Annotated in this window: 55 protein-coding genes and 1 riboswitch (2 of these 56 only partly in view); of the genes, 21 read left to right on the top strand and 34 right to left on the bottom strand. The window is 71.5% G+C overall.

Features of this window, described 5'->3' with window-relative positions; all coding sequences use genetic code 11:
- Positions 1-165 carry the start of a radical SAM family heme chaperone HemW gene (gene hemW, locus HUO13_RS09740; RefSeq protein WP_211901100.1) on the bottom strand. 1,065 nt of this gene lie to the left of the window's left edge, so the window shows 165 of its 1,230 coding nt (coding positions 1-165); the start codon lies at positions 163-165; the stop codon falls past the left edge of the window.
- Between the two features lie 145 nt (positions 166-310).
- Here hemW and HUO13_RS38250 point away from each other — a divergent pair, with 145 nt between their 5' ends.
- The 11 genes from HUO13_RS38250 to HUO13_RS09690 all read left to right on the top strand — a co-directional run bounded on the left by HUO13_RS38250 (position 311) and on the right by HUO13_RS09690 (position 15,410).
- The gene (locus HUO13_RS38250; protein ID WP_021341786.1) at positions 311-400 is read left to right on the top strand and encodes a putative leader peptide; all 90 of its coding nucleotides are present in this window, start codon (positions 311-313) and stop codon (positions 398-400) included.
- A 123-nt stretch (positions 401-523) separates the two neighbouring features.
- A complete protein-coding gene (locus HUO13_RS09735) occupies positions 524-2,236 on the top strand; it encodes a nitrite/sulfite reductase (protein ID WP_211901099.1) in 1,713 nt (570 codons plus the stop codon).
- A 160-nt stretch (positions 2,237-2,396) separates the two neighbouring features.
- Positions 2,397-3,122 (top strand): phosphoadenylyl-sulfate reductase, encoded by a 726-nt coding sequence (locus HUO13_RS09730; protein WP_211901097.1) that lies wholly within the window; start codon positions 2,397-2,399, stop codon positions 3,120-3,122.
- Positions 3,123-3,159: 37 nt separating this feature from the next.
- Complete coding sequence (gene cysD, locus HUO13_RS09725; protein ID WP_249124584.1) at positions 3,160-4,110, top strand: sulfate adenylyltransferase subunit CysD; 951 nt, start codon at positions 3,160-3,162, stop codon at positions 4,108-4,110.
- A 2-nt stretch (positions 4,111-4,112) separates the two neighbouring features.
- The gene (locus tag HUO13_RS09720; RefSeq protein WP_249124582.1) at positions 4,113-5,459 is read left to right on the top strand and encodes a sulfate adenylyltransferase subunit 1; all 1,347 of its coding nucleotides are present in this window, start codon (positions 4,113-4,115) and stop codon (positions 5,457-5,459) included.
- Positions 5,460-5,606: 147 nt separating this feature from the next.
- Positions 5,607-6,371, top strand: coding sequence for a sirohydrochlorin chelatase (locus HUO13_RS09715; RefSeq protein WP_211901096.1), 765 nt, complete (start codon positions 5,607-5,609; stop codon positions 6,369-6,371).
- Positions 6,372-6,414: 43 nt separating this feature from the next.
- Positions 6,415-6,648 carry a hypothetical protein gene (locus HUO13_RS09710; protein ID WP_211901095.1) on the top strand — a complete coding sequence of 78 codons (234 nt, stop codon included), beginning with the start codon at positions 6,415-6,417 and terminating at the stop codon, positions 6,646-6,648.
- 196 nt (positions 6,649-6,844) lie between these two features.
- Positions 6,845-7,054, top strand: a complete 210-nt coding sequence (locus tag HUO13_RS09705; RefSeq protein ID WP_249124581.1) for a PIN domain-containing protein — start codon at positions 6,845-6,847, stop codon at positions 7,052-7,054.
- Positions 7,055-7,324: 270 nt separating this feature from the next.
- Positions 7,325-7,549 (top strand): hypothetical protein, encoded by a 225-nt coding sequence (locus HUO13_RS09700; protein WP_211901094.1) that lies wholly within the window; start codon positions 7,325-7,327, stop codon positions 7,547-7,549.
- A 217-nt stretch (positions 7,550-7,766) separates the two neighbouring features.
- Positions 7,767-12,995: a type VII secretion system-associated protein gene (locus tag HUO13_RS09695; RefSeq protein ID WP_211901092.1), complete on the top strand. Its 5,229-nt coding sequence runs from the start codon at positions 7,767-7,769 to the stop codon at positions 12,993-12,995.
- A 6-nt stretch (positions 12,996-13,001) separates the two neighbouring features.
- Positions 13,002-15,410, top strand: coding sequence for an ADP-ribosylglycohydrolase family protein (locus HUO13_RS09690; protein WP_211901087.1), 2,409 nt, complete (start codon positions 13,002-13,004; stop codon positions 15,408-15,410).
- 33 nt (positions 15,411-15,443) lie between these two features.
- On the opposite strand, the gene HUO13_RS09685 is transcribed toward HUO13_RS09690, so the two are convergent.
- Positions 15,444-16,007: a TetR/AcrR family transcriptional regulator gene (locus HUO13_RS09685; RefSeq protein ID WP_211901085.1), complete on the bottom strand. Its 564-nt coding sequence runs from the start codon at positions 16,005-16,007 to the stop codon at positions 15,444-15,446.
- On the bottom strand, positions 16,004-16,327 hold the full coding sequence (locus HUO13_RS09680) for a DMT family transporter (protein WP_211901084.1): 324 nt from the start codon (positions 16,325-16,327) through the stop codon (positions 16,004-16,006). Before HUO13_RS09680 ends, HUO13_RS09685 begins: the two co-directional genes overlap by 4 nt.
- A 129-nt stretch (positions 16,328-16,456) precedes the next feature.
- Here HUO13_RS09680 and HUO13_RS09675 point away from each other — a divergent pair, with 129 nt between their 5' ends.
- The gene (locus HUO13_RS09675; protein ID WP_211901082.1) at positions 16,457-17,230 is read left to right on the top strand and encodes an enoyl-CoA hydratase-related protein; all 774 of its coding nucleotides are present in this window, start codon (positions 16,457-16,459) and stop codon (positions 17,228-17,230) included.
- Between the two features lie 54 nt (positions 17,231-17,284).
- Here HUO13_RS09675 and HUO13_RS09670 read toward each other — a convergent pair whose 3' ends face one another.
- The 8 genes from HUO13_RS09670 to HUO13_RS09635 form a co-directional block, all read right to left on the bottom strand.
- Positions 17,285-17,872, bottom strand: a complete 588-nt coding sequence (locus tag HUO13_RS09670; RefSeq protein WP_249124579.1) for a Uma2 family endonuclease — start codon at positions 17,870-17,872, stop codon at positions 17,285-17,287.
- Positions 17,873-17,957: 85 nt separating this feature from the next.
- Positions 17,958-18,326 carry a barstar family protein gene (locus HUO13_RS09665; RefSeq protein WP_249124577.1) on the bottom strand — a complete coding sequence of 123 codons (369 nt, stop codon included), beginning with the start codon at positions 18,324-18,326 and terminating at the stop codon, positions 17,958-17,960.
- A 53-nt stretch (positions 18,327-18,379) separates the two neighbouring features.
- Complete coding sequence (locus tag HUO13_RS09660; protein WP_211901079.1) at positions 18,380-18,790, bottom strand: ribonuclease domain-containing protein; 411 nt, start codon at positions 18,788-18,790, stop codon at positions 18,380-18,382.
- A gap of 21 nt (positions 18,791-18,811) precedes the next feature.
- Positions 18,812-19,042, bottom strand: a complete 231-nt coding sequence (locus tag HUO13_RS09655; RefSeq protein WP_249125073.1) for a hypothetical protein — start codon at positions 19,040-19,042, stop codon at positions 18,812-18,814.
- A gap of 156 nt (positions 19,043-19,198) precedes the next feature.
- Positions 19,199-20,092: a 3-hydroxyisobutyrate dehydrogenase gene (gene mmsB / locus HUO13_RS09650; protein ID WP_349253368.1), complete on the bottom strand. Its 894-nt coding sequence runs from the start codon at positions 20,090-20,092 to the stop codon at positions 19,199-19,201.
- A 90-nt stretch (positions 20,093-20,182) separates the two neighbouring features.
- Positions 20,183-21,223: an enoyl-CoA hydratase/isomerase family protein gene (locus HUO13_RS09645; RefSeq protein WP_211901077.1), complete on the bottom strand. Its 1,041-nt coding sequence runs from the start codon at positions 21,221-21,223 to the stop codon at positions 20,183-20,185.
- A gap of 118 nt (positions 21,224-21,341) precedes the next feature.
- Entirely contained in the window at positions 21,342-22,511 is a 1,170-nt protein-coding gene (locus HUO13_RS09640) for an isobutyryl-CoA dehydrogenase (RefSeq protein WP_211901075.1), read from the bottom strand.
- Between the two features lie 292 nt (positions 22,512-22,803).
- Positions 22,804-24,303 (bottom strand): CoA-acylating methylmalonate-semialdehyde dehydrogenase, encoded by a 1,500-nt coding sequence (locus HUO13_RS09635; protein WP_211901074.1) that lies wholly within the window; start codon positions 24,301-24,303, stop codon positions 22,804-22,806.
- Positions 24,304-24,542: 239 nt separating this feature from the next.
- Between HUO13_RS09635 and HUO13_RS09630 the strand changes: the two genes are divergently transcribed.
- The 4 genes from HUO13_RS09630 to HUO13_RS09615 all read left to right on the top strand — a co-directional run bounded on the left by HUO13_RS09630 (position 24,543) and on the right by HUO13_RS09615 (position 27,247).
- A complete protein-coding gene (locus HUO13_RS09630) occupies positions 24,543-24,986 on the top strand; it encodes a VOC family protein (RefSeq protein ID WP_211901073.1) in 444 nt (147 codons plus the stop codon).
- Between the two features lie 133 nt (positions 24,987-25,119).
- Positions 25,120-25,626: a SigE family RNA polymerase sigma factor gene (locus tag HUO13_RS09625; protein ID WP_211901071.1), complete on the top strand. Its 507-nt coding sequence runs from the start codon at positions 25,120-25,122 to the stop codon at positions 25,624-25,626.
- Positions 25,623-26,147, top strand: a complete 525-nt coding sequence (locus tag HUO13_RS09620; RefSeq protein WP_211901070.1) for a hypothetical protein — start codon at positions 25,623-25,625, stop codon at positions 26,145-26,147. The genes HUO13_RS09625 and HUO13_RS09620 overlap by 4 nt, the downstream gene beginning before the upstream one ends.
- A gap of 95 nt (positions 26,148-26,242) precedes the next feature.
- On the top strand, positions 26,243-27,247 hold the full coding sequence (locus HUO13_RS09615; protein ID WP_249124575.1) for a methyltransferase: 1,005 nt from the start codon (positions 26,243-26,245) through the stop codon (positions 27,245-27,247).
- 7 nt (positions 27,248-27,254) lie between these two features.
- Here HUO13_RS09615 and HUO13_RS09610 read toward each other — a convergent pair whose 3' ends face one another.
- From HUO13_RS09610 to aceA, 3 genes are all read right to left on the bottom strand, one after another.
- Positions 27,255-27,884: an MOSC domain-containing protein gene (locus tag HUO13_RS09610; protein WP_249124574.1), complete on the bottom strand. Its 630-nt coding sequence runs from the start codon at positions 27,882-27,884 to the stop codon at positions 27,255-27,257.
- A gap of 54 nt (positions 27,885-27,938) precedes the next feature.
- A complete protein-coding gene (locus HUO13_RS09605; protein WP_211901068.1) occupies positions 27,939-28,988 on the bottom strand; it encodes an NAD(P)H-dependent flavin oxidoreductase in 1,050 nt (349 codons plus the stop codon).
- A gap of 253 nt (positions 28,989-29,241) precedes the next feature.
- Positions 29,242-30,549: an isocitrate lyase gene (gene aceA, locus HUO13_RS09600; RefSeq protein ID WP_211901067.1), complete on the bottom strand. Its 1,308-nt coding sequence runs from the start codon at positions 30,547-30,549 to the stop codon at positions 29,242-29,244.
- 119 nt (positions 30,550-30,668) lie between these two features.
- Between aceA and HUO13_RS09595 the strand changes: the two genes are divergently transcribed.
- Positions 30,669-32,135 carry an XRE family transcriptional regulator gene (locus HUO13_RS09595; RefSeq protein ID WP_211901066.1) on the top strand — a complete coding sequence of 489 codons (1,467 nt, stop codon included), beginning with the start codon at positions 30,669-30,671 and terminating at the stop codon, positions 32,133-32,135.
- 33 nt (positions 32,136-32,168) lie between these two features.
- Here the strand turns inward: HUO13_RS09595 and HUO13_RS09590 are convergent, their stop codons facing one another.
- Together HUO13_RS09590 and lepA are read right to left on the bottom strand one after the other, a co-directional pair.
- Positions 32,169-32,750 (bottom strand): Uma2 family endonuclease, encoded by a 582-nt coding sequence (locus HUO13_RS09590; protein ID WP_249124571.1) that lies wholly within the window; start codon positions 32,748-32,750, stop codon positions 32,169-32,171.
- A gap of 74 nt (positions 32,751-32,824) precedes the next feature.
- Positions 32,825-34,678: a translation elongation factor 4 gene (lepA, locus tag HUO13_RS09585; protein WP_211901064.1), complete on the bottom strand. Its 1,854-nt coding sequence runs from the start codon at positions 34,676-34,678 to the stop codon at positions 32,825-32,827.
- 137 nt (positions 34,679-34,815) lie between these two features.
- On the opposite strand from lepA, the gene HUO13_RS09580 reads away from it, so the two are divergent.
- Positions 34,816-35,418 carry a class I SAM-dependent methyltransferase gene (locus HUO13_RS09580; protein ID WP_211901062.1) on the top strand — a complete coding sequence of 201 codons (603 nt, stop codon included), beginning with the start codon at positions 34,816-34,818 and terminating at the stop codon, positions 35,416-35,418.
- 119 nt (positions 35,419-35,537) lie between these two features.
- Here the strand turns inward: HUO13_RS09580 and HUO13_RS09575 are convergent, their stop codons facing one another.
- The 4 genes from HUO13_RS09575 to HUO13_RS09560 all read right to left on the bottom strand — a co-directional run bounded on the left by HUO13_RS09575 (position 35,538) and on the right by HUO13_RS09560 (position 38,779).
- Positions 35,538-35,918, bottom strand: a complete 381-nt coding sequence (locus HUO13_RS09575; protein WP_211901061.1) for a VOC family protein — start codon at positions 35,916-35,918, stop codon at positions 35,538-35,540.
- 25 nt (positions 35,919-35,943) lie between these two features.
- Entirely contained in the window at positions 35,944-36,807 is an 864-nt protein-coding gene (locus HUO13_RS09570; protein ID WP_211901060.1) for an EamA family transporter, read from the bottom strand.
- A 293-nt stretch (positions 36,808-37,100) separates the two neighbouring features.
- Entirely contained in the window at positions 37,101-37,304 is a 204-nt protein-coding gene (locus HUO13_RS09565; protein ID WP_009947714.1) for a cold-shock protein, read from the bottom strand.
- Between the two features lie 668 nt (positions 37,305-37,972).
- Positions 37,973-38,779, bottom strand: a complete 807-nt coding sequence (locus HUO13_RS09560; RefSeq protein WP_211901059.1) for a sulfite exporter TauE/SafE family protein — start codon at positions 38,777-38,779, stop codon at positions 37,973-37,975.
- 334 nt (positions 38,780-39,113) lie between these two features.
- On the opposite strand from HUO13_RS09560, the gene rpsT reads away from it, so the two are divergent.
- Positions 39,114-39,374, top strand: a complete 261-nt coding sequence (gene rpsT / locus HUO13_RS09555; RefSeq protein ID WP_211901058.1) for a 30S ribosomal protein S20 — start codon at positions 39,114-39,116, stop codon at positions 39,372-39,374.
- Positions 39,375-39,581: 207 nt separating this feature from the next.
- Here rpsT and holA read toward each other — a convergent pair whose 3' ends face one another.
- Positions 39,582-40,571 (bottom strand): DNA polymerase III subunit delta, encoded by a 990-nt coding sequence (gene holA, locus HUO13_RS09550; RefSeq protein ID WP_211901057.1) that lies wholly within the window; start codon positions 40,569-40,571, stop codon positions 39,582-39,584.
- 96 nt (positions 40,572-40,667) lie between these two features.
- Positions 40,668-40,795, top strand: a riboswitch (SAM riboswitch).
- A 12-nt stretch (positions 40,796-40,807) separates the two neighbouring features.
- Between holA and thrC the strand changes: the two genes are divergently transcribed.
- On the top strand, positions 40,808-42,079 hold the full coding sequence (gene thrC, locus HUO13_RS09545; RefSeq protein WP_211901056.1) for a threonine synthase: 1,272 nt from the start codon (positions 40,808-40,810) through the stop codon (positions 42,077-42,079).
- Positions 42,080-42,293: 214 nt separating this feature from the next.
- On the opposite strand, the gene HUO13_RS09540 is transcribed toward thrC, so the two are convergent.
- The 12 genes from HUO13_RS09540 to HUO13_RS09485 form a co-directional block, all read right to left on the bottom strand.
- Positions 42,294-44,675 (bottom strand): ComEC/Rec2 family competence protein, encoded by a 2,382-nt coding sequence (locus HUO13_RS09540; protein ID WP_249124570.1) that lies wholly within the window; start codon positions 44,673-44,675, stop codon positions 42,294-42,296.
- On the bottom strand, positions 44,672-45,496 hold the full coding sequence (locus HUO13_RS09535) for a ComEA family DNA-binding protein (RefSeq protein ID WP_249124568.1): 825 nt from the start codon (positions 45,494-45,496) through the stop codon (positions 44,672-44,674). Before HUO13_RS09535 ends, HUO13_RS09540 begins: the two co-directional genes overlap by 4 nt.
- Before the next feature lie 911 nt (positions 45,497-46,407).
- Positions 46,408-47,265 (bottom strand): DegV family protein, encoded by an 858-nt coding sequence (locus tag HUO13_RS09530; protein ID WP_211901055.1) that lies wholly within the window; start codon positions 47,263-47,265, stop codon positions 46,408-46,410.
- Between the two features lie 40 nt (positions 47,266-47,305).
- The gene (locus tag HUO13_RS09525) at positions 47,306-47,920 is read right to left on the bottom strand and encodes a histidine phosphatase family protein (RefSeq protein ID WP_211901054.1); all 615 of its coding nucleotides are present in this window, start codon (positions 47,918-47,920) and stop codon (positions 47,306-47,308) included.
- A complete protein-coding gene (rsfS, locus tag HUO13_RS09520) occupies positions 47,917-48,318 on the bottom strand; it encodes a ribosome silencing factor (RefSeq protein ID WP_211901053.1) in 402 nt (133 codons plus the stop codon). Before rsfS ends, HUO13_RS09525 begins: the two co-directional genes overlap by 4 nt.
- 173 nt (positions 48,319-48,491) lie before the next feature.
- Entirely contained in the window at positions 48,492-49,160 is a 669-nt protein-coding gene (locus tag HUO13_RS09515; protein ID WP_211901052.1) for a YdcF family protein, read from the bottom strand.
- Between the two features lie 19 nt (positions 49,161-49,179).
- Complete coding sequence (locus HUO13_RS09510) at positions 49,180-49,455, bottom strand: hypothetical protein (RefSeq protein ID WP_211901051.1); 276 nt, start codon at positions 49,453-49,455, stop codon at positions 49,180-49,182.
- Positions 49,456-50,111: 656 nt separating this feature from the next.
- Positions 50,112-50,753, bottom strand: coding sequence for a nicotinate-nucleotide adenylyltransferase (nadD, locus tag HUO13_RS09505; protein WP_211901050.1), 642 nt, complete (start codon positions 50,751-50,753; stop codon positions 50,112-50,114).
- A gap of 64 nt (positions 50,754-50,817) precedes the next feature.
- Positions 50,818-51,042: a ferredoxin gene (locus HUO13_RS09500; RefSeq protein WP_211901049.1), complete on the bottom strand. Its 225-nt coding sequence runs from the start codon at positions 51,040-51,042 to the stop codon at positions 50,818-50,820.
- A gap of 71 nt (positions 51,043-51,113) precedes the next feature.
- Positions 51,114-52,310 carry a cytochrome P450 gene (locus HUO13_RS09495; protein ID WP_211901048.1) on the bottom strand — a complete coding sequence of 399 codons (1,197 nt, stop codon included), beginning with the start codon at positions 52,308-52,310 and terminating at the stop codon, positions 51,114-51,116.
- Between the two features lie 90 nt (positions 52,311-52,400).
- Positions 52,401-52,967, bottom strand: coding sequence for a TetR family transcriptional regulator (locus HUO13_RS09490; RefSeq protein ID WP_211901047.1), 567 nt, complete (start codon positions 52,965-52,967; stop codon positions 52,401-52,403).
- A gap of 10 nt (positions 52,968-52,977) precedes the next feature.
- On the bottom strand, positions 52,978-54,303 hold the full coding sequence (locus tag HUO13_RS09485; RefSeq protein ID WP_211901046.1) for a glutamate-5-semialdehyde dehydrogenase: 1,326 nt from the start codon (positions 54,301-54,303) through the stop codon (positions 52,978-52,980).
- A gap of 115 nt (positions 54,304-54,418) precedes the next feature.
- Here HUO13_RS09485 and HUO13_RS09480 point away from each other — a divergent pair, with 115 nt between their 5' ends.
- Complete coding sequence (locus HUO13_RS09480) at positions 54,419-56,542, top strand: RecQ family ATP-dependent DNA helicase (protein WP_211901045.1); 2,124 nt, start codon at positions 54,419-54,421, stop codon at positions 56,540-56,542.
- Between the two features lie 149 nt (positions 56,543-56,691).
- Here HUO13_RS09480 and HUO13_RS09475 read toward each other — a convergent pair whose 3' ends face one another.
- On the bottom strand, positions 56,692-56,784 hold the 3' portion of the coding sequence (locus tag HUO13_RS09475) for a DUF397 domain-containing protein (protein ID WP_211901044.1). It continues 102 nt past the right edge of the window; 93 of the gene's 195 nt are visible here — the last part of the coding sequence; the start codon falls outside the window, past its right edge; it ends in the stop codon at positions 56,692-56,694.

Raw genomic sequence — 56,784 nt, 5'->3', positions numbered from 1 at the left:
CTCGTCGGCGGTGTAGGTGTTGAAGTCGCAGTAGCCGCACCTGGTGGCGCAGAACGGCACGTGGACGTACACGCCGAACGGCCGCGAACCGAGGCCCGCCAGGGCGCTCGGTGGCAGGGCGCCGTCGCTGGGAGCCGGTTCGCCAGGGGGTGGTCGGGAAGGCACGGCTCCAGTGTTCCAGAGCCCGGCTAAACCGGTTTCCGGAGCGTTGCGCCACTGTTCCGGCACAAAAAATGTGACCGAACTCAAGGCCGTCCCACCATGCGGATGCGCTTTGTCCAGCCGCTGAGCACGTGTCACGCTTACCTGCATGGTGACCGTGACGGAGGTGCTGCTGACCTCCCGCCGCTACGTGGACCTGCGGCGGGTCTCCAGCGCCCTGTGCCGTTGCACGGACTGATCCCGCCGCCGCGATTCGCACTGTCCAGTCGGCGCCGGGTCGCCGACCGCGAGGACGTCCGTCACCGCCGACGGGGTTCGAAGCGGGCGTCACCGCGCCAATCCACTCCCCGGAGGTCCGACGATGGTCCCCCCGACGGAAGCTCCCGCCACCGCCCCCGCTCGCCGCACGCCCGCCCGCAAGGGCAAGAAGCGCGGTGAAGGGCAGTGGGCGCTGGGCTACCGCGAGCCGCTCAACCCCAACGAGCGCTCGAAGAAGGACGACAACCCGCTCAACGTGCGGCAGCGGATCGAGACGATCTACGCCCACGGCGGGTTCGACTCGATCGACCCGGCCGACCTGCGCGGACGGTTCCGCTGGTGGGGTCTGTACACCCAGCGCGCCCCGGGCATCCCGGGTGCGCGCACCGGGACCATCGAGCCCGAGGACCTCGACGACCGCTACTTCATGATGCGGATCCGCATCGACGGCGGCGCGATGACCACCGAGCAGCTGCGCGTGGTCGGTGAGATCGCCCAGACCTACGCGCGCGACACCGCCGACATCACCGACCGGCAGAACGTGCAGCTGCACTGGGTGCGGGTCGAGGACGTGCCGACGATCTGGGAGAAGCTGGAGTCGGTCGGCCTCTACACCACCGAGGCCTGCGGGGACTGCCCGCGCGTGCTGCTGGGCTCGCCGGTCGCCGGGATCGCCGCGGACGAGATCATCGACGCCACGCCGGCGATCAAGGAGATCTCCGAGCGCTACATCGGCGACAGGTCGCTGTCGAACCTGCCGCGCAAGTTCAAGACCGCGATCAGCGGCTCCCCGCGCTGGGACACCGTGCCCGAGATCAACGACGTGTCGCTGGTCGGCGTGGTGCACCCCGAGCACGGTCCGGGCTTCGACGTGTGGGTCGGCGGCGGGCTGTCGACCAACCCGAAGCTGGCGGTCCGGCTGGGCGCCTGGGTGCCGCTGGAGGAGGCCGCCGAGGTCTGGCTCGGCGTGGTGCAGATCTTCCGCGACTACGGCTACCGCAGGCTGCGCAACCGCGCGCGGCTGAAGTTCCTGGTCAACGACTGGGGCGCGGAGAAGTTCCGGCAGGTGCTGGAGGACGAGTACCTGGGCCGCAAGCTGATCGACGGCCCGGCGCCGGAGACCCCGGCCGCCCGCGACCACATCGGCGTGCACAAGCAGAACGACGGCAACTTCTACGTCGGCGTCAAGTCGCAGGCCGGTCGGGTCACCGGCTCGACGCTGGTGGAGGTGGCCAAGGCCGCCGAGCGCGTCGGCTCGTCCCGGGTGCGCACCACCGTCGAGCAGAACCTGCTGGTGCTCGACGTGGCCGAGTCCGATGTGGACGGCCTGGTCGGCGACCTCGGCAAGCTCGGGCTGCAGGCCGACCCGTCGCCGTGGCGGCGCAGCGTGATGGCCTGCACCGGCATCGAGTTCTGCAAGCTGGCCATCGTCGAGACCAAGCAGCGCGCGATCGACCTGATCAACGAGCTGGAGGAGCGGCTGGCCGACATCCAGGGCGATGTCGACAACCCGGTCACGGTCAACCTCAACGGGTGCCCGAACGCCTGCGCCCGCACCCAGGTCGCCGACATCGGGCTCAAGGGGCAGATGGTGCCCGACGGCGAGGGCAACCAGGTCGAGGGCTTCCAGGTGCACCTGGGCGGCGGGCTCGGGCTCGACGCCGGCTTCGGCCGCAAGATCCGCGGCCACAAGGTGACCTCCGCCGAGCTCGGCGACTACGTCGAGCGGTTGGTGCGCCGCTACCTCGCCCAGCGCGACGAGGGCGAGCGGTTCGCGCAGTGGGTCGCCAGGGCCGAGGAAGACGACCTGAAGTGAGCGCGCCCGAAGGCAGGGCGGTGCCGTTCTACTGCCCGTACTGCGGTGACGAGGACCTCACTCCGGAGCCGGAACCGGCCGGGGCGTGGAAATGTCAGTCGTGCCTGCGGGTCTTCAAGGTGAGCCTCGTAGGACTGTCCCTCGGAGGAACCGAAGAGTCATGACTGCCGAAACCACCACGAACGTCGGCGTCCGGCGCGGCGACGACGAGCTGCGCGCCCTGGCCGAGGAGGCCGCGCCGCGGCTGGCCGATGCCACCGCCGAGGAGGCGCTTCGCTGGGCCGCGGACACCTTCGGCGAGAACCTCATCGTCGCGTCGAACATGCAGGACGCCGCCCTGGTCGACCTGGCAGCCAAGGCCAGCCCGGGCGTGGACGTGCTGTTCCTGGAGACCGGCTACCACTTCGCCGAGACGATCGGCACCCGCGACGCCGTGGCGCAGGTCTACGACGTCTCGATCGTCAACGCCGTTCCCGAGCAGTCGGTGGCCGAGCAGGACGCGAGCGAGGGGCCGAACCTGTTCGAACGCGACCCGAACCGGTGCTGCTTCCTGCGGAAGGTGGTGCCGCTGCGCAACACGCTGGCCCGCTACGAGGCGTGGGTGACCGGCGTGCGGCGCGTTGAGGCGCCGACCAGGGCGAACACGCCGATCGTGACCTGGGACGAGCGCAACGGCCTGGTCAAGATCAACCCGCTGGCGGCGTGGAGCGACGAGGAGATGGACGCCTACATCGCCGAGCACGGGGTGCTGGTCAACCCGCTGGTCCCGGCAGGTTATCCGTCGATCGGGTGCCAGCCGTGCACGGCGAAGCCCGCCCCGGGCGCGGACCCGCGCAGCGGGCGCTGGGCCGGAAACTCGAAGACCGAATGCGGCCTGCACGGCTGATTCGTGAGTCGGGGACTCACGAGGGAGGAATCAGGGCATGACCACCGACCATGAGATCGAGCTGCCGGACACCCCGGCGCCGAGCGAGGCACCACCCCAGGTCGACAACCTGGACGCGCTGGAGTCCGAGGCGATCCACATCTTCCGCGAGGTGGCCGGGGAGTTCGACCGGCCGGTGATCCTGTTCTCCGGCGGCAAGGACTCCACGGTCCTGGTGCACCTGGCGCTCAAGGCGTTCTGGCCCGCGCCGGTGCCGTTCCCGTTGCTGCACGTCGACACCGGCCACAACTTCGGCGAGGTCATCGACTTCCGCGACGAGCTGGTCGCCCACCACGACCTGCGGCTGGTGGTCGCCTCGGTGCAGGACTACATCGACGACGGGCGGCTGCAGGAGCGGCCGGACGGCACCCGCAACCCGCTGCAGACCCAGCCGCTGCTGGACGGCATCAGCGAGAACCGCTTCGACGCGGTGTTCGGCGGCGGCCGCCGGGACGAGGAGCGCGCCCGCGCCAAGGAGCGCATCTTCAGCCTGCGCAACGCCTTCGGCCAGTGGGACCCGCGCCGCCAGCGCCCCGAGCTGTGGAACCTCTACAACGGCAAGCACCGGCCGGGCGAGCACGTCCGGGTGTTCCCGCTGTCGAACTGGACCGAGCTGGACATCTGGCGCTACATCCAGCGGGAGAAGATCGAGCTGCCCGACATCTACTTCGCCCACCGCCGCGAGGTCTACCAGCGCGACGGCATGTGGCTGACCTCGGGCCCGTGGGGCGGGCCGCGCGAGGGCGAGGCCGTCGAGGAGAAGACGGTCCGCTACCGCACCGTGGGCGACGGTTCGTGCACCGGCGCCGTGGAGTCCGAGGCATACACGGTGGACGACGTGATCGCCGAGGTCGCCGCCAGCCGGCTCACCGAGCGCGGCGCGACCAGGGCCGACGACCGGATGTCGGAGGCCGCGATGGAGGACCGCAAGCGGGAGGGCTACTTCTAGAGATGACCGAGACCACTACCCGCACGGCGCCGGACTCCGGCACCGAGGTGACGTTGCCGGTGCACACCGACCAGCTGCGGCTGGCCACCGCGGGCTCCGTCGACGACGGCAAGAGCACGCTGGTCGGGCGGCTGCTGCACGACACCAAGTCGGTGCTGGCCGACCAGCTCGACGCGGTGCACCGCGCCAGCGCCGACCGCGGCCTGCAGACGCCGGACCTGTCGCTGCTGGTCGACGGCCTGCGCGCGGAGCGCGAGCAGGGCATCACCATCGACGTCGCCTACCGGTACTTCGCCACGCCGAAGCGCTCGTTCGTGCTGGCCGACACCCCGGGGCACGTGCAGTACACCCGCAACACCGTGACCGGTGCCTCCACCGCGCAGCTCGCGGTGCTGCTGGTCGACGCCCGCAAGGGCGTGCTGGAGCAGACCCGGCGGCACGCGGCCGTGCTGGCGCTGCTGGGGGTGCCGCGGCTGGTGCTGGCCGTGAACAAGATCGACATGGTGGACTACGACGAGGCGACCTACCGGCGCATCGCCGAGGAGTTCACCGCGCACGCCACCGCGCTCGGCTACGCCGACGGCACCGTGGTGACCATCCCGGTTTCGGCGCTGCACGGCGACAACGTCGTGGAGAAGTCGGAGCAGACGCCCTGGTACGAGGGACCGGCGCTGCTGGAGCACCTGGAGAGCGTGCCGGTGGCCCCGGACCCGCACGACGTGCCGTTCCGGATGCCGGTGCAGTACGTCATCCGCCCGCGAACCGCGGAGTACCCGGACTACCGGGGCTACGCCGGGCAGGTGGCCGCCGGTGTGGTCGCCGAGGGCGACGAGGTCGTGGTGCTGCCCGCGGGCGTGCGCACCCGGGTGTCCAAGGTGGACACCCCGGACGGCGCGGCGCCGCGGGCCGCGGCGGGCCGCTCGGTGACCGTGCTGCTGGAGGACGACGTCGACATCTCGCGCGGTGACCTGATCGCCGCCGCGGGCTCGGCGCCCACCGTCACCGACGAGGTCGACGCCACGGTGTGCTGGCTGGCGGAGAAGCCGCTGCGGCCGGGCGCGCGCGTGCTCGTCAAGCACGGCACCCGCACGGTGCAGGCGATGGTGACCGAGCTGACCGCCCGCTTCGACGAGCAGCAGCTCTCGAGCGTGGAGACCCCGGAGTCGTTGGAGCTCAACGAGATCGGCCGGGTGTCGCTGCGCACCTCGGAGCCGCTGCCGATCGACGAGTACGCCGCGAGCAGGCGGACGGGTTCGTTCCTGGTGATCGACCCCTCCGACGGCACCACGCTGGCCGCCGGGCTCGTCGGCCTGCCGCTGGCGCCGCTGCGGGGCGGGTCCGCGTCCTGACGCGGCTCCTCCCCCGAGGCGCCGGACATCGCCTCGAGCGGCGCGAACCGCCATGCGCCGAAGGCGGATCGATCCGCCGGTACGACAGCAGGAGGGGCTCGGCGGCTCCGGCCGCCGAGCCCCGCACCACGCCCGAGAGCCAGGAAGATGAACGCACCCCTAGTCGCCGTCGCGCACGGCAGTCGTGACCCGCGTTCGGCGGCGACGATCCACGCCCTGATGGACGTCGTCCGCGCGATGCGCCCGGATCTCGACGTGCGCACCGCGTTCCTCGACCTGTCCGCGCCGCGCCTTGGCGACGTGCTCGGCGCGGTGCACGGCGACGGGCACCGGGAAGCCGTAGTGGTGCCGCTGCTGCTCGGCCGCGCGTTCCACGCCCGCGTGGACGTGCCCGCGGCCGTCGCCGACGTGCAGCAGCGGTTTCCCCGGTTCCGGGTGCACACCTCCGACGTCCTCGGGCCCGACAGCAGGCTCGACGAGGCCGCGTGGGGACGGCTGGCGCAGACCGGCGTCGGCACGGACGACCCGGAGCTCGGGGTGGTCCTGGCCGGCGCGGGCTCCTCGCACGACCCGGCCAACCGGCTCGTCGCCGACGTCGCCACCCGCTGGCAGGCCCGCACGTCGTGGGCCGGTGTAGTCGCCGCGTTCGCGGCGGCGGCCGACCCGGACGTGCCCGCGGCCGTCGCGGACCTGCGCGCCCGCGGTGCGCGGCGCTTCGCGGTCGCGTCGTGGTTCCTGGCCCCCGGTCTGCTGCCGGACCGGATCGTCCGCCTCGCCCGCGAGCACACCGGCGAGCCGGTGCTGGCCGAGCCGATGGCCGACCACCCCGGCGTGGCGGAGCTGGTCCTCCATCGCTACGCCGACGCCCTCGCCGCCACATCGCATCCCGCGGAGTACCCCCGGGCGCAGTGAGCGGTAGGTGTTCGGCCACAGGCGGCACGACTAGAATCGGCTCATGAGCGTCACGCACGAGGATCTTCACCAGCTGGTGGAGCGACTGCCGAGCGACAAGCTGGACGATGCCGCTTCAGCGCTGGCGAACCTCGTCACGCAGCATGTCGGGTTGGCCGATGAACCAGTTCGCGACCTGAGCGCGTACGCAGGGTCTTTCTCCGCCGAACCGGACCTCGCTCAACGCACCGAGGAGTTCCTCCGGGACCGTTTCCGCGACGATGGCGACACCGTGTGATCATTGTCGACACCGGTCCCCTCGTAGCGCTTGGCAACAACCGCGACAACTTCCACTCGGCATCGGTGCACCTCTTGTCGCGTTACCCGGGGCGCCTCCTCGTTCCTTCGCCGGTGCTCGCCGAGACGTGCTGGATGCTCGAAAGCCGGGTGGGAACGGACGCGGAGTTGAAGTTCCTCGACCTGGTGCGCACGGGATGTTCGAACTCGTGGAGCTAACTATCGAAGATGTCGACCGGATCCACGAACTGGTAGCCAAATACGCCGATCTTCCGCTTGGTGCCACCGACGCGTCCGTGGTCAGCATCGCCGAACGCCTGGGCGTCGCCGCACTCGCCACGCTCGACCGGCGTCACTTCTCGGTTGTCCGTCCCCGCCACATTCCTGCATTCACGCTGCTGCCCTGACGCCACACCGCCATCCCGCCATTCGGACACCTCCTGCGACGCGTGGTGCGCTTGGACCACCCGCGCAGCGCCGGTGGGATCAAGAGCTGCCTGCCGTCGGCGGCGTCGGCTGGTCCGATCTTGCGAGATCTGGCCAATTCCAACCAGCGGCACAACCTTGCGGGCATGATGCGTCACGTGCGACCCGGCTGGGCGCACGACCACCGGCAGCGACGCGGAACATCCCCGACAGTCCCGCTCGCTGCCGGACCCGAACTCGCAGGTGGCCACATGAACGCCCAACCGCACCTGATCGCCAGGGTCCGACCGGAGCTCGCTCGGACCGAGCGAGAGCTGTCCTGCCACCTGTTCCCGCTGCCCGCCGACGGGACGCTGCCCGCGTCGCTGCGCGCGTACTGCGGTTTCGACATCGTCCCCGGGCAGGCCGAGCAACTCGACGGACCGGCTGGGATGCCGTGCATGCCGTGCCTGCTGCAGGCCGCGCTGGCGAGCTGAACCGCAATCACGCGCTGACGCAGAGTGTTTTGGGAGAACACTAAACTTCACACCAAGTGGTCATGAGAGAGTTCTTCCCTAGCGCGTAGCGACGGAACCGGGCGCAAACCCACCGCGTCCGACCGTCAACCGCACTGTCGAGTGAACTTCACCTAGGGTTGATCACTGGGCTGCGGAGATCAAGGGCTGGACGAGAAGTCGGGGGCAACAGCGGGAGATGAACACGCAGCAGCCGAACCGGCCGGTCATCACGCCGGCCATGCGGGAGCAGGCCACCAAGCAGCCCAACACCTGGCTGTACGTGGTCGACCCGATCTTCACCGACCCGAACGCCGAGGTGCCGCCGTGGGGTTTCATCGGCGGCTACCGGGTCGACGAGCGCGGTGAGCTGACCGAGGACTTCTCCCCCAACCCGAACTACCGGCCGTCGCCCGTCGCGCTCCGGCTGCCCGCCCCGACCAACGACGTCGAACGCGCGCTGCAGCTCAGCACCACCGGTTACGCCCCCGGCCAGGCGTTGCTGGCCGCGCTGCTGGACGCCGAGCTGATCCTGTTCGCCCAGCCGCAGGGCAGCGGGCTGTTCACCATGGAGCACGAGTCGGGCCGCAGGCAGCTCCAGCTTTTCACCTCCGAGACGTATCTCCCGGCCAACTGGACGACGTGGCAGCGCATGACCGGCCGCAAGCTGGCCGGGCTCAAGGTCACCGGGATGGATCTGCAGATCAACCCGACGAGCCAGGTCAAGGCCCGCATCCCCGCCGAGGACCTGGTCAAGGCCGCCGCCGCGGTCCCGCCCAAGGCCCCGGTGGTCGCCCCGGCGGGCCCGGCGCCCAACGGCGTCCCGCCCACGGCCAACGGCGCCGCCCTCCCGGCCGCGACGGGTGTGCCGAAGACGGCCGAGCCGGACCCGGCCGAGACCGACTTCGGCCGCCGCTTCATGGGCTCGATGCTGGCCGGCGCCATCGGTGACGCGCTGGGCGCGGCGGTGGAGTTCTACCCCGTCGACCAGATCCGCAGCCGCTACGGCGCGCAGGGCGTCAGCGACTACGACCGCGGCAGCGAGCGGGCGGGCGAGTTCACCGACGACACCCAGATGGCGCTGTTCACGCTCGAGGGGCTGATCCGCGGGCACATCGCCACCCGCTCCGGCGACGCCGACAGCCCGCTTTCGGCGGTCCAGCTCGCCTACCAGCGCTGGCTGCACACCCAGGGCTACGCCTGGCCGCGCGCGGCGGGCCCGTTCGTCGACGAGCACCCCGAGCCGAACGGCTGGCTGGTCCAGCAGCGGGAGCTGTTCGCGGTGCGCTCGCCGAACAGCAGCTGCATAACCGCGTTGCGCGAGTTCGCCTCCGTCGGTGCCCCCGGCACCTTCGAGCGGGCGATCAACGACTCGCAGGACTGCGGTGGCGTCGTGCGTGCGGCTCCGGTCGCCCTGTGGTCGCAGGACCCCAGGGAGGTCTTCGAGCTCGCCGCCGCGACCGCCGCCCTCACCTACTCCAGGCCCAGCGGCTACCTGCCCGCGGGTGTGCTGGCGGTCATCGTGCACCGGCTGCTGCGCGGCGAGAAGCTGCCCGCGGCCGTGGCCGAGGCCCGCGCGCTGCTCGTGCGGTACCGGGGCTACCGGGAGACCGACCGCGCCCTGCAGGCGGCGGTCGACCTGGCCGCGAGCGGCAAGCCGAGCCCCGAGGAGCTCAAGGACACCCTCGGCGGCGGCTGGGCCGGGCACGAGGCGCTGGCCATCGCGGTGTGCGCGGCACTGAGCACCGACGGCATCGCGGCCGCGGTGATGGTGGCTGTCAACCACTCCGGCGACAGCGACTCGACCGGCGCGATCTGCGGCAACATCGTCGGCGCCCTCTACGGCGCCACCGCGCTGCCGGGCGTGTGGCTGCGCGACCTCCAGCACCGCGCGCTGGTGGAGGTGCTGGCCAAGGACGCGTTGATGGAGTTCGGCCCGACGCCGCCTGCCAGCCCCGGCTGGGCGCAGCGCTACCCGGCCGAGAAAGACATCTCGGAGCTGGTCTTCACCTCGGTCCTGCCCGCCGCGGGAAACGAGGAACCCGAGGAGGAGCCCGAGCACGCTCCGGAGCCGGAGGAGGAGCCCGACGACCCGGACCGGCCCGTCATCGACGTGCCGACCGAGAAGCGGACGGTGGCCAGGGAGAGCGCGCAGGACCGCCTCGACCCCGACGCGGCCCCGGAAGCACGGGCGGAGGCCGACCAGGAAGACGAGGGCGCGACGCAGGTCGTCTCCGGCGACGCCGTGGCCGCCGCAGGCGCGCCTGCGGCCGAGCCCGAAGCGCCCGTCCACGCCGAGCAGGTTTCGTCCGTCGGCGCCGAGCAGGCTTCGGCCGAGACCCAGCAGCCGGCTGAGCCCGACGTATCGGCCGAGCCCGCAGAAGACGCCGAGCCGGCCGAGACCTCGACACCGCAGGCCACGCCCGAGACCACACCGCCGCCAGAGGCGCGCGCCGAGAAAGCCGAGGCCGAGCAGCAGGCAGACGCCGGTGGCGCGGCTGCGGAAACCGCCACGCCCCAGGCCGAGCCCGCGGCGGACGTCACCCAGCGCACCACCGTCACCGTCAGCCGGCCCGGACAGGCTCCCCTGGTCGCGGCCCCCGCTCCCGACCGCGAAGCCAGGATCAGCGGCTTCCTGCTCGGTGGCGCGGTCGGTGACGCCCTCGGCTACCCGATCGAGGACGAACCGCTGGAGTCGATCCGGCGCAAGTACGGCCCGGCGGGCCTGACCGACTTCGTCGACGCCCACCGGCCCGGCGGGTCGATCAGCGACGACACCCAGATGACCCTGTTCACCCTGGACGGGCTCATCCGGGCCGGCATCCGCCGCAGGCTCTACGGCGAGACCGAACCCGGCACCCAGGTCCAGCACTCCTACCAGCGCTGGCTGCACACCCAGGGCTTCGACTGGCGGGAGGCGGGCGGCCCGCTGGCAGGCAGCGCGCCGGACGGCTGGCTGATCCGGCAGAAGGGCCTGTTCGTCCGCCGTGCTCCCGGTGCCACCTCCATACAGGCCCTGCACGGCTACGCCACCGGCCGCGAGCAGGGTTCCTTCGACAACCTGCTCAACGACTCCAAAAGCTGCGGCGGGGTGATGCGGGCGGCGCCCGCGGGCCTGTGGTCGCAGGACACGGCCGAGGTCTTCCGGGTCGGCGCGCTGACCGCCGTGCTCACCCACGGCCACCCGAACGGCTTCCTGCCCGCGGGCGCGCTGGCCGTCATCGTCCAGCAGCTCGTGCTCGGCGGCTCGCTGCCGGTCGCCGTCGACCGCGCGCTCACCGAACTGTCCACTTGGGACGGCTCCGAGGAGACGACCCGCGTGCTGCGGCTGTCGATCGAGCTGGCCACCGAGGGAACCCCGACGCCGGAGCGCATCCACGAGCGCCTGGGCGAGGGCGACGTGGGCGAGCAGGCGCTGGCCATCGCGGTGTGCGCGGCGCTGTCGCACCCGGGTTCGTTCGCCGACGCGGTGCTGCTGGCGGCCAACCACTCCGGCGACAGCGACTCGACCGCCGCGATCTGCGGCAACATCATGGGCGCCGCGCAAGGGGCGGCGGCCGTGCCCGAGCGGTGGCTCGGCAGGCTGGAGCTGCGCGAGGTCATCGAGCAACTCGCGCAGGACGCGTCGCGGGAGTTCAGCGCGAACCCGCCGACCGACGACGAATGGCTCCAGCGCTACCCCATCGGCCCTGCCGGTGAGGTCGCCCCGCAGGCCCCGGAACAGGCTGCCGAAGCACCGGACGCGGGAGCCGACGAGCAGGACGCAGTGGTGGCCGAGCAGTCGGTGGCCGAGGAATCGGCGGCCGAGCAGCCGATGGCCGAGCAGTCGGTGGCCGAGGGATCGGCGGCCGAGCACTCGGAAACCGAGCCCCCGACGATCGGACAACCGGCGCCGGAGCAGACCGCTGACCAGCCCACCGACACCGGCACGGCCCCGGAGCAAGCCGAGGTCGTCTCCTCCGGGGACACCGCGTTCCCCACCGAAGACCAGACCGATGCCGTCGAGGAAGTCGTGGAGCAGCCCGCCGATGCGGCGGCGAAGTCCAACTATGACGCGAACTCCGCCGTGGAGGCCGGGCCGTCCGAGACCGCTCCCGCCGAAGCTCCGTCCGCCGGAGAGACCGCGGAGGAGACCGTCGGCGACGACACCGAGGACGACGGCCTGTCCGACGAGGAGCTGCGTCTGCTCGCCGCCTGGCGCAAGTTCCGCGACGGCGACGAGGACACCCCCTCGGACCTCTCGCAAGGCCTGCACAAGCTGCTGGTCGAGGCGTTCGGCGCCGAGCGCGCCGCTCAGCTCGTTGGCGAGGCTTCGGAGGAGGAGCCGACCGGCGGGGCGCTCGCCGAGGAGACGCCGGTCCAGCTCAGCACGCAGGAGCGCTTCGCCGGCTGCGTCCTGGGCACGGCCGCCGGTGACGCGCTCGGTGCGCCCTGGATGTTCACCGGCCTGGCCGCTCTCCTGCGGGAGAACCCCGACGGCGTCGACGAGTTCGCCGAGCTGTTCGGGCGCCGGGGCACCGCGACCGCGGCGGCGCAGCAGTCGGTTTTCCTGCTGGACGGCATGATCCGCGCGCGCATCCGGGAACGTTCGCGCGGTATCGCCGACTCGGTGCCCGCGATGGTGCTCGCGACGTTGCAGCACTGGCTGTGCGCGCAGGGGGCTCGGTTCCGGCCGAAGCTGCCCCTGGGCGAGCTGGCCGAGGCCGAGGCGCTGCGGGCCCAGCGGTTCCCCGACGAGCCGAGCCTGATCGCGCTGGCCCGGCTGGAGGGGCGCGGTGACGTCCCGACCGCGAGCAGGCCGCTGAACTCGGCGCGCAGCACCGCCGCCACCGTGCGCGGCGCGGTCCTCGGATTCCACGCCGACACCCCGGAGAACGCCGTCTCCCTCGGCGCCGACGTCGCGGTGATCACCCACGGCCACCCCGACGGCTACCTGCCCGCGGGTGCGCTCGCCGGTCTCGTCGCCGCGCTCGACAGCGGCCGGACCCTCGCCGACAGCGTGCAGACGGTGCTGGCGGAGCTGGACCGGCGCGAGGGCGCCGAGGTCACCGCCACCGGCCTGCGGTCCGCGGTCGAGCTGGCGGGCAGTGGCAAGGTCTCGCCGGTCGCGCTGGAGGAGCTGGGCTTCGGCTGGAACGCGCCGGAAGCGCTGGCCATCGCGGTCGCGGCGGCGCTGTCGCACCCGAACTCCTTCACCGACGCGGTGTCGCTGGCGGCCACGCACTCCGGCAACAGCGCCGCGACCGCGGCGATCTGCGGCAGCCTCATGGGCGCGGGCCGCGGCGTGCGGGCGGTGCCGGACGAATGGGCGCGGCAGCTGGAACTGCGCGAGGTCCTGGAACCGCTCATCGACGACTTCGGCAGGATCGAGGAGGAGATCGTCACCGACCGCGCGCTGCCCGACTGGGCTCATCGCTACACCGGATAGGACTACGTGGACCGAACAGGCAGGGACAACGGGTCGCAGGGCCGGCTCACCGAGGCCGAACTCGCGTTGCTTGCCACCTGGCGGGAGGTCAGGGGCGGCGGGCGGCCCGCGTCGCGTCCTCGCCCGCGCCTCGACCCGGTCGAGGAGGCGTTGCTGGGCACCTGGCGCGCCTGGCGCGACTCCCCCGCCTCCCGGCCGCCGTGGGCAGCGCGGTTGCAGCACCGGCTCGCCGACGACGTGTCCGAACCCGCCCCTGCCACCGGACTGGCCGACCGCTCCGGCTTCCTGCCGGAAGCACCGAGCCGGTTCCTCGGCATGCTGCTGGGCGGTGCGGTCGGCGAGTTCGTCGCGCGGGGTCACCGGGGTGCGGGTCAGCGCGGCACCGCGACCATGTTCGCCCTCGAGGGACTCATCCGCGCCCACACCCGGCTGCGCGCCGCTGGCGACGGCGACCCGGTCGACGGGGTCCTCGAGGGCCTGCAGCGCTGGATGCACAGTCGCGGAGTGCCGTGGCAGGACTGCGGATCGCTGCGGCCGAACCCGGACGGCTGGCTGGTCGAGCGCGGCCGCCTGCGTTCCCGGTCCACCGACGAGCCCACGCTGCTGACCGCGCTGGCGGCGATCGCGGCCGGGAAGCCCCGCGGCACCCGGCAGCAGCCGGTCAACGCCTCCGACTCGGCGACCGCGGTCTCGCTGGGCGCGCTGGCCGCGCTGTGGTCCGGCGACGCGGTGTTCCCGCTGGCCTGCGACCTGGCCGCGCTTACCCACGGCCACCCGCACGGCCACAACCCGGCGGGTGTGCTCGGCGTGGCCGTCTCGGCGCTGCTGCGGGACGTGCCGCTCACCGAGGCCCTCCAGCGCGGGCTCGCCGCCTGGCACAGCCAGACGCTCGCGCACGCGCTGCGGCTGGGCCTGAGCAGCCCCGCCGGGTCGCTGCCCGCACGCAGGCACCTGGACTCCATGGGCGAGGGCCGCAGCGGGCTCGGCGCGCTCGCCGTGGCGATCCGCGTCGCCACGGCCTGTCCCGACGACTTCGCGACCGCGGTCCGCATCGCCGCCGACCACGGCGGGGACACCGCGTCGTCGGCGATGATCTGCGGGCAGCTGCTCGGCGCGCTGCACGGGCCGACGGCGATCCCGGCGGAGTGGCTGGCCGCGCTGCCGGAGTTCCGGCTGGTCGAACGACTTGCCACCGACGCCGCCGCCGAGTTCGGCCCGCATCCCGACGAGTCCGGGGAATGGGCCCGCCGGTACCCGACCGAGGACCCGCACGAGTCGCAGGCCCCGGTGCCCACCGCGCTGACCTCGGTTCCGCAGCTCGCCGCGTCGCGGGACCGCTTCGTCGGCGCGGTGCTCGGCTGCGCGGTCGGCGAAGCACTCGGCGGGCCGGTCGCCGGTGCGGGCTGGGACGAGATCCGCGACCGGCACGGTGCGAACGGCCTGCGGGCCTACGTGCCCGCGGGCCACCCCGCCGGTCGCCTCGGCAGCGACACCCAGCTCATGCTGTTCTCGCTGGAGGGCATGATCCGGGCCGGCGTAGCCCGCGAGCGCAGCGGCATCACCGACCCCTCCCGCCACGTCCAGCACGCCTACCAGCGCTGGCTGCACACCCAGCACCTGAGCTGGGCACGCGCGGCAGGCGAGTTCCTGCGGCACACCCCCGAACCCGACGGCTGGCTGGTGCGGCAGCGGGCGCTGTTCCAGACCCGCAACCCCGGGCGCACGATGATGCGCACGCTCATCGCGTTCGCCAAGGGCCAGCAGGAGATGGGCACCCCGCAGAACCCCGTCAGCGACTCCAAAGGCAGCACGGCGGTCATGCGAGCCGTTCCGGCGGCGCTGTGGAGCGACGACCCGGCGGCGGTGTTCACCGTCGGCATGAACATCGCCGCGCTGACCCACGGCGATCCGCTGGCCTACCTCAGCGCGGGCACGCTGGCGTACCTGGTCGCCGCGCTGATGGACGGTGCCGAGCTGGCCGACGCCGCCGAGGCGGCCATGTCCCACCTCGGCGGCAGGCCCGGGCACGAGGAGGTCACCCGCAGGCTCTCGGCGGCGGTCCGGCTCGGCCGGTCGGGCCCGGCGCCCGCCGAAACCGTGGAGGCGACCATCGGCAGCGGCTGGAACGCCCCGGAAGCCCTCGGCATCGGCCTGTACGCGGCGCTGGCCTCGGAAGGCGAGTTCGACGTCGCGCTGCCGATGGCGGTGAACCACTCGGGCAACAGCGCGACCACCGGAGCGGTCTGCGGCAGCCTCGTCGGGGCCGCGCGGGGCGCGGAGGCGATCCCGGACCGCTGGATCGCCGACCTGGAGCTGCACGAGGTGATCGAACAGCTGGCGCAGGACGCGACCCTGGAGTTCGGACCCCGCCCCCCGCGCGGCCCCGACTGGCTGGAGCGCTACCCCAGCACGTGAACGCCAAGGCTCCGACTCGTTGAGGTGCAGTCCTCAGTCGAGACGCAGCGCGTGCCGCAGGGCGCCGCGGATCTCCTCGAACGCGACGGGTTCGGTGCCCATCAGCACGCGGGCACAGATGCCGTCGGCGACGTCGACCACGGTCTGGATCGTTCGGGGGTCGTCGGTGTGCTCGGCCGCCGCGTCGGCGACCTTCTCCCGCCAGTGCCGCGCGATCGGCCGCAGAGCCGGACGCCGGGCGGCCAGCAACGTCAGCTCCCGCTCTGCGACCGCTCGGGTGCGGCCCGGCCCGCCCGCGTCGGCGATGAGCCGGGCGATGCCGTCGATCCCGTCGGACCCGCTGTCGACGATCTCCCGGAGCTGGCGGGCGTAGTCCTCCGCGGCGGCGGTGAGCGCGGCGACGAGCAGCTCGTCGAGCGTGGCGAAGTAGTAGACCGCCGAGCTGGCCGGGCAACCCGCCTCGCGGGCCACCGCGCGGTGGGTCACCCCGGCGACGCCGTCGCGCTCGACGACCGCGAGGGTCGCCGCGATCAGCTCGGCACGCCTGCGCTGCCCCCTGGCGCGGCGGCCGTCGGTGGCAGTTGCGGGTTCGGTCAATGCTGCCCTCCCAACTCCAGTGAGATCACGCCGCCGATCACCAGCACGATGCCGATCATCTGCACCCAGGTAAGGGTGTCACCGAGGAAGGCTGCCCCGACCAGCGCCACCGCGGTGACCCCCAGCGCCGCCCAGATGCCGTAGGCCACGCCCATGTCCATGCCCTGCTTGAGGGCCAGCGAGAGCAGGTAGTACGCCCCGACCACGCCGGTGATCGCGATCGCCGACGGGACCACCTTGGTGAATCCCGCGGAGAAGCGGGTGGCGAGCGCACCGATGACCTCCGAGGCGACGGCACCGAGCAGGAGCAGGTAAGCCATTCCGGGTCCCTCCAGACAATTTAGTTGAACTATAGTTCAACTACCTGGTCCCGACTATGCCACAGCCGCGCTGGAGGCGGGTATCGGCACCGCTGGATCACCAACGGGGGAACGGCTAACGTTCGCGCCATGGCCGAAGAACTCGTGCACCTCACATCCGACGCCGGCATCGCGACGATCACGCTGGACTCGCCGCACAACCGCAACGCGCTGTCCGCTCAGCTGCGCCGCGAGCTGCGGGACCACTTGGAGAGCGCGATCGCCGACGACGCGGTGCGCGTGATCGTCCTGGCCCACACCGGGCCGGTGTTCTGCGCGGGCATGGACCTCAAGGAGTCCCGCGCGGCGGGCGCCGAGGACCAGGGCGTGAACGAGTTCCCCGAGCTGCTGGAGCGGATCTGGAACAGCCCGAAGCCGGTGGTGGCCAGGCTGGCCGGTCCGGCACGCGCGGGCGGGGTCGGCATCGTGGCCGCCTGCGACATCGCCGTCTGCGCCGACACCGCTACCTTCGCCTTCTCCGAGGTCCGCATCGGCGTCGTCCCGGCGGTCATCTCCGTGACCGTGCTGCCGCGGCTGCATGCCAGGCAGGCCCACGAGCTGTTCCTGACCGGGGAGACCTTCAGCGCGCGGAGGGCGGTCGAGATCGGCCTGCTCAACTCCACGGTCGCGGCCGAGGCGCTCGACGCCGAGACCCGGCGCTACACCGACATGCTCGCCCTCGGCGGCCCGAAAGCTCTCGCGGCCACCAAGGAGATGCTGCGCCGCACCCGTCCCACCGACATGGGCGAGGACTTCACCCAGATGCTGGCGCTCTCGGCCGGGTTCTTCGCGAGCGAGGAGGGCCAGGAAGGCATCCGCGCCTTCGCCGAGAAGCGCAAGCCCTCGTGGGCGCCGCAGAGCTGACCCTCGCCGTCCGGTCGGCTCCTCGGAGCCGACCGGAGTCTCCGTCCGGTCGGCTCAGCCGCCGATGTGCTTCCGCCACGGCCCCGCGGCGAGCAGCCAGTGCGGAACTAGCTTGACGGGGAACGGGAAATCGGTCTCGAAGACGTCCTCGCCGAAGGCCTGGCGACCCTCGCTGTACTCACCGTCTGCCAGCCGCAGTTCGGCGATCCCGGGCTTGTCGGCCGCTGGGCTGATGATCCAGTACGCCTCGATCCCGAACGCGGCGTACTCCCGGCGCTTGGTGTGGTGGTCGCGGAAAACGCTCTCCGGCGACACGACCTCGACCGCCAGCAACGGCGGTTTGGTCAGGTAGGGGTGCTCACCGTCCTCTTCGTGGAGCACGACCACGTCAGGTATGCGGTGATGGGTCCGCTCGGCGTTGAGGTTGAGGCCCACACCGGGTGCAACCACATAGCCGTCCGGCGCCACGGCGTTCAGATGGAAGCACAGCCGACCCTCGATGACGCCGTGCCCATAAGCGGGTGCGGGGGACACGTCAAGTCTCCCGTCGACCAGCTCGTAGCGGCGCCCGTCGTCGGGTACCCGCTCCAGGTCGTCCACGGTCAGCGGCGCGCGCTGCCGGTGAGTCGCCCTCGCGTCCATGACGGTCATACTGCCTCCGATCGACCACGGGAGCCAGTATCGAGGCCGGGGGCCGTTCACGAACGGGCGACCAAGATCCCCGGCGTCAGTTCCGGGTCAGGACCGCGGTGAAGGTCCGGCCGCAGAAGGAGGTCTCCGACGCCTCCTTCAGCACCGCGCTGATCTTCCGGTAGGCCTTCGGGTCGTAGTCGGCCAGGGCCTGGTAGCCGGACCAGATCAGCACGTGCTCGCCCTCGGGCAGCCAGGACAGGTCAGTGAGGCAGTCGTAGAGCGCGTCGAGGTTGCGGCCCGCCCACTCGGGGAAGTCCAGGACCGCGGCGATGCCGTCGAGCGCCGCGCGCTTGCTGACCAGCTCCGAACCGTCCAGGACGTGCGCCGCCGCGCCCCGTCGCTCGGCATCCTCGGCTGCTTTGACGGCGCTGACGTCAGTGGAGGGTTCCTCCAACCCGCTCACCGCCGGCTCCTTCCCCAGCACTGCGCTGGCCCACTTCGTCGTGAACATCGCACTCATCCGTCGGGATCGACGACCACGAACGACTCGTAGTGGTCGCCGGTGTAGTAGATCTCGGAACGTTCGCCGGTGATCAGCCGCCGGGCACCCCGGTCCGGCGAGCCCGGGGTCGGCACCGTGTACTCGTGGTAGTAACCGGAAGGCCGCTCGGGAAGCCGTTCCTCCCGGTTGGAGAACACCGTGCCATCCCTGCCCGGATACCGGAAGGGGGCCCCGTCGGCGATCGACTTCCAGGTGGCCCGGACCTCCGGCGGCAGGGCCGACATCGGACTCACCTGGAGTCCGGAATCGGCCGCGCCGGGCACCTGCTCGTCGCCGGCACCGGTGTAGTCGCGCACGAACCAACCGATCACGACCAGCGCGATCAACCCGACCAGGGCGACCGAGATGCGCTTGCGGGAGCTCACCGCCCGCCTCCAGCGCCCGCCTCAGCCCGCACTGCGGCCTCCTGCCACTCCGTCGCGGCGGCCGACGGGCGGCTCGGCGTCGCGGACCCGGGTGAGCTTCGCGCCGAGCGCGTCGATCCCCCGGTCGATCAGCCAGCCCACGCCCCAAGCGAGGGGGACCAGCACCGCGAGCACCAGTGTCACCTGGAGCGGGTAAGGAAGCTGCACGAGCCACAGCTCGGCAGCGTCCCACCACTCGACCAGCCACTCCATCACGGAGCGCAAGCGTACGCCCGGCCTCCGCGTTGCGTCAGGCACCCCGGGTGAGGCGGCGCCCATCACCCACACGTGGCACGTGCACGCACTGCCAGCCGGCGCCCCGGCGACGCTCGCCCCTGCCCGGCGGCACCGGACAGGGGCGAGGCGGGCTCACCGGCCGGAGTGCTCGCGGACCGACTTGATGATCGCCCCGAAGTCGTAGCCCGCGCCGCCCTCGTCGTTGAACCGCTGGTAGAGCTCCGTGGCCAGGCGGCCGATCGCGGCGTCGGTACCGCTCTGCTCCGCAGCCGAGGCCGCCAGCTTGAGGTCCTTGAGCATCAGCGCGGCGGCGAAACCCGGCTCGTACTCGTGGTTGGCCCTGCTGGTCTCCACCAGCCCGGGAACCGGGCAGTTGGTGGTCAGCGACCAGCACTGACCGGTGGAGACCGACACCACGTCGTAGAGCGCCTGGTGGGACACCCCGAGCCGTTCGCCCAGCACGAACGCCTCGCTGACGGCGATCATCGACGCGCCCAGGACGAGGTTGTTGCACATCTTGGTGACCTGGCCGTTGCCCGGACCGCCGCAGTGGATCACCTTGCGCGCCATCGGCTCCAGCACCGGCTGCGCGCGGTTGTAGTTCTCCTCGGTGCCACCGACCATGAACGTCAGCGTGCCGGCCTCGGCACCCGCGGTCCCGCCGGAGACCGGCGCGTCGACCGAGCCGAACCCGGCCTCGGCGGCCCGCTCGTGGGCTTTCCTGGCGTCGGCCACGTCGACCGTGGACGAGTCGATCAGCAGCGTGTCCGGCGAGGCGGCGCCGAGCACCTGGTCGTAGCACTCCAGCAGCTGCTTGCCGCCGGGCAGCATCGTGATCACCGCGTCGGCCCCGGTCACGGCCTCGGCGATCGAGCCCGCGGGCGTGACGCCGGTGGCCTCGGCGGCCTCCAGCGCTGCCGGCGCCAGGTCGAAGCCGCGGACCTCGTGGCCCCCCTTGACCAGGTTCGCCGACATCGGCCCGCCCATGTGGCCGAGTCCGATGAAACCGATGACAGCCATTGTCATGTCCCCTTCCAGCACCACTCAGCCAGCACCGCCGGCACACACCGCCCGGACCGGGCGGACACCCGGTCCGCTTCTCCTGGCGCCGACGGCTCAGCCGTCGAGCCCGAGCTCCCCGGCGCCCCTCGGCTCGAAGAACTTCTCCACCAGCGCGCCGTCGACCTCGTCGAGCCGCGCGGGCGACCACTTCGGGTCGCGGTCCTTGTCCACCAGCGTCGCGCGCACGCCCTCCACCAGGTCACCGATCAGGATGCAGGCCATCGACACCCGGAACTCCTGGTCCAGGGCCTGCTCCAGCGACCTGAAGCCGGTGCGCAGCGACCGCAGGGTCACCTTCAGCGACGTCGGCGACTTGGTCTCGATGGTCTCGGCGGCCTTCTGCGCCGCCTCCTCCGGGCGCTCCCGCAGCCGCCGCAGGACCTCCTCGACGGTGTCGGCGGAGTACGCCGCGTCGATCCACTCGCGCTCGGCCTCCAGCGGCGCCCGCGGCGGCCGCTGGGAGAGATCTCCGAGCACCTGGTCCACCGCGCCGTCGGCCAGCCCCTCGACCAGCTCGCCCAGCCGGGAGCTGTCGACGTGGTGGTCGGCGAAGCCCGCCACGATCGCGTCGGCGCCGGTGACGGGCGCACCGGTCAGCGCCATGTGCGTGCCCAGCTCACCGGGCGTCCGGGACAGCAGGTAGGTGCCGCCGACGTCGGGCACGAAACCGATGCCGACCTCCGGCATGCCGATCTTGGAGCGCTCGGTCACCACCCGGTGCGAGCCGTGCGCGGTGACACCGACGCCACCGCCCATGGTGATGCCGTCCATCAGGCCCACGACCGGCTTCGGGTAGCGCGACAGCGCGGAGTTGAGCCGGTACTCCTCGGCCCAGAACGTCGCGGTGAACTCCTCGTCACCGGCCTTGGCCGCGTCGTAGAGGGCGCGGATGTCGCCGCCCGCGCACAGCCCGCGCTCCCCCGCCCCGTCGATCAGGACCGCCTCGATGTGCTCGGCGTCGCGCCACCGCCGCAACGTCTCGGTCATCGTGCGCACCATGCCCAGGGTCAGGGCGTTGAGCGCCTTCGGGCGGTTGAGCGTGATCCGTCCGAGCGCACCCTGTTCGCTGAGCAGGATCTCGGGCGAAGCTGTCATGATGCCGACTCCAGTTCCTTGCGGGACACCCGTCCTGCGCGGACGTGCCCGAGCGCGGCGCACGTGACGACCGCGCCGCCGCGGGAAGGCGACGCGGGAGACTGCGAGCACTCGCCGCTCACGGGGCCTCCAGCAGTCCGCGGGAGATGATCAGCCGCATGATCTCGTTGGTACCTTCCAGGATCTGATGCACCCGCAGGTCGCGGACGATCTTCTCCAGGCCGTACTCGGCAAGGTATCCGTATCCTCCGTGGATCTGAAGCGCCTCGTTGGCCACCGCGAACCCGGCGTCGGTGGCCAGCCGCTTCGCCATCGCGCACAGCCTGGTGGCCGCGGGGTCCTTCACGTCGAGCGCCCAGGCCGCGCGCCAGAGCAGCATCCGCGCCGCCTCCAGCTCGGTGGCCATGTCGGCGAGTTTGAACCGCAGCACCTGGAAGTCGCTGAGCTTGGAGCCGAACGCGCTGCGTTCGTGCACGTAACCGAGGCTCTTGTCCAGCGCCGCCTGGGCGCCGCCCAGCGAGCATGCCGCGATGCTGAGCCTGCCGCCGTCCAGCCCTGCCATGGCGATCCGGAAGCCGATGCCCTCATCACCGAGCCGATGCGTCGCGGGCACCCGCACGCCCTGGAACACGACCTGGCGCGTCGGCTGGGCGTTCCAGCCCATCTTCTTCTCGTTGGGACCGAACGACAGGCCGGGCGTGTCGCCCTCCACGACGAAGGTGGAGATGCCCTTCGGCCCCGGCTCGCCGGTCCTGGCCATCACGACGTAGACGTCGGAGTTGCCGCCGCCGGAGATGAACTGCTTGACGCCGTCGAGCACGTAGTGGTCGCCGTCGCGGACCGCACGGGTCTGCAGAGCCGCGGCGTCGGACCCGGCCTCGGGCTCGGTCAGGCAGTAGCTGCCCAGGCGCTCCATCGAGCACATCGCGGGCAGCCAGCGGCGCCGCTGCTCGTCGTCGCCGAAGCGGTCGATCATCCCGGCGACCATGTTGTGGATGGAGACGTAGGCGGCGATCGACGGGTCGCCGGTGGCCAGCGCCTCGAAGATCAGCACCGAGTCGAACCTGCTGAGCCCGCTGCCGCCCACCAGCTCGTCGACGTAGACGCCGCCGAGCCCCAGGGTTCCCGCCTCGCGCAGCACGTCGGTCGGGAAGTGCTTCTGCTGGTCCCACTCGACGGCGTTGGGCGCGAGCCGCTCGGCGGCGAACTCCAGGACGGTCTCCTGGATGGTCCGCTGGTCCTCGGTCAGCTCGAAAGGCGAGGCCGGTGCGGATGCCGTGACCGACACGTCTCCTCCCTCCCCGGGCGGCGTCGCGCCTCGGATCGGCGGCACGGCCGGTCGGCCTGCCGCGCAGTGGTTGGCGAGCGGCCTGTTCGAGGCCGCCCGCGAGAGTGATCGGGCGGGTGCGCAGCCGGTGAATGCGCAGGCTGCGCACCCGCTTGCGTGTCATCCGACCTCCGGTCGGATGACGCTGCCGCTCCTGACTGAAGCCCCATCGGGGGTTTCGAGTCCGCTTACCTCTCATCCGGCCTCCGGCCGGATGGCGCTGCCGCGCCTTTCTGAGGCCCTATCGGGGGCCTCAGTTCATCGTCGGGATGGTGAAGCTCGCGCCTTCCTTCAGGCCGGAGGGCCAGCGGGAGGTGACCGTCTTGGTCTTGGTGTAGAAGCGGATCGAGTCCGGGCCGTGCTGGTTGAGGTCGCCGAAGCCGGAGCGCTTCCAGCCGCCGAAGGTGTGGTACGCGATCGGCACCGGGATCGGCACGTTCACCCCGACCATGCCGGTGTTGACCCGCGAGGTGAACTCGCGCGCGGCGTCGCCGTCACGGGTGAAGATCGCGACGCCGTTGCCGAACTCGTTCTCGTTGGGCAGGCGCAGCGCCTCGTCGTAGTCGGCGGCGCGCACCACCGACAGCACCGGCCCGAAGATCTCCTCCTGGTAGATCCGCATGTCCGGCTTGACCCGGTCGAACAGCGAGGCGCCCATGAAGAAGCCGTCCTCGTTGCCTTCCATGCGGAAGTCGCGGCCGTCGACCAGCAGCTCGGCGCCCTCCTCGACGCCCACGCCGACGAGGTCGTGCACCCGCTGCCACGCCTGCTTGGTGATCAGCGGCCCGAAGTCGGCGTCGGAGTCGAAACTGGTGCCGATCTTGAGCTTCCGGACCCGTTCGACCAGCTTCTCCACCAGTGCCTCGGCGGTCGGCTCGCCGACCGGCACCGCCACCGAGATGGCCATGCAGCGCTCACCGGCCGAGCCGTAGCCGGCACCGACCAGCGCGTCCACCACCTGGTCGAGGTCGGCGTCGGGCATCACGATCATGTGGTTCTTGGCGCCGCCGAAGCACTGCGCCCGCTTCCCGTGGGCGGCGGCCGTGGAGTAGATGTACTCCGCGATCGGCGAGGAGCCGACGAAGCCGACGGCCTGGATGCGCGGGTCGGTCAGCACCGCGTCGACGGCGGTCTTGTCGCCGTTGACGACGTTGAAGATGCCCGCCGGCAGCCCGGCCTCGATGAACAGCTCGGCCAGCCGCAGCGGCACGGAAGGGTCGCGCTCGGAGGGTTTGAGCACGAAGGCGTTGCCGCACGCGATGGCCGGGGCGGCCTTCCACAGCGGGATCATGGCCGGGAAGTTGAACGGCGTGATGCCCGCGACCACGCCGAGCGGCTGACGCATCGAGTAGACGTCGATGCCGGTGCCCGCGTTCTCGCTGTACTCGCCCTTGAGCAGGTGCGGGATGCCGGTGGCGAACTCGACGACCTCCAGGCCGCGCTGGATGTCGCCCCTGGCGTCGGCGACGGTCTTGCCGTGCTCGGAGGCCAGCAGCCGGGCCAGCGAGTCCATCTCGTCGTTGACCAGCTGCAGGAACCGCATCAGCACCCTGGCCCGCTTCTGCGGGTTCTGCGCGGCCCAGGCGGGCTGCGCCTCGGCGGCGTCGGCGACCGCCGCCTCGACCTCCTCCTTCGCGGCCAGGGCGACCCTGGCCTGCACCTTGCCGGAGTTCGGATCGAACACGTCACCGAAGGAACCCGACGTTCCCGCCACTCGCTTCCCGCCGATGAAGTGCCCAAGCTCGTTGGTCATAACGCAACGCACCCTTCGCCCGCCGTCACTTCCAGATACTCGGAAGCCAAACCTTTTGTACTCCAATCTTTCCCAAATTCCGAGCCATCGCAACAGGTGTCCTACGTCACATGATGCCCCTCCGGGCGACGCGTGCGCCCCCTCCGGTTCACCCACACGGGAACGCGACCCGTTGCCGAGCCGATCAAGGACGGCTAGGTTCACCTCATATAGTCACTTTTCTATATAGGAGAACAGCGATGATTCGTACCGCGGGCGTCAACGAGCTGGTCCTGGAGGTCGCGGACCTCGAAGCGGCCGAGCGCTTCTACACCGAGGTCCTCGGCTTCCCGTTGATCGAACGCTGGGAGGGCGAGGGCTTCCGCGGCCGGGAGGCCGTCTGGGTCCTGGCCGGCGGTACGCGGATCGGCCTGTGGAAGCCCGCGCTTGGGATCTCACGGGCGCGGGGCGGAGTCCACGTGCACTACGCGCTGTCAGTGGCGGCCGAGGACTACGACGCGGTCGTCGAGGGCGTCCGGTCGCGCGGCGGTGTGGTCGACGAGGTGGAGTTCGGGCCGGGCAACGCTAGGTCGGCCTACGTCGCCGACCCGGACCACAACGTCGTCGAGTTCTGGACCTGGGACGTAACCCAGGGCAGCCCCGGCGCTCCCCGGGCCGTCACCGACGGGGTCTACGGCCTGTGACCGGGCTGTCCCGGCGACGGCGGGAGCCCGACCTCGGCACCGGCCGTCCAACTCGGCGGAAGAATTCCGCGTCGGCCTGACAACCTGCCGGCCGCCCGGACCCGTATTACCGTCCGACGGGAGGGGGCGAGGCTTGAAACAGCGTGACGAGGAGTTCGCCGAGTACTTCGACGCCCGGGTGGTGAGCATGCGCCGCACCGCGTTCCTGCTGTGCGGCGACTGGCACCGGGCCGAGGACCTGGTCCAGACCGCGTTGACCAAGATTTACGTGGCCTGGCCCCGGATCAACCGCGGCGGCAACGTCGACGCCTACGCGCGGCAGGTGCTGGTGCGCAGCGCGATCGACGAGTCCAGGCGGAGCTTCCGCAAGCGCGAGACCGCGCTGCCGGAGGTCCCCGAGCGCGGCACCCCGGCCGACGACGTCGGCGAGACCGTCGACCTGCGCAACGCCCTGGCGGCGCTACCGCCCGGGCAGCGGGCGGCGGTGGTGCTGCGGTACTGGGAGGACCAGTCCGTGGAGTCGACCGCGCAACTGCTCGGGTGCAGCACGGGGACGGTGAAGAGCCAGACCGCTCGCGGGCTGGCCGCTCTGCGCAAGCTGCTCGGCTCCGCCCAACCCGCGACAGGGGGGTACCGATGAACTGGGATGACGAGGAGATCCGCGACATGCTGAACAGAGCCGTCGGGCCGGAGCCCGAGCTCGACATCCGGCGGGAGGAGATCGTCCGCCAGGGCCGACGCAAGCTCCGCGCGCGCTGGGCGGTCACCGTGGCCGGACTGTCGACGGTGGTGGGCGGGGTCGTCTTCGGCGCCGCGGCGTTCGCCGGCGGTGCCGGGACGCAGGACATCGAGCCCGCGCGGCAGGGTTTCGAGCAGCCGCCACCGGCGTCGATCCCGGCCCCGGTCCCGCCGCCGCCCTCGTTGCCGGTACCGCAGCCGCCCGAGTCGTCGGTCCCGGCACCGCACCCGCCCGAGTCATCGGTCCCGGTGCCGCCGCCGGACGCGGTGCCCGTGCCGCCTCCGGGGCCGGTGCCGGTCCCGGTGCCGCCACCAGGAGCGGAACCGGTACCGGTACCCGGGGCCGAGCCGAGCTTCCCCGCCGAGCCGACGCGGAGCTTCCCGGCCGAACCGCCGAGCAGCGCGGCGGCACCGCGCCCCTGACCCGGCCCGCCGGTGGCCGTCCCGGTCCGCAGTGGACGGTCACCGGCACCGCTCTCCGCACCGCGAGATCGACGTCGCCTGGCTACTCTCGTGGCATGTCATCCGAGCCGCTGGATGTACTGGCGATGGCCGACCTGGTCACGCCCTTCGCGGTGCGGACCGCGGCCACCCTCGGCGTCGCCGACCTCGTCAGCGGCGGCCCGGTCGCGCTCGCCGAACTCGCGCGGAGCTGCCGCGCCGACGCCGACCCCCTCGGCCGGGTGCTGCGCTTCCTGGTCCACAGGGGGGTGTTCGAGGAACCCGAACCCGATGTCTTCGGACCGAACGAGGCTTCCCGCGCCCTGCAGTCCGACGCGCCGCACGGCGCCCGCGCGTGGCTGGACCTCGACGGCGCCATCGGGCGCGCCGACATGGCGTTCGTCGAGCTCATCGAACAGGTGAGGGGTCGCCACACCGCCTACCGGACCGCGTTCGGCCGCACGTTCTGGGAGGACCTGGAGCACAGCCCGCGGCTGTCGGACTCCTTCGACGCCCTGATGGCGGCCAAGACCAGGGCGATCGCACCCGGCGTGGTGGCCGCCCACGACTGGGGCCGCTACCGCGCGGTCGCCGACGTCGGCGGCGGGGAGGGCGTGCTGCTGGGCGAGATACTGCGGGCGCATCCGGAGTTGCGCGGAATCCTCGTCGACCTCGCCGCCCCGGTGCTGCGGGCGGCCGGGCACCTGCGGGAACACGGGTTCGACGAGCGGATCGAGACCGTGGCGGCCAGCTTCTTCGACCCGCTGCCGGTGGTCGCCGACGCCTTCGTGCTCTGCGACGTCCTCAACGACTGGGACGACGAGGACGCCGTGCGCATCCTGCGGCGGTGCGCCGACGCCGCCGGCCCGCACGGCCGGGTGCTCGTCGTCGAGCTGACCGCGGGCCCGGACGTCATGCAGCTCTACACCGAGGTGGACCTGCGGATGATGGTCTACGTCGGCGGGCGGATGCGCGATCTCGAGGCCACCCGCCGCATCGCCGCCGCGGCGGAGCTGGCGGTGGTCGGCGTGGCCCGGCTGGACAACGGCTACTGCGTCATCGAATGCGCCGCGGGCGCGTGAGCAGTGGTCACATCGCCTTGACGACGTGCGCCCGCCACTTCTCCGGCAGGTCCGGCAGCACCGGGGCGACGCGTTCGGCGAGCTCCTTGCGCCGCTGCATGCACAGCGCGAAGACGTCGAACACCCGCACGCCGTGTTCCGGGCGGGACAGCACCTCCCGCGCGTCGCCCGCCGAGACGACCCCGGACTCCTCCACCGCCAGGTAGGCCCCGGGACGCCCGTGCGCGGTGAACCGCTTGACCAGGCCCTTGACGTCCCAGAAGCCGGCGAAGACGCTGCACGGGTTGCGCGGTCCGGTCACCCGGAGCACGACGGAGCCGATCCGCCACCGCTCACCGACCACGGCGTTGCTGACGTCGCAGCCGGACATGCTCAGGTTCTCGCCCGCGTTGCCGGGCACCAGCTCGCCGCCGATCTCCCGCGACCAGTGCGCCAGGTCCTCGGTGTCGAACGCGTAGGCGGCCTGGTACCAGGCGCCGTGGTGCAAGGTGTCGCACACGGTGTCGCCGAGCACTCCCGACTCGGTGAACTTCACCGGCTCGTCCGACGGTCGCTTGTCGATCCCGGACCGCCCTACGCGTCCCGTCCAGGGACCGGTCCGCACGACCGCGACGTTCACCGAAGCCACATAACCCACCGGGTCAACGTAGCCGCTGGGTGAGGCGTGCGGGCAAGCGCTTTTCGCTCGACCTCACAGCCGGCGGCTGGCCGAGTCCAGCGCCTCTCGGGCCTCGTCGGTCAGCAACCGCACCAGTTCGGCGGCGGTCGTCGGGCGCGCCTGGGCGTAGGTCTGGCCCGCCCACAGCGACATGGCCTCCGGGTCGCCGGCCTTGCCCGCGGCGCCGCGCATCGGCTTGGTCAGGTTGTGCAGCTGCGGGTAAGCCGCGGGCGCGTCGGCGCTGTGCTCGGCGAGGAACCGGTTCACCAGCCCGCGCGCCGGACGGCCACTGAAAGCCCTGGTCAGCGCGGTCTCGCGGTTGCCGGCGGCGATCGCCGTCCGCTGGGTCGTCTGGGTGCCCGCCTCCTCGCACACCAGGAACGCGGTGCCGAGCTGAGCTGCCACCGCACCTGCCGAGAGCACCGCGGCCACGTCGGCGCCGTGCACCAGGCCGCCGGTGGCGACCAGCGGCAGGTCGACCTCGGCGGAGACGGTCCTGAGCGCGGCCAGCAGCCCGTAGAGCGGGCCGCCTCCGGGGGACCGGCCGTCGTCCTCGAACGTCGCGCGGTGCCCGCCCGCCTCGAAGCCCTGCACGCACAGCAGGTCGGCACCGAGGTCGGCGGCGATGCGCGCCTCCTGCGGCGTCGTGACGGTCACGACCACTTCGGTCCCCGCCTCGTGCAACCGGTCCACGGTGGACTTCTCCGGTGCGCCGAAGGTGAACGAGGCCACCGGCACCCGCTGTTGCAGCACGAGCTCCACCTTCGCCTGGTAGAGGTCGTCGTCCCAGTGCCCGGTGCCCGCCCGCACGCCGTAGCGGCCGGCCTCCTCGTCGACCGCGGCCCGATAGGCGTCGAGGTCGACATCGCGGCGCTCACCGGGCACGAAGAGGTTGACCCCGAACGGCTCGTCGGTGAGTTCGCGGACGCGGGCGACCTGCACGCCCAGCGCTTCCTCGGTCAGGTATCCGGCGGCCAGGAAACCGAAACCACCCGCGGAGCTCACCGCCGCCGCCAGCTCCGGGGTCGAGATGCCGCCCGCCATCGGCGCGGCGATCACCGGCACCGCTCGCTCTGCGATCATGCCCCGCACACTATCCCCGCCCCACGGGGGACGCAGCACTCCGTCGTGAAGCCCACAGGTGACCTCCAAGACGCCCGCTGGCGGGGTCTTTTGCGTTGGCACGCATGAAAAAGTGGGCGGGAACCCGACGCCTGGGTTCCCGCCCACTCGCACCATCGCGTTTCATCCGACACCCCGCCACAGGGCCGCTGGTGCGTCTGGGGTGGGCCGCCCTGGCTGGGCGGGCGGCCCACGGTCTTTCACGCCGCCTGGATCAGAACTGCGCGGTCTCGGTCGAACCCGCCAGGGCGGTGGTCGAGGAGTCCGGGCTGATCGCGGTGCTGAGCAGGTCGAAGTAACCGGTACCGGCCTCGCGCTGGTGGCGGGTCGCGGTGTAGCCGTCCTTCTCCGCGGCGAACTCGCGCTCCTGCAGGTCCACGTAGGAGGTCATGCCGTCCTGCGCGTAGCCCTTGGCCAGGTCGAACATGCTGTAGTTCAGCGAGTGGAAGCCCGCCAGGGTGATGAACTGGAACTTGTAGCCCATGTGGCCGAGCTCGCGCTGGAACTTGGCGATGGTGCTGTCGTCCAGGTTCTTCTTCCAGTTGAACGACGGCGAGCAGTTGTAGGCCAGCATCTGGTCCGGGTACTGGGCCTTGATCGCCTCGGCGAACTGCTTGGCGACCTCCAGGTCCGGCTTCGAGGTCTCCATCCAGATCAGGTCCGCGTGCGGCGCGTAGGCCAGACCGCGGGTGATGCAGGGCTCGATGCCGTTGGTGACCTTGTAGAAGCCCTCCGCGGTGCGCTCACCGGTGATGAACTTCTGGTCGCGCTCGTCGACGTCGCTGGTCAGCAGCGTCGCGGCCTGCGCGTCGGTGCGCGCGACGACCAGCGAGGGCACGCCGGCGACGTCGGCGGCCAGCCGGGCCGCGTTCAGCGTCTTGACGTGCTGGCTGGTCGGGATGAGGACCTTGCCGCCCAGGTGGCCGCACTTCTTCTCGGAGGCAAGCTGGTCCTCCCAGTGCACACCGGCCGCACCCGCGGCGATCATGCCCTTCATCAGCTCGTAGGCGTTGAGCGTGCCGCCGAAGCCGGCCTCGGCGTCGGCCACGATCGGCGCCAGCCAGTGGATGTTCTCCGGCTCGCCGGCCTCCGGGTCCAGCGCCTCGGCCCAGTTGATCTGGTCGGCGCGGCGCAGCGCGTTGTTGATGCGGCGGACCACGGCCGGGACCGAGTTGGCCGGGTAGAGGCTCTGGTCGGGGTAGGTCTCGCCCGCCAGGTTGGCGTCGGCGGCGACCTGCCAGCCGGACAGGTAGATGGCCCTCAGACCCGCCCGGACCTGCTGGACGGCCTGGTTGCCGGTCAGCGCGCCGAGGGAGTTGATGTAGTCGTTCTCGTGGAGCAGCTTCCACAGCCGCTCGGCGCCCTGGCGGGCCAGCGTGTGCTCTTCCCTCACCGACCCGCGGAGGCGGATGACGTCACCGGCGGAGTAGGTGCGCTCGATGCCCTTCCAACGAGGGTCGGTGTCCCACTCGCGCTGAAGTTCCTCGGCGGCCTTGATCGCCCTCTCGCGGATGGAGCTCATGATGTTCACCTTTCAGGGTGGCTCTCGCGGCGTGATGTCTCCAGTGTTGGACGCCCAAGACCAAAAGAGTAGAAGAATTCCGTGGTAAATTTCGCGATATTTCTGCTAGCATCAACCCCATGCCGGAGTTCATCGCCGAAGAAGACCGTAATTTTTCTACCGACCAGGACCTTCTGGTCTTCGGTCAACGCCTGCGCCACCTGCGCCGGGCGGCCGGTCTGACCCTCGTCGAGCTGGGCGAACGCGTCGGCCGGGCTCCCTCGCAGCTCTCCCTGCTGGAGAACGGCCACCGGGAGCCGAAGCTGTCGCTGCTGCGCTCGCTCGCCGAAGCGCTGGGCAGCTCGGTCGATGAACTGATGTCCAAGAAGCCGCCGAACCGGCGCGCCGAGCTGGAGATCGCGGTCGAGCAGGCCCAGCTCGACCCGCTGTACCAGCGGCTGTCGCTGCCCCCGCTGAAGGTGGGCAAGCGGGTGCCCACCGAGGCGCTGGAGCACGTGCTGGGCCTGTACGACGAGCTCAAGCGGCGGGAGAACAAGCAGGTCGCCACGCCGGAGGAGGCCCGCAAGGCCAACGCGGAGCTGCGGCGCACCATGCGCGAGCACGGCAACTACTTCCCGGAGATCGAGAAGGCGGCGGCCGGCATCCTGGACAAGGTCGGCTACCACGGCGGGGCGCTGTCCGAGGGCGTCATCCAGTCCATCGCCACCCACCTGGGCTACGGGCTGCGGTTCGTCAACGACCTCCCGCGCTCGGTGCGGTCGGTGACCGACCTGCGCCACCACCGCATCTTCCTGCGCCGGGAGTCGCTGGGCATGCACAGCCCCCGCACGATCCTGCTGCAGACCCTGGGGCACCTCACGCTCGGTCACAGCCAGCCGCGGGACTTCGCCGACTTCCTGCGCCAGCGGGTCGAGGCCAACTACTTCGCCGCGGCGGTGCTGGTGCCGGAGAAGGCGGCGGCGAGCTTCCTGCGCCAGGCCAAGCAGGACCGCGACCTGGCTGTGGAGGACCTGCGCGACGTCTTCTCGGTGTCCTACGAGATGGCCGCGCACCGCTTCACCAACCTCGCCACCGAGTACCTCGACCTGGTGTGCCACTTCGTGCGCAACGACGAGACCGGCATCATCTACAAGGCCTACGAGAACGACGGGCTGGTCTTCCCCAGCGATCCGTCGGGGGCGATCGAGGGCCAGCGGATGTGCCGGCACTGGGCGGGCCGGCAGGTGTTCGCCTCCCCCGACCGGTACTCGACCTACTACCAGTACACCGACAAGCCCGGCGCCACCCACTGGTGCGTCGCCCACGTCGACCCCAGCCGGGGCCGGGACTTCGCCATCACGCTGGGCGTGCCCTACACCGAGTCGAGGTGGTTCCGCGGGCGGGACACCACCAACCACTCCAAGTCGTCCTGCCCGAACGGCGAGTGCTGCCAGCGCCCGCCCGCCGAGCTGGCCAACCGCTGGCAGGGCATGGTGTGGCCCTCGGCGCGGGCGCACTCCCACGTGCTCGCCGCCCTGCCCTCGGACACCTTCCCCGGCGTCGACGAAGCCGACGTCTACGCGTTCCTGGACGCCCACCAGGGCTGAGCCGGCAGCCGCCACGGCTGCCGGTTCACCCGGTCAGCGCCGCTGCGAAGGCATCAGCTCAGCAGGCACGACCCGGACCTTGAACGGATGTTCGGCTTCGAACGCTTCCGGGCCGCTGACCTTGGCGATCAGCTCGTACTCCCCGGAGTCGTCGAGCTCGAACGCGGTCAGACGCGGGATCGCCGGGTCGATCACCCAGTAGCTCTGCACTCCGAGCCGTTCGTAGGCCGCCTTCTTGGAGTTCAGGTCGTACAGCCGCGTACTCGGCGACAGCACCTCGACGGCCAGCACTGGCGCGACCGGCAGGTTCGCCTCAGTGAGGTCTTCGTCCCGGGCCACCAGCACATCCGGTTGGAGCTCGGTGTTCACCGATGCGCGGACCGCAAACGGCGCTCCCACCACGTCGAGATGGTCTGGAACGGCGTCCTCGAGTATCCGGTACAAGCGGTAGGCGAACTTCTGGTGCTTCAGCCCCGGTGCCGGGGTCACGAGGAGCATCCCGTCGAGGAGCTCGTACCGGTTGCCGTCATCGGGCATCGCCTCCAGGTCGTACACCGTGAACGGGCGACCTTGGACGATGCCGTGCGAACCGGACTCCGCTGCCATGATTGCCATGGTGCCCTCCTTTCTGATCGACGGAAAGTCAACCAGACGGCACCGACAGAGAGTTACCAGCCGAGCACGCTGCGCTACTTCTTGCCCTTGCCCTTGTCGTCCTTGCCGCCCTCGTCGGTCGAGAGCGCGGCGACGAAGGCTTCCTGCGGGACCTCGACGCGGCCGATGGTCTTCATCCGCTTCTTGCCTTCCTTCTGCTTCTCCAGCAGCTTGCGCTTCCGGCTGATGTCACCGCCGTAGCACTTGGCGAGGACGTCCTTGCGGATCGCGCGGATGGTCTCCCGGGCGATGATCCGAGAGCCGATGGCAGCCTGGATGGGCACCTCGAACTGCTGGCGCGGGATCAGCTCGCGCAGCTTGGTCGCCATCTTCGTGCCGTAGGCGTAGGCGGCGTCGCGGTGCACGATCGCGCTGAAGGCGTCCACCGGCTCGCCCTGTAGCAGGATGTCGACCTTGACCAGGTTGGACGCCTGGGTCCCGGCCTCCTCGTAGTCCATCGACGCGTAGCCGCGGGTGCGGGACTTGAGCTGGTCGAAGAAGTCGAACACGATCTCGGCCAGCGGCAGCGTGTAGCGCAGCTCGACCCGGCTCTCCGACAGGTAGTCCATGCCGTTGAGCTGGCCGCGCCTGCCCTGGCACAACTCCATGATCGTGCCGACGAACTCCGAGGGCGCGATCACCGTGCACTTGGCGATCGGCTCGTGGACCTCCCCGATCTTGCCCTCCGGCCAGTCCGAGGGGTTGGTGACCTCCTCCTCGGAGCCGTCCTCCATCCGCACGTGGTAGACGACGTTCGGGGCGGTCGAGATGAGGCTGAGGTTGAACTCCCGCTCCAGCCGGTCGCGGGTGATCTCCAGGTGCAGCAGGCCCAGGAAGCCGCAGCGGAAGCCGAAGCCCAGCGCGCCGGAGGTCTCCGGCTCGTAGGTCAGCGCCGCGTCGTTGAGCTGCAGCTTGTCCAGCGCCTCGCGCAGCAGCGGGTAGTCCGAGCCGTCCATCGGGTACAGGCCCGAGTACACCATCGGCTGGGGCTCGCGGTAGCCGCTCAGCGCCCGCTTCGCGCCGCCCTTCTCGGCGGTGACGGTGTCGCCGACCTTGGACTGGCGCACGTCCTTCACACCGGTGATGAGGTAGCCGACCTCGCCGACGCCGAGGCCCTTCGACACCTTCGGGTCGGGCGAGATGATCCCGACCTCCAGCAGCTCGTGGGTGGCGCCGGTGGACATCATCCGGATCCGCTGGCGCGGGGTGATGCGGCCGTCGACGACCCGGATGTAGGTGACCACGCCGCGGTAGGTGTCGTAGACCGAGTCGAAGATCATCGCGCGCGGCGGGGAGTCGTGCTCGCCCTCCGGCGCGGGCACCTGCCGGACGACCTCGTCGAGCACGTCGCTGACGCCCTCGCCGGTCTTGGCCGACACCCGCAGGACGTCGGAGGGCTCGCAGCCGATGATGTGCGCGAGCTCCGCGGCGTACTTCTCCGGCTCGGCGGCGGGCAGGTCGATCTTGTTGAGCACCGGCACGATCTGCAGGTCGTGCTCCATCGCCAGGTACAGGTTGGCCAGCGTCTGCGCCTCGATGCCCTGCGCGGCGTCGACCAGCAGGATCGCGCCCTCGCACGCCGCCAGCGACCGGCTCACCTCGTAGGTGAAGTCCACGTGGCCGGGGGTGTCGATCATGTGCAGGACGTGCTCGGTGCCGTCGACCTCCCACGGCAGCCGCACGTTCTGCGCCTTGATCGTGATGCCGCGCTCGCGCTCGATGTCCATCCGGTCGAGGTACTGGTCCCGGTAGGCGCGCTCGTCGAGCACCCCCGTGAGCTGCAACATCCGGTCGGCCAAGGTCGACTTGCCGTGGTCGATGTGGGCGATGATGCAGAAGTTCCGGATGCGCTCCGGGGGCGTGAACGTGGTGTCGGCGAAGCTGCTCACTCAGTGTTCCTTGCGGGTGGTCCGTGCGGGAAGCTCGTGCGGATTCACTCCATGGTCCCACGCCACCGCGGGTGCTCGATGTCCAACTCCGGGTCTTCCCCGATGTGAGCGCGCCCGCGCCGGTGTGTGCTGGTGCTATGAGCGGTTTCGACACACATGTCCTGGACACGGCGTTCGGGCACCCGCGCGGCATCCTCGGCAGGCTGGGCGGGGTGCTCATGGCGCGCACCAACGCGGCCACCGAACTCCAGGTGGTGGAACTCGCGCGGCTGAGCGGCGACGAGCGGGTGGCCGTCATCGGTCCCGGTCCCGGTGTCGGCCTGCTCGCGGCGGGTGAGCGGGCCGCCTGGGCGGTGGGCGTCGAGCCGTCGGAACGGATGCGCAGGTCGGCCGCTCAGCGCTGCGCGTCGCTGGTCGCGGCCGGGAAGGTCGAGCTGCGGGACGCGACGGCCGAGGACACCAGCCTGCCGGACGTCTCCTGCGACGTCGTCCTGTCGGTGAACAACGCGCAGCTCTGGCCCGACCGGGCGATCGCGCTGGCGGAGCTGCACCGGGTGCTGCGGCCGGGCGGACTGCTGCTGGTGTCCACGCACGAACGCTGGCTGCCCGGCGGACGCGCGGGACTGTCCCGCGACGCCCGCGAGGCGGGGTTCGACGAGGTCCAGACCTGGGCGTGGGAGCCGCCGGGCCGTGCCGCACCACCGCAGGCCCAGCTCCGAGCCCGCCGCGCGACCGTGTGAGGCGGCTACCCCCGGCCGCCGGCTCCCGGCGGCCGGAGGTGGCGCCCGGTCGTTGCCTTGGCGGCGACGAGGCACGCGGGCGCACCGTCATGGCTCCCGGAATCCTCGGCCGCGATTCGCTAGAGGTCGCGTACGTCCTTGCGCATCGGGTGGTCGGCGGGAACCTCGACCAGCACGATCGGCATGCCGTCCGGGTCGGCGATCCACGCCTCGTCGAGTCCCCACGGCCGCCGATCGGGCTCGGCGATCACCCGCACGCCCTGCTCGCGCAGCTGCTTGAACTCCGTCCGGACATCGCGCACCTGCAACCACAGCACCTGGTCGGGGCCCGGCCCCTGCTCCCCCTGCCCGGAGAGCTCCAGGAAGCCCTGCCCGAGGAAGAACACCGTGCCGCCGGGGAACTCGCGGCAGATCGCCAGTCCGAGGACGTCCCGGTAGAACCGCAGCGAGCGCTCCGGGTCCAGGGGGCGCAAGATCAGCCTGCTGTTCAAGATCTCCATGTGCTTTTTGTACCCGCTCCCGCGGTCAGGCGAAGCCCAGCAACACCACCCCGGTGAGCACTACCACCGCACCGGCGAGCCGCCGTCCGGGCTGGGCCTCGCCGAGCACCCGCCACGCGAGCAGTCCGGCGAGCACGATGCTCAGCTCCCTGGCGGGCGCGACCAGGCTGACCGGCGCGAGGCGCATGGCGAACAGCACCAGGATGTAGGCCAGCGGCGACAGCAGCGCCACGGCCAGCACCTCGCGCCGGTACCGCGTCCAGATCTCGGCCACCGCGCTCCGCTGCCGCGCCGCGTACGGCGACAGCACCAGCGCTCGCATGGCGTTGTTCGCCCAGTCGAACAGCAGCGGCGGGAGCGCCAGCGCGGTGACGGCGTAGGCGTCCCAGACCGTGTAGAGCGCGATGAGAGCCCCGGTGAGCAGGCCGAAACCGACGCCGGTGAGACTCGCCGCCGATCGCGGCACCCCGTCGGAGAGGCCGATGACGAGCACGCCCGCCACGACCAGCAGGCCGCCGAGCACGCCCAGCAGCCCTGGCCGTTCGTGGAGCAACACCACGGCGATGACCATCGAGAGCATCGGCCCGGTGCCCCTGGCCAGCGGGTACACCACCGACATGTCTCCCACCGAGTAGCCGCGCTGCAACAGCACGAAGTACCCGACGTGCAGCAGCGCGCTCACGACGACGGCGAGCAGTCCGATGTTCGGCGCGGGCAGGCCCGTCCACCACAGTGACACCGCCATGACCGGCAGGTAGAGGACCGCCGAGCACGCGGCACCCAGCCAGACGAAGGCGGCACCGCCCGAACCGGCGCGCTTGGCGAAGAAGTTCCAGCCCGCGTGCGCGAATGCCGCGGCGACGACGAGCAGGACGGCGACCAGGCCCACGGGAACCCTTCCGCGTCGCGCGGGCGCGCGACGTCGAGGTTCCTCCAGGCTTTTGTCCCGTCAGATGTGTGAGCACGTCCCGCGGTGCTCATCAGTGCCGCTCGGACCGGTCCTCGCCGCTCCTGGTTGTCGGGTGCGTGGCGGAGCGGGAGCGGAACCCTAGGCACAACCGGCGGCCGACGCTACCCGCGCGGGGGCGCGCCGCGGAACGCGATCTCGATCACGACGCGAACGAGCCCCCTGCCCGGCCGGGCAGGGGGCTCGTCGAGCGTCTCAGCGAGACGTCACCGCACTCAGACCACGCGCACGCCGCTGGCCTGCGGGCCCTTCTGGCCCTGGGTGATCTCGAAGGTCACGGTCTGGTTCTCCTCCAGGGTCCGGAAGCCGTTGCCCTCGATCGCCGAGTAGTGGACGAAGACGTCAGCGCCGCCGCCGTCCGGAGCGATGAAGCCGAAGCCCTTCTCCGAGTTGAACCACTTCACAGTTCCCTGCGCCATGTCTGTCTCCTAACAGATGCCGGGTACCGCCAGCCGCACCCTGCGACCGACGGGGCCTATTCCAGACGGCGAACTTCTCCAGCTTGCAGGAGGACAGATTCGCGCCCGCAACTTTCGCGAGCGTGTCTAACACGAACACAAAAAACGGCCGACCTATACAACCACACCTCGCGCGCGCGTATTCCCGCGGCCGGACCTTCGGCGTGTCGTCGTCCCGGCGACCCGGCGAGGCCGTTCGGCGGTACCGCCGAACGGGCGCTCACCGACGGTGAGCGAGCCCAATTGCGGCTCGATGTCCTGCACTGACCCGATGTCCTGCACCGGCACTGCCCCGGTGCGGCCCCGCCGTCGGCAGCCCGGCGCACCTCACGGCAGCGCCAGCGGCCGCCGCCCCACTGCCGGCAGTCCGGCACACCTCACGGCAGGCCACTGGCCGCCAGGTCTGCCGCTGGCCACCGCGTCCGCTACCGGCAGCCGCCTCCGCCACCGGCGGCTCGACGCACCTCACGGCGACCACTGGCCGCCGCCTCCGCCACTAGCCACCGCGTCCGCTCCCCGCCGCCCTCCGCCGCTGGCAGTCCGACGCACCTCACGGGGACGCCACCGGCTGCCTCCGCCCCGGCCAGGGCCGCCTCAGCGCGAGCCGCCACCCGACGCCGGTCGGCCCGTCAGCCGCCCAGCGCGAGCTTCCAGCCGAGGCTCGCCACCAGGCCAACGACCACGGTGAGGAACACCCGGCGCACGAATGCCGACCCGCGCCGCGAGGCCACGAGAGCGCCGAGCACGCTGCCGGTGATGTTGCTGACCGCCATCAGCACCCCGAGCCCCCAGAGCACCTTGCCCGCCGGGATGAAGAACACCAGCGCGCCGACGTTCGTTGCGACGTTGACGATCTTCGACGTGGCCGAGGCGGCGACGAAGGCGAAACCGACCAGGCCGACCAGCAGGAAGACGAGGAAGGATCCGGTGCCGGGGCCCGCGATGCCGTCCCAGAAGCCGATCACCGCGCCGCCGGCGATCATCACCAGGACCTGCGTGCGCGCCTGGAACCGCGGCGCGTGCGCGGTACCCAGATCCGGCTTGCGCCAGGTGTAGATGCCGACGAGCACCAGGGCGACCAGCACCACGATGTTCAGCACCGACGACGGGAGCGCGTCGGCGAACATCGCGCCGCCCAGCGACCCGAGGAGTGCCACCAGCGCCATGGGAAGGGCACTGCGCCAGTCGATCGGCGTCTTGCGCGCGTACGTGTGCGCGGCCGCGGTGGTGCCGGCGACCGCGGCGATCTTGCTGGTGGCGAGCGAGTAGATCACCTCGCCGCCGGGGACCAGCAGCAGCATCGCGGGGAGCTGGATCAGCCCACCGCCGCCGACGATCGCGTCGACCGCACCCGCCAGGAAGGCGGCCGCGCAGAGGAAGAGCAGTCCCGCGAGGGAAAGGTCAGCGAAACCGGGCCAATCCAACGCAGTGAACACGAGTTCGAGCCTATGGCCGGGTACGGTGCGCCGACGCCGGACCAGCACCGAATGTGACAGCGCTCGCACCCCACGCCGCTCGCACCCCGCGCGCGCCGTGTGATCCCGCGTGTCGATGTTGCCCCCGACGATGGGGCCCCGCGTCGTCCCGAGCCGCGCCTCCCCACCTGCGCCCCTTCCGCTTCCCCATGCGTGGGCCGATCCGGCTGCCAGGTCAGCCGTTGTTAACATGGACGACCGTGCCGTGCGGCATTCCGCCCTGGAGGAAGGCTGCTCAGGCAGCGCCACGAGAAGCGCGGCACGAACCCCAAGCAGACTAGGAAGAGGCGCAACAGTGGCCAACATCAAGTCCCAGATGAAGCGGATCAAGACCAACGAGGCGAACCGGCTGCGCAACAAGGCCGTCAAGTCCTCGCTGAAGACCGCGATCCGCAAGTTCCGCGAGGCCGCTGACGCCGGTGACAAGGCCAAGGCCGTCGAGCTGCAGGCCACGGCGGGCCGCGCTCTGGACAAGGCCGTGAGCAAGGGCGTGATCCACATCAACCAGGCCGCCAACAAGAAGTCGGCCATGGCCAAGCGCGCCAACCAGCTCTGAGCCTTCTCAGACTCGAGGGGCCTCTCCTCCCACACGGGCGGGGAGGCCCTTTTTCGCGGTCCAGGCCCTGAGCCCGATCCCGCCCGCCTGTGGCCGGTCCGAGTGGTGGTCGTCCAGGCGTCGGACCTGGCTCAGCGGCCGTAGACCCGGCGCACCGGCACGCGGACCTGTCTCAGCCGACCACCGACCCGCCGCCTCAAACCCGGCTCAGCGGTCGGCGCGGGCGGCGCGCAGGTCGACCACGCGGAGCACCGCACGTTCGAGGGCGTAGTCGGCGTCGGCCGCCATGCCCTTGACCTCCGCGTTCAGCGCCGCGGCCACCTGGAGGGCATCGGCGATGGTGGCGCCGCTCCAGCCCCGGGACTGCGCGAGCGCCTTCTTGACCTTCCACGCCGGCATGCCCAGTTCACCGGCGAGCCGGAAGGGGTCGCTGCGGCCAGCGGCCGCGACGCGGCCGATGGTCCGCACGGCGTCGGCGAGCGCGTCGGCTATGAGCACGTGCGGGACCCCCAACTGCAGCGCCCAGCGCAGCGACTCCAGCGCGCCGGTCCGGTCGCCGGTGACGGCCTTCTCCGCGACGACGAAGCCGGTCACCTCCGCGCGGCCGCGGTGGTAGCGCCGCACGGCGGCGTCGTCGACCTTGCCGCCCGTGTCGGCCACGAGCTGCGAGGCCGCGGAGGAAAGCTCGCGGAGGTCGGAGCCAACGGTCTCGATCAGCGCGCTCACGCCCGAGGCGTCGATCTTGCCGCCTGCCCGACGGACCTCCTCGCGCACGAATGCCTCGCGCTCGGCGGGCTTGGTGATCTTGTTGCACTCGGTGACCCGCGCACCGAGCTTGCGCAACGCGTTGGGGAGCTCCTTGGCGTTCTTGCCCCGCCCTCCGCCGCTGTGCACGACGACGAGGATCACGCCTTCGGCAGGCTGGCGCGCGTACGACAGCACCGCCTCGGCGATCTCCTTGCCCGCGTCCTGCGCGGCCTCCAGAGCCACCACGCGCCCCTCGGCGAACAGCGACGGGCTGACCATCTCGTCGAGCTCCGGAGGGGTGAGCTCACTCACCTTCACCCGGCGCAGTTCGGCTTCCGGATCAGCGGCTCGCGCCGCACCCACCGCGGCCCACAGCGCGCGTTCGACCAGCAGTTCTTCCTCCCCGAGGATCAGGTGCAGCGGGTCGGGGACGACGGCTGGTGAGCTCATGCGGAAATCGTCGCACGGGGCCGTGACGGTCTCGGATGCTGGACCGCGCTGGCCAGATGATGAGGGCGTCCCGTAGCGTTGCCGCCACAACCGAATAGCTCATCCAGAGGGGCAGAGGGAACGGCCCGGCGAAGCCCCGGCAACCATCTCGGCGTATCGCGAGTTCCGCGAGGCCGCCGGCGAAAAAGGTGCCAATTCCGACCCGTCCGCGGGACAGATGAGGAGAGGACCTCGCGATGACCGCTGCCGCCCACACCCAGACGACCGGCGCGAACAAGACCTACGACCTCGGCAACGCCGTCGAACTGGTGTCCAAGGAAGAGGGCCACCGGCAGCCGCTGGCTCCGGAGTTCGTCTCGCTGGAGGACTTCTCGCCGCTGGAGGTCGCCTACGACTTCGGGCGCATCCGCCGCGAGGACATCGAAGCCGGGCCCCGCTCGATCTGGCGCTACAAGCAGCTGCTCCCCGTTCCGACCAACGTGGACGAGCACCCGAACACCGAGCCCGGCTGTACCCGGCTGGTGCGTGCTGACCGGCTCGCGAAGGCGCTGGGCGTCAAGCGGATCTGGATCAAGGACGACACCGGCAACCCCACCCACTCCTTCAAGGACCGCGTGGTCGCGGTGGCGCTGGCCGCCGCCCGCGAGTTCGGCTTCAAGGTCCTCGCCTGCCCCTCCACCGGCAACCTCGCCAACGCCGTCGCCGCCGCCGCGGCCCGTGCCGGCTGGGACTCGGTGGTGCTGGTCCCGTCCACGCTCGAGCGCGCCAAGATCCTGATGAGCGCGGTCTACGACGGCTCGCTGCTCGCGGTGGACGGCAACTACGACGACGTCAACCGGCTGGCGACCGAGCTCGCCGCCGAGCACGAGGACTGGGCGTTCGTCAACGTCAACGTCCGGCCGTACTACTCCGAGGGTTCCAAGACGCTGGCCTTCGAGGTCGCCGAGCAGCTCGGATGGCGCATCCCGGAGCAGATCGTGGTCCCGATCGCCTCCGGCTCCCAGCTCACAAAGGTCGACAAGGGCTTCCGCGAACTGACCCAGGTCGGCCTCGTCGAGGACAGCCCGGTCCGCATCTTCGGTGCCCAGGCCAGCGGCTGCTCCCCGGTCGCCACGGCGTTCAAGGAGGGCAACGACGTGGTGCAGCCGGTCCGCCCGGACACCATCGCGCGCTCCCTGGCCATCGGCGCCCCGGCCGACGGCCCCTACGTGCTCGACGTCGTGCGCCGCACCAACGGCGCAATCGAGGACGTCACCGACGAAGAGGTCGTCGAGGGCATCAGGCTGCTGGCCCGCACCGAGGGCATCTTCGCCGAGACCGCCGGTGGCGTCACCGTGGCGACGGCGAAGAAGCTCATCGAGGCGGGCAAGATCGACCCGGACCAGGAGACCGTGCTCCTGATCACCGGCGACGGCCTCAAGACCCTCGACGCGGTGCAGGACAAGGTCGGCCCGAAGGCGACCGTGGCCCCGAGCACCGAGGCGGTCAACACCGCGCTGGGTCTCTGACGCGCCACGCAGCTCGGTGGCCATCTCCAAGCCTGGCGACGTCCGGCGCCGGGGATGGGGCGAGGCGAATTCACGCGCACCGGTGTGGTTCTGCTCGCGCGACGCGAGCCGGCCGCACCGGTGCGGTGCGTGGATCGAGCGCATGCTCGGATGGTCTGGCAGTACCGCCAGAGTCAGTTGTGACGATCGCACCTCCCGATGACGTCGGCGTGGGTCAGCGTTCTGCGCGGACGGGGTCGCCGCGGGCGAGCGTGCGGGGACCGTGCGGCCCCGGCAGCACTGCTATGTCTCCTTCCTGATCCGTGCGTACGACGGTCGTGCCCGCGCGGGCGAGTGCGCCGAGGATGAGCGGGCTCGGATGTCCGTAGGTATTGCCCGCGCCGACGCTGATCAACGCGAGCCGTGGACGGACGGCGTGCAGGAACTGCGGTGCGGTGTAACGGGAACCGTGGTGCGGGATCTTGAGCACGTCAGCGCGCAGATCCGTCCCAGAGGCCACCAGTTGCGCCTGCCCGGACAGCTCGATGTCGCCGGTGAGCAGTACCCGCCCAGCGGGTGTGGACGCCATCAACACGATCGACGCGTCGTTGGCGTCGTCTGCCGACCGGCTGCGTGCCAAGGCTCCTCTCGGTCCGAGGACCTCCAGCGCGAGGCTCGGCCAACGCACCTGCTGCCCCGCTGACAGTTCGATGATCGGTACGCCGCGTGCCCTTGTGTCCCGCGCTATGTCGCCCATGGCCCACGCGGGCTCGCGCAAGGCTCCCATCGCGACCGCACCCACACCGCTGTGCGCGAGAACTGCGCGAAGACCGCTCACATGATCGGCGTGCAGGTGGGTCAGGACCAGCAGGGGAACGCGTCGGACCCCCAACCGCCGCAGGCATTCCGCACTCAGCGCCAGGTCCGGGCCCGTGTCGACGACGACCGCCTCCCCCGGGTTGCCCGTGGCGAGCACCAATCCATCGCCCTGCCCGACGTCGCACGCGACCACGGACCAGCCGTGCGCGGGCCACTGCGGGTAGAGCACGCGCGTCGGGATCAGCACGAGGCCCAGGGCGAGCACAACGGCCACCGCGGTCAGCCGGATCCCGCGGTGCCGCAACGCGATCAGGAGCCCGAGCGCCACCACCGCCAGCAGCAGCCCACCGCCGACGCCGCTCGGCCACCCGATCGCCGCTCCTGGCACGGCCGCCGCGTGTTCGGCCACCGCGATCACCCACAACAACTCCGGCGAGGACAGCCAGACGAAGGCTTCGGAGAGCCAACCCGACACCGGGGCCGCCAGGGTGGCCAGCACCCCGAACACCGTCGCCGGGGCGATCACGGGGCCTGCCAGCAGGTTCGCAACCACGGCGACCGCGCTCACCTCGCCCGATATCGCAGCGACCAAGGGCGCGGTGACCAGATGTGCGGCAGCCGGCACCGCCAGCGCCTCGGCGATGCCGACCGGCACTCCTCGCGCATGCAGCGCACCGGCCCACACCGGAGCGAGCAGCACCAGCCCGGCCGTGGCAGCGACCGAGAGCGCGAAGCCCGCCGTGCCCGCCAGTTGCGGCATGATCAGCAGCAACGCGATCACACTGCCTGCCAGGGCAGGCAGCGCGGAGCGCTCCCGGCCGAGCACCAGGGCAAGCAGCGTGACCATGCCCATGACCGCGGCGCGGAGCACGCTCGGCTCCGGCCCCGCCAGGACGACGAACCCGACCAGCGCGGCACCGCCACCGATCGCCGACAGGACCGGTCCGGCACCCACCGCGTGCAGAAGCAGGAGGACCGCACCGCACACGATCGCGAGGTTCGCCCCCGACACCGCCACAACGTGCGAGAGGCCGGCGGTGGAGAAGTCCTGCTCGACCTCGGGAGGAAGCCCGCTGGTGTCCCCCACGACCAAACCCGGAAGCAGTCCGGCGGCGGCAGGCGTCAGCACCGAGGCCGAGGCGCGCCGGAGACCTTCCCGCAGATCTTCGGCCGTCCGCTGCCATGCCGGGGCATCGACCACCTTCGCGGGAGGCTCGTACACCCGGACCACCGCTACCGTGGTGTCCCCGGGACGCGGCGGGGCGAGCCTGCCGGTGGCGGTCACCTGCTGGCCCGGGATCAGCCCGCGCCACGACTGCGTAGGCACGAGCAGAACCACGTCCCCACCGGAGCGAAAGCGAGATCCGGAAACCTCGGCCTCCTGGACCTCCGCCGGGACGAACGCCCGGTCCTGCGCCCGCCGGGCTCCGTAGGAACTCCCCTCCACAGGTGTCGGCGAGTCCCCGAGGACAGCGGTCACGGTCACTCGTTCCCCATGGTCGGCGGCCGTCCGCAGGGGGTGGCGGTCGATCTGGTGCATGCGGAAGGACATTCCCGTCGCCGCGATCGCGGTGACGGCCAGGACAGCGAGCACGCCACTGGCCCAGCGTCTTCCCCGGCCAACAACCCAGATCAGCGACACCAAGCACAGCGCGGACAAGGCCACGGAGGCGGTCGGCACCCAGCTCCAGTACAGACCGGCCAGCGTCACGGCCCACACCGAGAGCGCACTCGGAACGAGCCGCAGGTCGAGCGGACGCCTTTCCAACGACCGCGACACCGAGAACAACGGGCTCACACCCGCACGAGGTCGCGCAGCCGGGAGAAGCGGGTGTCTCCGATGCCGTCGACTTCCCGCAGTTGCTCCACCGACGCGAAGCGGCCGTTCTCCGTGCGCCACTGGACGATCCGCTTCGCGGTGACCTCGCCAACGCCGGGTAGTTCATCGAGTTGCTCCTCGGTCGCGGTGTTCAGATCGATCTTGCTGTCGTTGCCGTTGCCGGAAGTGCCCCTGGCGGAACCGACGGGTGAGCCGGTCGCGAGCTCCGGAGGAGGCGGCACCCCCACGTAGAGCTGCTCTCCGTCGCTGACCTTCCGTGCGAGGTTCAGCGCGGAGATGTCGGCGCCGGGCAGCGCCCCGCCCGCGCCTTCCAACGCGTCGGCGACGCGGTCGCCGGTGTGCAAGGCGATGAGACCGGGCCTCGGCACCAGCCCGACGACGCTGACCACCAACGCCTCCGGTGTCGGTGCCGGTGCGGCGAGCACGGGAGCCGCCAACGGTGGCGGTGGCACGGACTCCGCCTCCGGTTGAGCTGCCCACACGGTGAAGGTGATGACACAGGCGACGACCAGGCCGATCAGCGTGATCGCGAGCAGCCCCGAACGCCCCGGGTCCACATTGGATGTCAACCAGGAAGCCGGTAACCACCGCTCCGCCAACCGGTGCCGTGCTCTGCGGTGGGTCGGCTTGGCATCTGCGGCGGTATATCCGGGACCAGCTCGCTGCTCGGCATCGTCCTGGCGCGCTCGGAGGCGCAGCGCTCGCAACCGCTCCTGCGGCGCGATCGTGGGGAGGGTGTCACTGTCCATGTCCAGCACATCTGCACGTTCTCGCAACATGCATCCGACGCTAGGACGGCCAGAAGTCGCGGCACAGGGGCAAATTCCGAACCTGTGGACAAACCAATCCACTGTGGATAACTCCGGAGCGGAAATCACCCGAAGAGGTGTGCATCCAGGGCCTGTTGGCGCATCGCATGTCCTTCGGGCTCAACAACGGCGCTGGCAACCGCGGGCGCAGCGAGGCGAAGTGAGGCGGGAAGTGCAGCGGGTAACGAGGCAACGTGGCTGGCGCGAGGGTCGGTGAGGCAGCCAGCGCAGCGGTCGGCGAGGCGAGGCCGCCAGTGCAGGGGTCGGCGAAGCAACGCGGCCGGTGCGAGGGTCAGTGAGGCAGCCAGCGCAGCTCGGCGAAATGACACGGGCAGCGCAGGGGCTGGCGAGGCGATGCGGCCAGTGCGGCGGTCGGCGAGGCGAGGCCGCCAGTGCAGCGGTCGGCGAAATGACACGGGCAGCGCAGGGGCTGGCGAGGCGATGCGGCCAGTGCGGCGGTCGGCGAGGCGAGGCCGCCAGTGCAGCGGTCGGCGAAATGACACGGGCAGCGCAGGGGCTGGCGAGGCGATGCGGCCAGTGCGGCGGTCGGCGAGGCGAGGCCGCCAGTGCAGCGGTCGGCGAAATGACACGGGCAGCGCAGGGGCTGGCGAGGCGATGCGGCCAGCGCAGCGGTCGGCGAGGCGAGGCCGCCAGTGCAGCGGTCGGCGAAATGACACGGGCAGCGCAGGGGCTGGCGAGGCGATGCGGCCAGCGCAGCGGTCGGCGAGGCGAGGCCGCCAGTGCAGCGGTCGGCGAAATGACACGGGCAGCGCAGGGGCTGGCGAGGCGATGCGGCCAGCGCGGCGGTCGGCGAGGCGAGGCCGCCAGTGCAGGGGTCGGCCAACCGAGGCAGCCAGTGGCAGGCGGTGGCGCCTGCCGGGTCAGCGCGGGTTCTGCCAGCCGCCTGGCAGGACGACGACGCCGACGGCTCCCGGGCCGATGTGGGCTCCGATCACCGCGCCGACCTCCGAGACCACCAGTTCCGCCTCGGGGAGCTGGTCGCGGAGCTTCGCCGCGAGTTGCTCCGCCCGCTGCGGTGCGGCGAGGTGGTGCACCGCCACGGCCACCGGGCCGGAACCCGCCGCGCGGCACGCGACCTCGAGTAGGCGGGTCATCGCGCGGGTGGTGGTGCGAACCTTCTCCAGCGCCTCGATGCGGCCCTCGTGGACGTGCAGCAGCGGCTTTATCGCCAGGGCCGTTCCCAGCAGGGCCGTGGCGGCGCCGATGCGGCCTCCCCTGCGCAGGTATTCCAGCGTCTGCACCGAGAACAGAGTGGTCGTGCGTTCGGCTGCCAAGGCCGCGCTGCCCTCCACCGCGGACAGGTCACCGCCGGACTCTCCGCATGCGGCCGCCGCCAGGACCGAGAAGCCCAAGCCCATCGCGGTCGACCGGGAGTCGACGACGCGCACCCGCTGCGGGTCGACATCGCGGGCCGCCAGCCTGGCCGCGTCCCAGGTGCCCGACAGGCGCCTGGACAGGTGCACCGAGACCACACCTTCGGCTCCCGCGTCGAGGGCCGCGCGATACGCCCTGGCCAGCTCCGCGGGCGTCGCACCGGAGGTCGTCACCCGGTGCTTGCGGTCGAAGGCGCGCGCCAGCTCACCCGGCCCGAAACCGGACTCGGCGACCGACCCCGCGCCGTCCACGCTCACGTGCAGGCCGACGCTGCGCACCGCGTACCGCTCGGCGTAACCCGGCGGCAGGTACGCCGTGGAGTCGGTGACGACTGCAATGGACACGGCGCAACCCTAATCGCCGAGGGCGGTCATACCGCGCAGGTCATCCGGCGACGCCGCCGTTGTAGGTCATCAGCCGCCAGCGGTGGTCGCTGCTGCTGCGCCGCGCGAGGACCACCCAGTGGCAGTTGGCGATGCCGCCCAGGCCAGGCCAGAGCTCGATCGGCCACGACAGCAACCGGGCGGTGAGCGCGGTGATCAGACCGCCGTGCGCGCACAGCAGCGCGGTGCCGGAGTAGGTGAGGTCAAGCTCGTCGACGACCTCCAGCGCCCGCTCGGCGACCTCGACCCTGGACTCGCCGCCCGGCGGGGCCCAGGTCGGCGTCGAGCGCCAGGTGCTCATCGCACCCGGCCAGCCGTGTTCGACCTCGGCTCCGCTCAGCCCCTGCCACTCCCCGAGGTGGGTTTCCCGCAGGCGCTTGTCCAGGCGCACCGGCATGCCGCTGACCTCGGTGAACTCGGCAGCGGTCGACCTGGCCCGGTTGAGGTCCGAGCTGAGCGCGACTTCGGGCTGGAAGGCGGCGATCACCGGTGCGGCGCGCCGGGCCTGCTCCTGGCCGGTCTCGGTCAGGGAGCTGTCGAGATGGCCCTGGATCCGGCCGGCCGCGTTGTAGTCGGTCTCGCCGTGCCTCCAGAGCAGCAGTCTGTCCAGCGTCACGCCGGACCGCTCTCGTCCTCGGGTTCGGCGGGCGGGCCGGTGCGGTCCTCGAACGGGATGCGGGGGCAGTCCTTCCACAGCCGCTCGAGGCCGTAGAAAGCGCGCTCGTCGGCGTGCTGGACGTGCACGACGACGTCGACGAAGTCGAGCAGGACCCAGCGGCCCTCGCGGGCCCCCTCGCGCCGGACCGGCTTGGTGCCCGCGGCGCGCATCTTCTCCTCGACCGAGTCCACGATCGCCTCCACCTGGCGCTCATTGGGCGCCGAGGCGATCAGGAAGCAGTCGGTGATGACCAGTTGCTCGGACACGTCGAGCACGACCACGTCCGTGGCCTTCTTGTCCGCCGCCGCCTGCGCCGCTACCAGGGCCAGCCTGCGGGCGTCCTCAGTGGCTGCCACGTCACTCCTCTCGGGTGGGCACGATGGTCTACCCACGCCGGCTAGAGGATAGCGATTCCACCCGTCCGGGGTCTCACCTGCTCGTCTCGGCCAAGCCCCGCACCGGGTGGTTCAGCCCTCGCACCGCAACGCTGGGTGACGCAACGCACGCCGGGTCCACCGCACGGGAGACGCTAGTCACGGACGAGCCTGCTGGTGTAGCCCGCGTCGACGAGCCGCCGCCAGGCCGCGTCGACCTCCCGCGGCACGTGCTGGGCCGCGGCGAAGCCCCGTTGCGCGTAGAGGGTGATGCGCTGGGTGTCGCCGACGAGCATGTCGATCACCCGCCGAGCGTCACCGATCGACTCGACGTAGTCGTCGAGCGGGAGGCGCCGCGCACCGCACACGATCTCGACGCCAGGCCAGATGTGCTTGGCCGTGGCGTAGGCGCGGCGCTGCTGGTACGGCTTGCACACCAGCAGCAGCGAACGGACTTCCACACCTCGTGCGGCGAGCACATGCCGGGTGAACTCGATGTTCTCGCCGGTGTTGGTGGCCCTGGGCTCGACGACGATCGCGGGGTCGGGAACCCCGAGCTCCATCGCGCGCTCCCGGTAGTGCACGGCCTCGCCGCGGGGGAACCGCTCGACGGTGGTCGGCGCGTTCGCGCCGGTGAAGACGATCAGCGGGAAGTAGCCCGCGTGGTAGAGGTCCACGACCTGCTCGGCGACGCCGATGTCGTGGCAGCCCAGGCCGACGCCGACATCGCACGGCCGCAGATCGTGCCGCAGATCGTGGTATTCCCACAGGAGTTCGACCTCGCCGCGGACCTCGTCCGGGATTCTCGGCCCGGGCGTCACCATGCACTCACCTCGGCACGTTTCAGGAACCCTGCTTCTCCTGCGAGCCGCCGCTCTGGGACACCGCCACCCCGAGACCGATCGCGGCCGCCACGGGCCATTCGATCATCGAGAGCGCGGCCAGCGCTCCGAGACCACCGTAGAAGGCCATCGTCCGGCCGGAGGGCAGGTAGGAGCGGACGGCGTTCGCCGCGCCCGTCAGGTCGTCGCGGGTGGGGATGTAGTGGTCGGGCTGGCGGACCTCGGCCGTCACACCCGGCATCTCCACGGTCGTCGACTTCCGCTGCTTGGTGGCCATGACCCTCTCCTCCTCCGTGCGTCTTCGGACGGCGATGTCGAACGGACGAGCCGGTGCGGGTCCCGCCTGTCCCCCGGTCCGCCTGGAGCTACCACGCTACGACCAGCCGCGCCGTCATGCCCTGCGAGCACGACAACATCAACCCGGCGGGGATTGCTCCATGGGGGTTGACAAGCCGAGGAACGACGCCATGCCTCGCTGGAGCTTCGTAGCGTGCTTCGCGGTAAGCAGACGCAACGAACCTTGGGGGAATCGGTGCGGCTCAAGCCAATCACCGGACTGAGGGCGTCGCTCTGACGCTGGCCGCCGTGCTCGCGACGGGGCAGACCGCGGCGGCGGACGTGGAACCGCACGGCTTCCACTACGGGATGGCGCCGAGCTTCGGAACGCTAAACGCGCCAGGGCACCGACGTGAACACACCGGTGAACGCGACCATCCGCGACGGGGAGCACTTCGTCTGCACGCACCAGAACTGCGGGGGCAGGGTGCTCGGCGGCTGGTACGTCTGCGCGCCCGGACAGCCCGCGGAGAACGAATGGGTGCCCACGGACCGCGGCTGGGTCGGCCGCGCCGCGGTGCCATCGACTGGTTCCCGTGATCTGACGGTTCGCGGCTCGTTCCGGCCCGCCGGAGCGAGCCGCGAGGCAGGTCGCGACTACAAGTCCGACGAGCCTGACGGGCCCCACTGCAACGCCGGGCCGTCGGGTTCCTCGCGGTACAGGCCGCGCTTGGCGATGTACTGGACGATCCCGTCCGGCACGAGGTACCAGACCGGCAGGCCGGCGCGGACGCGCTGGCGGCAGCCGGTGGAGGAGATCGCCATCGCCGGGATCTCCACCAGCGACACCGCGCCCTTGGGCAGGTGCTCGCCCGCCAGCTGGTAGCCGGGCCGGGTGACGCCGATGAAGTGCGCCAGCTCGAACAGCTCGTCCACCCGGTGCCAGGACAGGATCTGCTCCAGCGCGTCCGCCCCGGTGATGAAGTACAGCTCGGCTTCCGGGTACAGGGCGCGCAGGTCGGCCAGCGTGTCGGCGGTGTAGGTGGGCCCGGCGCGGTCGATGTCGACCCGGCTGACCTGGAACCGGGGGTTGGAGGCGGTGGCGACCACGGTCATCAGGTAGCGGTCCTCGGCCGGGCTGACCACCTCGTGGGTCTTCTGCCACGGCTGGCCGGTCGGCACGAAGATCACCTGCTCGAGGCCGAACTGCGCTTGGACCTCACTGGCCGCGACCAGGTGGCCGTGGTGGATCGGATCGAAGGTGCCACCCATGACACCGATGCGGCGCCGACGAGACATGGTTGGACAGCCTACGACGTCCTCGCGCGGGGGCGCTCGCCCTCGCGCGCGATAGTGTCGGCGATCACTCCAGCGGAGCCAGCACCTCGCCGGTCTCGGCGTCGCGAACCTTGATCGCCTCGACCGGGCAGGACTCCGCCGCGTCCACCACCGCGTCGGCCGGCTCCACCCGCTCATTCAGCACGCAGGAGAACCCGTTCTCGTCGGTGTCGAAATGATCGGGGGCGGTCCCGATGCACATGCCCGAGCCGATGCAGGTGTCGCCGTCCAACTCGACCAACCAAGCCATGCTGCCGTCCTTCGTCGGGGAGATCCCGAACGATCTTGCCTCACCGCGCGATCCCCGTGCAGCCGATTCACTCATTCAGATTGCCACGCCACCTCGAGCTTCGAAGGGCCGCGCACGAGCATGCCCTCCTTCCACACCACGTCGTCCTCGCCGCCGGCGAACCGCAGCCCTGGCAGGCGGGTCAGCAACGTGCGCAGGCCGACCTGGAGCTCCAGACGGGCGAGCTGGGCGCCGAGGCAGTGGTGCGGTCCGTGCCCGAAACCGATGTGGGCGTTGTTCTCGCGGGTCAGGTCGAGCCGGTCGGGTTCGTCGAAGACCGACTCGTCGCGGTTCGCCGACGACGCGCTGACCAGCACCGGTTCCCCGGCGCGGACCGTGACGCCGCCGAGCTCGACGTCCTGCACCGCGTAGCGGGCGAAGACCGCCGCGACGCCGAGCGGCACGTAGCGGGTCAGCTCCTCGACGGCGCGGGGCAGGGCGTCGAGGTCGGCGAGCAGGCCCGCGAGCTGGTCCGGGTGGGTGAGCAGGACGTAGACGAAGTTCGGGATCTGCGTCGCGGTGGTCTCGTGGCCCGCGACCAGGATGCCCGCCGCGAGCTGGACCATCTCCTGCTCGGTCAGCTTGTCGTGCTCGTCGCGGGCTTCGATCAGCGCGCTCATCAGGTCGTCCTGCGGGTCCACCCGGCGCTTGGCGATCAGCCCCGCCATGTAGCCGAACATCCGGTCCATGTAGTCGACGACCTGTTCGGGAGTCAGCTTCGTGGTCGACAGGAAGGCGTCCGACCACTCCCGGAAGTCCTCCCGGTCCTCGTAGGGCACACCCAGCAGCTCGCAGATGACGGTGATCGGCAGCGGGAGGGCGAACTCCTCGACGAGGTCGGCGGGCGAGCCGTGCTCGATCATCCGGTCCACCAGGCCGTCGGCGATCTCCTGGGTGCGCGGCCGCAGCCGCTCGACGCGGCGCTGGGTGAACGCCTTGGCCACCAGCCTGCGAAGCCGCGTGTGGTCCGGCGGGTCCATGCTCAGGATGCCGCCGCCGGTCATGCCCGGGCGCATCCGCGGCTCGTCCTTCTCCAGCACCGCGGCGCGGCTGAACCTGGGGTCGGCCAGCACCACTTTGGCGTCCTCGTACCTGGTCGCCAGCCACGCGGCCTCGCCGTAGGGCAGCTTCACCCGCGACATCGGCTCCTGGGCGCGCAGCCGCGCGTAGAAGGGGTCGAGGTTCAGCCGCTCGGGGGCGCTGAACGGGTAGGGCCTCGGCTCGGGCATGCTGGGCTCCCAGTTATGTAAGCAACTGCTTACAAGTTACTCCGGCCCCGTCCCCGCGCGCACGGATGAGTACCCGAACCGAGCAGCGGGTCAGGACCGCCCGTCACCGAGCAGGGTCTCGACCACACGCACCATGTGCTCGGCGACCGCCTCCGGCGCGGCCTCGACCAGCGCCGGGCTGCGCAGCACCGACCTGGCCAGCCCCAGGCCGAACACGCAGGCCAGCACGATCTCGGCGCGCAGCTCGGCGTCGTCGGCACCGCTCAGCTCGCTGAGCCGCGCGACGTAGCGCCTGCCCAGCTCCTCGCGGAGCAGCTGCGCCGCGCGCTCGTCGCTGAAGGAACGCAGCATCGCCGCGAACGGATGGTCCTCGCCGGTGTGCCGGGCGGCCAGCACCGCCTCCAGCAGCCGCCTTGGCAGCTCCTCGACGGGCTCGTCGAGCATCCCGCGGCTGTCCCTGGCCAGGACCTCGGCGAACAGCTCCTGCTTGGAGCCGAAGTAGCGGAACAGCAGCGCCTGGTTCACACCCGCGCGGGCGGCGACGTCGCGGACCGTCGCCTGCTCGAACCCGCGCTCGGCGAACAGCTCCGCGGCCGCGCGCAGCAGAGCCTCGCGGGTCGCCGCGGAGTCGCGCCGCCGGCGCGGGCTGGCGGACATGGCTCGTCCTTCAGCCGGCCACGCCGGAGGTGCCCGAGCCCCGCACGTGCCCGTCGCCGAAGGCCAGCCACTTGGTCGAGGTCAGCTCGGGCAGGCCCATCGGGCCGCGCGCGTGCAGCTTCTGGGTGGAGATCCCGATCTCGGCGCCCATCCCGAACTCGCCGCCGTCGGTGAACGCCGTCGAGGCGTTGACCATGACCGCGGCCGCGTCGACCTGGGCGCTGAACTGCCGGGCCGCGCGCACGTCGTCGGTGACGATCGCCTCGGTGTGGCCGGAGCCGTGGGCGCGGATGTGCTCGACCGCGGCGGGCAGCGACTCCACGACCGCGGCGGCGATGTCGTGCGAGAGGTACTCGGTGTCCCAGTCCTCGGCCGTGGCGGGCACGACGTTGGGGCCGCCAACCCCGGCGACCTGCTCGTCGCCGTGCACGGTCACCCCGGCCGAGTGCAGTTCGGACAGCGCGCGCGGCAGGAACTCCGCGGCGATGTCCTGGTGCACCAGCAGGTTCTCCGCGGCGTTGCACACGCTGACCCGGCGCGCCTTGGAGTTGAGCAGGATGCGCAGCGCGGTGTCCACGTCGGCCTTGGCGTCGACGTAGACGTGGCAGTTGCCGATGCCGGTCTCGATCGCGGGCACGGTCGCCTGCTCGACAACCGCCGAGATCAGGCCCGCGCCGCCGCGCGGGATGACCACGTCGACCAGCCCGCGCGCGGTGATCAGGTAGCGCACCGAGGCGCGGTCGTGGCACGGCAGCAGCTGCACCGACTCGGCGGGCAGCCCGTGCTCGACGACGACGTCGGTGAGGATCGAGACGAGCACGGTGTTGGACTGCTCAGCAGAGGACGAGCCGCGCAGCAGCACCGCGTTGCCCGCCTTGAGGGTCAGCCCGGCCGCGTCCACCGTCACGTTCGGACGGCCTTCGTAGACGATGCCGACCACGCCCAGCGGCACCCGCACCTGCTGGAGCTGCAGACCGTTGGGCAGCACGTGCCCGCGCAGCACCTCGCCGACCGGGTCCGGCAGGCCCGCCACGGTGCGCAGTCCGTCGGCCATCCCGGCGATCCGGTCGTCGTCCAGGCGCAGCCGGTCGATCATGCCCTCGGCCAGTCCGGCCTCGCGGCCCGCGGCCACGTCGAGGTCGTTGGCGGCGATGATCTCCGGCGCACGCCGCACCAGCGCGTCGGCCATGTCGTGCAGCAGGGAGTCCTTGGTGCCCCGGTTCGCCACGGCCAGCTCCGCGGCGGCCTGCCTGGCCCGGCGGGCCGCCGCGAGGACCTGCTCGCGCAGCTCCTCGCCCTGGGCCTTCGTGGTGGGGGTTTGCGTGCTCGTGGTCACGTCCCCAGGTTAGTCCTCCCGTCATCTGGGACCCATCGGCCACGACCGGTCCGAGCAGGAGCGCCATGCGATGGGCGGCGGCAGGCGCGTCGGAGGCGTCCGGTAGGAATCGGGCGTGGACGAAAACGCCCTGCGCGAACTCGCCGAAGAACGACTCCGCGCCCTGGCCGGTCCCGAAGCCGCGCTGCGCGACGACCAGTGGAACGCGATCCGCGCGCTCGTGCTGCAACGCCGCCGCGCGCTGGTCGTCCAGCGCACCGGCTGGGGGAAGTCCGCCGTGTACTTCGTGGCCACCGCCCTGCTGCGCGAGCTCGGCGAGGGTCCGACGGTCATCGTGTCGCCGCTGCTGGCGCTGATGCGCAACCAGGTGGAGGCCGCCGCCGCTGCCGGGGTCAACGCGGTGACGATCAACTCCGCCAACCCCGAGGAATGGGCGGCGATCGAGGAGCAGGTCGTCGTCGGCGACGTCGACGTGCTGCTGGTGAGCCCGGAGCGGCTGAACAACCCCGACTTCCGCGACAACGTGCTGCCCGAGCTCACCCAGAACGCCGGGCTGCTGGTGGTCGACGAGGCGCACTGCATCTCCGACTGGGGCCACGACTTCCGCCCCGACTACCGGCGTCTGCGGACCCTGCTCACCGAGCTGCCCGAAGGCGTGCCGGTGCTGGCCACCACCGCGACCGCCAACGACCGCGTGGTCACCGACGTCTCCGAGCAGCTCGGAGTCGGCGGCGAGTTCTCCGACCCGCAGGAGACGCTGGTGCTGCGCGGCAGCCTGGACCGCGAGAGCCTCCGGCTGGGCGTGGTGCGGCTGCCGACCGCGCAGGCGCGGCTGGGCTGGCTGGCCAGCAGGCTCGGCGACCTGCCGGGCTCGGGGATCATCTACACGCTGACCGTCGCGGCCACCGAGGAGGTCGCAGGCTACCTGCGCGACCAGGGCTACGAGGTGGCCTCCTACTCCGGGCGCACCGACCCCGCCGAACGGCAGCGCGCCGAGGAGGACCTGCTGGCGAACCGGGTCAAGGCGCTGGTGGCGACCTCCGCGCTGGGCATGGGCTTCGACAAGCCCGACCTCGGTTTCGTGGCACACCTGGGGGCGCCGTCGTCGCCGATCGCCTACTACCAGCAGATCGGCCGCGCGGGCCGCGGCGTGCGGCGGGCGGACGCGCTGCTGCTGCCCGGCCCCGAGGACCAGGACATCTGGTCGTACTTCGCGTCGCTGGCCTTCCCGCCGGAGTCGACCGTGCGCGCGATCCTCGACGCGCTGGCCGAAGCCGGCGGGACGCTGTCCACCGCGGCGCTGGAGCCGCGCGTCGAGCTGGGCCGCACCCGGCTGGAGATGGTGCTCAAGGTGCTCGACGTCGACGGCGCGGTGCGCCGCGTCAAGGGCGGCTGGGAGGCCACCGGCCAGCCGTGGTCCTACGACGCCGAACGCTACGAGCGCATCAACGCCGAGCGCCGAGCGGAGCAGCAGGCGATGCTGGACTACCTCGCCACCTCCGGCTGCCGGATGGAGTTCCTGCGCCGCCAGCTCGACGACCCGGGCGCACAACCCTGCGGGCGCTGCGACAACTGCACCGGCGCCGGTTACTCCGCCGAGGTCGACGAGCGGGCCGTCGAGCAGGCCGGGGAGCGCCTGCGCAGGCCGGGAGTCGAGCTGTCGCCGCGCAAGATGTGGCCGACCGGGATGGAAGCGCTGGGCGTGCCGGTCTCGGGGAAGCTGCGGGCCGACGAGCTCACCGGGCAGGGCCGGGCGGTGGGCAGGCTGACCGACATCGGCTGGGGCAACCGGCTGCGCGAGCTCCTCGCCACCTCGGCACCGGACCAGGAGCTGCCCGAGGACCTGTTCAACGCCTGCGTGCAGGTGCTGGCGGCGTGGGACTGGGCGCAGCGGCCGGCCGGCGTGGTCGCACTGGGTTCCCGGACCCGGCCGAAGCTGGTGCGCAGCCTGGCCTCGCGGATCGCCGAGATCGGCAGGCTGCCGCTGCTCGGCGAGGTGGCCACCAACCCCGCCACGCGACCGCAGCGGGCCACCAACAGCGCCCAACGGATCGCCGCGCTGTGGCAGCAGTTCCGGGTACCGCAGGAGCTCGCCGCGCGGCTGTCCGCGCTCGACGGCCCGGTGCTGCTGATGGACGACTACGCCGACACCGGCTGGACGGCCACGATCGCCGGCAGGCTGCTCCGCGAGGCCGGCGCCCCGGCGGTGCTGCCGTTCGCGCTGGCGACGACTGGCTGAAAAATCCGGTGTGCCGCCCCGCGGGGATATTCTCCACCACGGGGCGGCGCACGGTTTCCGGGGGAATTGCCGGGATTCGCCGAATGAATGCGAATCAGTTCCGAATCCGCCGAACCAGGACGCCGCGGGGACAGCGGCGTGAATTCGGCTCAGAAATCGAACCGGCCTGATTTCACGGCCACGACGAACGACCGCCACTGGGTGTCCGACGCGGCGAAGTACCGCGAGGCCCGGTCTTTCGA

This window comes from Saccharopolyspora erythraea (genome assembly GCF_018141105.1).
In the GTDB taxonomy this organism is placed as follows: Bacteria; Actinomycetota; Actinomycetes; order Mycobacteriales; family Pseudonocardiaceae; genus Saccharopolyspora_D; species Saccharopolyspora_D erythraea_A.
Note: the sequence above shows the minus strand (reverse complement) of the source record. Positions and strands in the feature narration are given on the sequence as shown.

Bases quoted from the DNA above. Each gene is read 5' to 3' on its own strand.
- HUO13_RS09645 (WP_211901077.1), bottom strand. From the start codon at position 21,223: ATGACAGCTTCGCCCGAGATCCTGCTCAGCGAACAGGGTGCGCTCGGA.
- HUO13_RS09565 (WP_009947714.1), bottom strand. From the start codon at position 37,304: ATGGCGCAGGGAACTGTGAAGTGGTTCAACTCGGAGAAGGGCTTCGGC.
- HUO13_RS09695 (WP_211901092.1), top strand. From the start codon at position 7,767: ATGAACACGCAGCAGCCGAACCGGCCGGTCATCACGCCGGCCATGCGG.
- HUO13_RS09635 (WP_211901074.1), bottom strand. From the start codon at position 24,303: ATGACCAACGAGCTTGGGCACTTCATCGGCGGGAAGCGAGTGGCGGGA.
- HUO13_RS09495 (WP_211901048.1), bottom strand. From the start codon at position 52,310: ATGCCCGAGCCGAGGCCCTACCCGTTCAGCGCCCCCGAGCGGCTGAAC.
- HUO13_RS09620 (WP_211901070.1), top strand. From the start codon at position 25,623: ATGAACTGGGATGACGAGGAGATCCGCGACATGCTGAACAGAGCCGTC.
- HUO13_RS09675 (WP_211901082.1), top strand. From the start codon at position 16,457: ATGGCCGAAGAACTCGTGCACCTCACATCCGACGCCGGCATCGCGACG.
- HUO13_RS09630 (WP_211901073.1), top strand. From the start codon at position 24,543: ATGATTCGTACCGCGGGCGTCAACGAGCTGGTCCTGGAGGTCGCGGAC.
- HUO13_RS09705 (WP_249124581.1), top strand. From the start codon at position 6,845: ATGTTCGAACTCGTGGAGCTAACTATCGAAGATGTCGACCGGATCCAC.
- HUO13_RS09655 (WP_249125073.1), bottom strand. From the start codon at position 19,042: ATGGAGTGGCTGGTCGAGTGGTGGGACGCTGCCGAGCTGTGGCTCGTG.
- HUO13_RS09575 (WP_211901061.1), bottom strand. From the start codon at position 35,918: ATGGAGATCTTGAACAGCAGGCTGATCTTGCGCCCCCTGGACCCGGAG.
- HUO13_RS09605 (WP_211901068.1), bottom strand. From the start codon at position 28,988: ATGATCGCAGAGCGAGCGGTGCCGGTGATCGCCGCGCCGATGGCGGGC.
- thrC (WP_211901056.1), top strand. From the start codon at position 40,808: ATGACCGCTGCCGCCCACACCCAGACGACCGGCGCGAACAAGACCTAC.
- HUO13_RS09710 (WP_211901095.1), top strand. From the start codon at position 6,415: ATGAGCGTCACGCACGAGGATCTTCACCAGCTGGTGGAGCGACTGCCG.
- HUO13_RS09715 (WP_211901096.1), top strand. From the start codon at position 5,607: ATGAACGCACCCCTAGTCGCCGTCGCGCACGGCAGTCGTGACCCGCGT.
- HUO13_RS09510 (WP_211901051.1), bottom strand. From the start codon at position 49,455: ATGGCCACCAAGCAGCGGAAGTCGACGACCGTGGAGATGCCGGGTGTG.
- HUO13_RS09730 (WP_211901097.1), top strand. From the start codon at position 2,397: ATGACTGCCGAAACCACCACGAACGTCGGCGTCCGGCGCGGCGACGAC.
- aceA (WP_211901067.1), bottom strand. From the start codon at position 30,549: ATGAGCTCCATCCGCGAGAGGGCGATCAAGGCCGCCGAGGAACTTCAG.
- HUO13_RS09595 (WP_211901066.1), top strand. From the start codon at position 30,669: ATGCCGGAGTTCATCGCCGAAGAAGACCGTAATTTTTCTACCGACCAG.
- HUO13_RS09535 (WP_249124568.1), bottom strand. From the start codon at position 45,496: ATGTTGCGAGAACGTGCAGATGTGCTGGACATGGACAGTGACACCCTC.
- HUO13_RS38250 (WP_021341786.1), top strand. From the start codon at position 311: ATGGTGACCGTGACGGAGGTGCTGCTGACCTCCCGCCGCTACGTGGAC.
- HUO13_RS09700 (WP_211901094.1), top strand. From the start codon at position 7,325: ATGAACGCCCAACCGCACCTGATCGCCAGGGTCCGACCGGAGCTCGCT.
- cysD (WP_249124584.1), top strand. From the start codon at position 3,160: ATGACCACCGACCATGAGATCGAGCTGCCGGACACCCCGGCGCCGAGC.
- HUO13_RS09515 (WP_211901052.1), bottom strand. From the start codon at position 49,160: ATGGTGACGCCCGGGCCGAGAATCCCGGACGAGGTCCGCGGCGAGGTC.
- HUO13_RS09590 (WP_249124571.1), bottom strand. From the start codon at position 32,750: ATGGCAATCATGGCAGCGGAGTCCGGTTCGCACGGCATCGTCCAAGGT.
- mmsB (WP_349253368.1), bottom strand. From the start codon at position 20,092: ATGACAATGGCTGTCATCGGTTTCATCGGACTCGGCCACATGGGCGGG.
- holA (WP_211901057.1), bottom strand. From the start codon at position 40,571: ATGAGCTCACCAGCCGTCGTCCCCGACCCGCTGCACCTGATCCTCGGG.
- nadD (WP_211901050.1), bottom strand. From the start codon at position 50,753: ATGTCTCGTCGGCGCCGCATCGGTGTCATGGGTGGCACCTTCGATCCG.
- HUO13_RS09500 (WP_211901049.1), bottom strand. From the start codon at position 51,042: ATGGCTTGGTTGGTCGAGTTGGACGGCGACACCTGCATCGGCTCGGGC.
- HUO13_RS09680 (WP_211901084.1), bottom strand. From the start codon at position 16,327: ATGGCTTACCTGCTCCTGCTCGGTGCCGTCGCCTCGGAGGTCATCGGT.
- HUO13_RS09720 (WP_249124582.1), top strand. From the start codon at position 4,113: ATGACCGAGACCACTACCCGCACGGCGCCGGACTCCGGCACCGAGGTG.
- HUO13_RS09670 (WP_249124579.1), bottom strand. From the start codon at position 17,872: ATGGACGCGAGGGCGACTCACCGGCAGCGCGCGCCGCTGACCGTGGAC.
- HUO13_RS09580 (WP_211901062.1), top strand. From the start codon at position 34,816: ATGAGCGGTTTCGACACACATGTCCTGGACACGGCGTTCGGGCACCCG.
- HUO13_RS09490 (WP_211901047.1), bottom strand. From the start codon at position 52,967: ATGTCCGCCAGCCCGCGCCGGCGGCGCGACTCCGCGGCGACCCGCGAG.
- HUO13_RS09615 (WP_249124575.1), top strand. From the start codon at position 26,243: ATGTCATCCGAGCCGCTGGATGTACTGGCGATGGCCGACCTGGTCACG.
- HUO13_RS09735 (WP_211901099.1), top strand. From the start codon at position 524: ATGGTCCCCCCGACGGAAGCTCCCGCCACCGCCCCCGCTCGCCGCACG.